General features: G+C 69.4%; 44 protein-coding genes and 6 pseudogenes (2 of these 50 cut by a window edge). 27 read left to right on the plus strand and 23 right to left on the minus strand.

Features of this window, described 5'->3' with window-relative positions:
- Both ACSHXC_RS02450 and ACSHXC_RS02455 read left to right on the plus strand, forming a co-directional pair.
- On the plus strand, positions 1–787 hold the 3' portion of the coding sequence (locus ACSHXC_RS02450) for an FAD binding domain-containing protein (RefSeq protein WP_438289921.1). 47 nt of this gene lie to the left of the window's left edge; 787 of the gene's 834 nt are visible here — the last part of the coding sequence; its start codon lies beyond the left edge, outside the window; it ends in the stop codon at positions 785–787.
- Positions 784–3,588 carry a molybdopterin-dependent oxidoreductase gene (locus tag ACSHXC_RS02455; RefSeq protein WP_438289922.1) on the plus strand — a complete coding sequence of 935 codons (2,805 nt, stop codon included), beginning with the start codon at positions 784–786 and terminating at the stop codon, positions 3,586–3,588. The genes ACSHXC_RS02450 and ACSHXC_RS02455 overlap by 4 nt, the downstream gene beginning before the upstream one ends.
- 20 nt (positions 3,589–3,608) lie before the next feature.
- Here the strand turns inward: ACSHXC_RS02455 and ACSHXC_RS02460 are convergent, their stop codons facing one another.
- Complete coding sequence (locus tag ACSHXC_RS02460) at positions 3,609–4,190, minus strand: molybdopterin-dependent oxidoreductase (RefSeq protein WP_438289923.1); 582 nt, start codon at positions 4,188–4,190, stop codon at positions 3,609–3,611.
- Between the two features lie 438 nt (positions 4,191–4,628).
- On the opposite strand from ACSHXC_RS02460, the gene ACSHXC_RS02465 reads away from it, so the two are divergent.
- From ACSHXC_RS02465 to ACSHXC_RS02475, 3 genes are all read left to right on the plus strand, one after another.
- Positions 4,629–5,777: a methyltransferase domain-containing protein gene (locus ACSHXC_RS02465; RefSeq protein WP_438289924.1), complete on the plus strand. Its 1,149-nt coding sequence runs from the start codon at positions 4,629–4,631 to the stop codon at positions 5,775–5,777.
- Positions 5,778–6,065: 288 nt separating this feature from the next.
- Positions 6,066–6,842 (plus strand): class I SAM-dependent methyltransferase, encoded by a 777-nt coding sequence (locus tag ACSHXC_RS02470; RefSeq protein ID WP_438289925.1) that lies wholly within the window; start codon positions 6,066–6,068, stop codon positions 6,840–6,842.
- A gap of 45 nt (positions 6,843–6,887) precedes the next feature.
- Complete coding sequence (locus ACSHXC_RS02475) at positions 6,888–7,580, plus strand: M24 family metallopeptidase (protein ID WP_438289926.1); 693 nt, start codon at positions 6,888–6,890, stop codon at positions 7,578–7,580.
- Positions 7,581–7,636: 56 nt separating this feature from the next.
- Here ACSHXC_RS02475 and ACSHXC_RS02480 read toward each other — a convergent pair whose 3' ends face one another.
- Positions 7,637–8,788 carry a hypothetical protein gene (locus ACSHXC_RS02480; RefSeq protein WP_438296405.1) on the minus strand — a complete coding sequence of 384 codons (1,152 nt, stop codon included), beginning with the start codon at positions 8,786–8,788 and terminating at the stop codon, positions 7,637–7,639.
- A gap of 316 nt (positions 8,789–9,104) precedes the next feature.
- Here ACSHXC_RS02480 and ACSHXC_RS02485 point away from each other — a divergent pair, with 316 nt between their 5' ends.
- Complete coding sequence (locus ACSHXC_RS02485; protein WP_438297097.1) at positions 9,105–9,389, plus strand: hypothetical protein; 285 nt, start codon at positions 9,105–9,107, stop codon at positions 9,387–9,389.
- Here the strand turns inward: ACSHXC_RS02485 and ACSHXC_RS02490 are convergent.
- Positions 9,344–9,508, minus strand: a pseudogene (locus tag ACSHXC_RS02490) (hypothetical protein); the annotation flags it as partial. The gene ACSHXC_RS02485 and the pseudogene ACSHXC_RS02490 overlap by 46 nt on opposite strands.
- A gap of 68 nt (positions 9,509–9,576) precedes the next feature.
- Between ACSHXC_RS02490 and ACSHXC_RS02495 the strand changes: the two are divergent.
- Complete coding sequence (locus ACSHXC_RS02495) at positions 9,577–10,350, plus strand: SDR family NAD(P)-dependent oxidoreductase (RefSeq protein ID WP_438289927.1); 774 nt, start codon at positions 9,577–9,579, stop codon at positions 10,348–10,350.
- Here ACSHXC_RS02495 and ACSHXC_RS02500 read toward each other — a convergent pair.
- Positions 10,332–11,249 (minus strand): LysR family transcriptional regulator, encoded by a 918-nt coding sequence (locus ACSHXC_RS02500; RefSeq protein ID WP_438289928.1) that lies wholly within the window; start codon positions 11,247–11,249, stop codon positions 10,332–10,334. The genes ACSHXC_RS02495 and ACSHXC_RS02500 overlap by 19 nt on opposite strands.
- 147 nt (positions 11,250–11,396) lie before the next feature.
- On the opposite strand from ACSHXC_RS02500, the gene ACSHXC_RS02505 reads away from it, so the two are divergent.
- From ACSHXC_RS02505 to ACSHXC_RS02520, 4 genes are all read left to right on the plus strand, one after another.
- Positions 11,397–12,437, plus strand: a complete 1,041-nt coding sequence (locus ACSHXC_RS02505) for a YncE family protein (protein WP_438289929.1) — start codon at positions 11,397–11,399, stop codon at positions 12,435–12,437.
- 605 nt (positions 12,438–13,042) lie between these two features.
- Positions 13,043–14,455, plus strand: a complete 1,413-nt coding sequence (locus tag ACSHXC_RS02510) for a family 2B encapsulin nanocompartment shell protein (protein ID WP_438289930.1) — start codon at positions 13,043–13,045, stop codon at positions 14,453–14,455.
- A 99-nt stretch (positions 14,456–14,554) separates the two neighbouring features.
- A complete protein-coding gene (locus tag ACSHXC_RS02515; protein ID WP_438289931.1) occupies positions 14,555–15,808 on the plus strand; it encodes a family 2 encapsulin nanocompartment cargo protein terpene cyclase in 1,254 nt (417 codons plus the stop codon).
- 17 nt (positions 15,809–15,825) lie between these two features.
- The gene (locus ACSHXC_RS02520; RefSeq protein ID WP_438289932.1) at positions 15,826–16,707 is read left to right on the plus strand and encodes a geranyl diphosphate 2-C-methyltransferase; all 882 of its coding nucleotides are present in this window, start codon (positions 15,826–15,828) and stop codon (positions 16,705–16,707) included.
- A 93-nt stretch (positions 16,708–16,800) separates the two neighbouring features.
- Here ACSHXC_RS02520 and ACSHXC_RS02525 read toward each other — a convergent pair whose 3' ends face one another.
- On the minus strand, positions 16,801–18,042 hold the full coding sequence (locus tag ACSHXC_RS02525) for an MFS transporter (protein WP_438289933.1): 1,242 nt from the start codon (positions 18,040–18,042) through the stop codon (positions 16,801–16,803).
- 94 nt (positions 18,043–18,136) lie between these two features.
- Between ACSHXC_RS02525 and ACSHXC_RS02530 the strand changes: the two genes are divergently transcribed.
- Positions 18,137–18,586: a winged helix-turn-helix transcriptional regulator gene (locus ACSHXC_RS02530; RefSeq protein WP_438289934.1), complete on the plus strand. Its 450-nt coding sequence runs from the start codon at positions 18,137–18,139 to the stop codon at positions 18,584–18,586.
- Between the two features lie 135 nt (positions 18,587–18,721).
- On the opposite strand, the gene ACSHXC_RS02535 is transcribed toward ACSHXC_RS02530, so the two are convergent.
- The 5 genes from ACSHXC_RS02535 to ACSHXC_RS02555 form a co-directional block, all read right to left on the minus strand.
- Positions 18,722–19,078, minus strand: coding sequence for an Lrp/AsnC ligand binding domain-containing protein (locus ACSHXC_RS02535; protein WP_438289935.1), 357 nt, complete (start codon positions 19,076–19,078; stop codon positions 18,722–18,724).
- Between the two features lie 23 nt (positions 19,079–19,101).
- A complete protein-coding gene (locus ACSHXC_RS02540; protein ID WP_438289936.1) occupies positions 19,102–19,593 on the minus strand; it encodes a hypothetical protein in 492 nt (163 codons plus the stop codon).
- A gap of 6 nt (positions 19,594–19,599) precedes the next feature.
- A complete protein-coding gene (locus tag ACSHXC_RS02545) occupies positions 19,600–20,886 on the minus strand; it encodes a molybdopterin-dependent oxidoreductase (protein WP_438289937.1) in 1,287 nt (428 codons plus the stop codon).
- A 441-nt stretch (positions 20,887–21,327) separates the two neighbouring features.
- A complete protein-coding gene (locus ACSHXC_RS02550; RefSeq protein ID WP_438289938.1) occupies positions 21,328–21,891 on the minus strand; it encodes a dihydrofolate reductase family protein in 564 nt (187 codons plus the stop codon).
- A 62-nt stretch (positions 21,892–21,953) separates the two neighbouring features.
- Positions 21,954–22,892, minus strand: a complete 939-nt coding sequence (locus ACSHXC_RS02555) for a sigma-70 family RNA polymerase sigma factor (RefSeq protein ID WP_438289939.1) — start codon at positions 22,890–22,892, stop codon at positions 21,954–21,956.
- 180 nt (positions 22,893–23,072) lie between these two features.
- Between ACSHXC_RS02555 and ACSHXC_RS02560 the strand changes: the two genes are divergently transcribed.
- Positions 23,073–23,693, plus strand: coding sequence for an antibiotic biosynthesis monooxygenase (locus tag ACSHXC_RS02560; protein ID WP_438289940.1), 621 nt, complete (start codon positions 23,073–23,075; stop codon positions 23,691–23,693).
- On the opposite strand, the gene ACSHXC_RS02565 is transcribed toward ACSHXC_RS02560, so the two are convergent.
- The 3 genes from ACSHXC_RS02565 to ACSHXC_RS02575 form a co-directional block, all read right to left on the minus strand.
- Complete coding sequence (locus tag ACSHXC_RS02565) at positions 23,690–26,935, minus strand: DEAD/DEAH box helicase (protein ID WP_438289941.1); 3,246 nt, start codon at positions 26,933–26,935, stop codon at positions 23,690–23,692. The two genes, ACSHXC_RS02560 and ACSHXC_RS02565, sit on opposite strands and share 4 nt — an antisense overlap.
- A gap of 182 nt (positions 26,936–27,117) precedes the next feature.
- On the minus strand, positions 27,118–27,687 hold the full coding sequence (locus ACSHXC_RS02570; protein WP_438289942.1) for a GNAT family N-acetyltransferase: 570 nt from the start codon (positions 27,685–27,687) through the stop codon (positions 27,118–27,120).
- A gap of 86 nt (positions 27,688–27,773) precedes the next feature.
- A complete protein-coding gene (locus tag ACSHXC_RS02575) occupies positions 27,774–28,739 on the minus strand; it encodes a pirin family protein (protein ID WP_438289943.1) in 966 nt (321 codons plus the stop codon).
- A 562-nt stretch (positions 28,740–29,301) separates the two neighbouring features.
- On the opposite strand from ACSHXC_RS02575, the gene ACSHXC_RS02580 reads away from it, so the two are divergent.
- Entirely contained in the window at positions 29,302–29,427 is a 126-nt protein-coding gene (locus tag ACSHXC_RS02580; RefSeq protein WP_438289944.1) for a hypothetical protein, read from the plus strand.
- Positions 29,428–29,857: 430 nt separating this feature from the next.
- On the opposite strand, the gene ACSHXC_RS02585 is transcribed toward ACSHXC_RS02580, so the two are convergent.
- Positions 29,858–31,864, minus strand: coding sequence for a PE-PGRS family protein (locus tag ACSHXC_RS02585; protein ID WP_438289945.1), 2,007 nt, complete (start codon positions 31,862–31,864; stop codon positions 29,858–29,860).
- A gap of 360 nt (positions 31,865–32,224) precedes the next feature.
- On the opposite strand from ACSHXC_RS02585, the gene ACSHXC_RS02590 reads away from it, so the two are divergent.
- Together ACSHXC_RS02590 and ACSHXC_RS02595 are read left to right on the plus strand one after the other, a co-directional pair.
- A complete protein-coding gene (locus ACSHXC_RS02590) occupies positions 32,225–33,124 on the plus strand; it encodes an aminoglycoside phosphotransferase family protein (protein WP_438296407.1) in 900 nt (299 codons plus the stop codon).
- 58 nt (positions 33,125–33,182) lie between these two features.
- Complete coding sequence (locus ACSHXC_RS02595; protein WP_438289946.1) at positions 33,183–33,854, plus strand: 3'-5' exonuclease; 672 nt, start codon at positions 33,183–33,185, stop codon at positions 33,852–33,854.
- A gap of 584 nt (positions 33,855–34,438) precedes the next feature.
- Here the strand turns inward: ACSHXC_RS02595 and ACSHXC_RS02600 are convergent.
- Together ACSHXC_RS02600 and ACSHXC_RS02605 are read right to left on the minus strand one after the other, a co-directional pair.
- A complete protein-coding gene (locus ACSHXC_RS02600) occupies positions 34,439–35,326 on the minus strand; it encodes a transposase family protein (RefSeq protein WP_438289947.1) in 888 nt (295 codons plus the stop codon).
- Between the two features lie 179 nt (positions 35,327–35,505).
- Positions 35,506–36,336: an SDR family NAD(P)-dependent oxidoreductase gene (locus ACSHXC_RS02605; protein ID WP_438289948.1), complete on the minus strand. Its 831-nt coding sequence runs from the start codon at positions 36,334–36,336 to the stop codon at positions 35,506–35,508.
- A gap of 350 nt (positions 36,337–36,686) precedes the next feature.
- Here ACSHXC_RS02605 and ACSHXC_RS02610 point away from each other — a divergent pair, with 350 nt between their 5' ends.
- Positions 36,687–37,265: a maltokinase N-terminal cap-like domain-containing protein gene (locus tag ACSHXC_RS02610; protein WP_438289949.1), complete on the plus strand. Its 579-nt coding sequence runs from the start codon at positions 36,687–36,689 to the stop codon at positions 37,263–37,265.
- Between the two features lie 301 nt (positions 37,266–37,566).
- On the opposite strand, the gene ACSHXC_RS02615 is transcribed toward ACSHXC_RS02610, so the two are convergent.
- Positions 37,567–38,043: a (2Fe-2S)-binding protein gene (locus tag ACSHXC_RS02615; protein WP_053729047.1), complete on the minus strand. Its 477-nt coding sequence runs from the start codon at positions 38,041–38,043 to the stop codon at positions 37,567–37,569.
- Between the two features lie 8 nt (positions 38,044–38,051).
- Positions 38,052–40,388 carry a molybdopterin cofactor-binding domain-containing protein gene (locus ACSHXC_RS02620; RefSeq protein WP_438289950.1) on the minus strand — a complete coding sequence of 779 codons (2,337 nt, stop codon included), beginning with the start codon at positions 40,386–40,388 and terminating at the stop codon, positions 38,052–38,054.
- A gap of 327 nt (positions 40,389–40,715) precedes the next feature.
- Here ACSHXC_RS02620 and ACSHXC_RS02625 point away from each other — a divergent pair.
- The 3 genes and pseudogenes from ACSHXC_RS02625 to ACSHXC_RS02635 form a co-directional block, all read left to right on the plus strand.
- Positions 40,716–41,389 (plus strand): annotated as a pseudogene (locus tag ACSHXC_RS02625) (transposase); the annotation flags it as partial.
- A 534-nt stretch (positions 41,390–41,923) separates the two neighbouring features.
- The gene (locus ACSHXC_RS02630) at positions 41,924–43,705 is read left to right on the plus strand and encodes a reverse transcriptase domain-containing protein (protein ID WP_438289951.1); all 1,782 of its coding nucleotides are present in this window, start codon (positions 41,924–41,926) and stop codon (positions 43,703–43,705) included.
- 179 nt (positions 43,706–43,884) lie between these two features.
- Positions 43,885–44,483, plus strand: a pseudogene (locus tag ACSHXC_RS02635) (IS5 family transposase); the annotation flags it as partial.
- 20 nt (positions 44,484–44,503) lie between these two features.
- On the opposite strand, the gene ACSHXC_RS02640 reads toward ACSHXC_RS02635, so the two are convergent.
- On the minus strand, positions 44,504–45,769 hold the full coding sequence (locus ACSHXC_RS02640; protein ID WP_438289952.1) for an IS110 family transposase: 1,266 nt from the start codon (positions 45,767–45,769) through the stop codon (positions 44,504–44,506).
- Between the two features lie 455 nt (positions 45,770–46,224).
- On the opposite strand from ACSHXC_RS02640, the pseudogene ACSHXC_RS02645 reads away from it, so the two are divergent.
- The 4 genes and pseudogenes from ACSHXC_RS02645 to ACSHXC_RS02660 all read left to right on the plus strand — a co-directional run.
- Positions 46,225–46,506, plus strand: a pseudogene (locus ACSHXC_RS02645) (IS5/IS1182 family transposase); the annotation flags it as partial.
- A gap of 123 nt (positions 46,507–46,629) precedes the next feature.
- Positions 46,630–47,129 (plus strand): annotated as a pseudogene (locus tag ACSHXC_RS02650) (DUF6624 domain-containing protein).
- A gap of 81 nt (positions 47,130–47,210) precedes the next feature.
- Positions 47,211–47,360, plus strand: a pseudogene (locus ACSHXC_RS02655) (IS5/IS1182 family transposase); the annotation flags it as partial.
- A gap of 65 nt (positions 47,361–47,425) precedes the next feature.
- Positions 47,426–48,190: a maleylpyruvate isomerase family mycothiol-dependent enzyme gene (locus ACSHXC_RS02660; protein WP_438289953.1), complete on the plus strand. Its 765-nt coding sequence runs from the start codon at positions 47,426–47,428 to the stop codon at positions 48,188–48,190.
- A 203-nt stretch (positions 48,191–48,393) separates the two neighbouring features.
- Here ACSHXC_RS02660 and efeB read toward each other — a convergent pair whose 3' ends face one another.
- Positions 48,394–49,665 carry an iron uptake transporter deferrochelatase/peroxidase subunit gene (gene efeB / locus ACSHXC_RS02665; protein ID WP_438289954.1) on the minus strand — a complete coding sequence of 424 codons (1,272 nt, stop codon included), beginning with the start codon at positions 49,663–49,665 and terminating at the stop codon, positions 48,394–48,396.
- A gap of 44 nt (positions 49,666–49,709) precedes the next feature.
- Complete coding sequence (gene efeU, locus ACSHXC_RS02670; RefSeq protein WP_438289955.1) at positions 49,710–51,809, minus strand: iron uptake transporter permease EfeU; 2,100 nt, start codon at positions 51,807–51,809, stop codon at positions 49,710–49,712.
- A gap of 289 nt (positions 51,810–52,098) precedes the next feature.
- On the opposite strand from efeU, the gene ACSHXC_RS02675 reads away from it, so the two are divergent.
- Both ACSHXC_RS02675 and ACSHXC_RS02680 read left to right on the plus strand, forming a co-directional pair.
- Entirely contained in the window at positions 52,099–52,926 is an 828-nt protein-coding gene (locus tag ACSHXC_RS02675) for a COG4705 family protein (RefSeq protein WP_438289956.1), read from the plus strand.
- A gap of 140 nt (positions 52,927–53,066) precedes the next feature.
- A complete protein-coding gene (locus ACSHXC_RS02680) occupies positions 53,067–54,113 on the plus strand; it encodes a M4 family metallopeptidase (RefSeq protein WP_438289957.1) in 1,047 nt (348 codons plus the stop codon).
- Here the strand turns inward: ACSHXC_RS02680 and ACSHXC_RS02685 are convergent.
- Complete coding sequence (locus tag ACSHXC_RS02685; protein WP_438289958.1) at positions 54,076–54,633, minus strand: MgtC/SapB family protein; 558 nt, start codon at positions 54,631–54,633, stop codon at positions 54,076–54,078. The two genes, ACSHXC_RS02680 and ACSHXC_RS02685, sit on opposite strands and share 38 nt — an antisense overlap.
- A gap of 225 nt (positions 54,634–54,858) precedes the next feature.
- Entirely contained in the window at positions 54,859–56,112 is a 1,254-nt protein-coding gene (locus ACSHXC_RS02690) for a phosphodiester glycosidase family protein (protein ID WP_438289959.1), read from the minus strand.
- 231 nt (positions 56,113–56,343) lie between these two features.
- Here ACSHXC_RS02690 and ACSHXC_RS02695 point away from each other — a divergent pair, with 231 nt between their 5' ends.
- Positions 56,344–57,671, plus strand: partial view of an ATP-binding protein gene (locus ACSHXC_RS02695; RefSeq protein WP_438289960.1) — the 5' portion only. Its footprint extends 1,039 nt past the window's final position; 1,328 of the gene's 2,367 nt are visible here — the first part of the coding sequence; it begins with the start codon at positions 56,344–56,346; its stop codon lies beyond the right edge, outside the window.

The raw sequence follows: 57,671 nt of genomic DNA on the forward strand, positions 1-57,671 counted from the left end.
GCCCTGGCAACCCGGTGACGCATGGCTCGGCGGAGGCACCTACCTGTTCTCGGAACCGCAGCCGCACCTGCGGCGTCTGGTGGATCTGAGCCGCATGGGATGGGAGCCGCTGAGCCTCGGCGAAGACGGGTCGCTGGAGATCGCGGCGACCTGCACCATCGCCCAACTGTCGCGGTTCGGGAGGCAGTTGACGGCACGGTCGGCGCCCTTGTTCGAGCAGTGCTGCCGGGCCTTTCTGGCCTCGTTCAAGATCTGGAACATGGCGACCCTGGGCGGAAACCTCTGCAACGGGCTGCCCGCCGGGCCCATGATCTCGCTGACCGCCGCGCTGGACGGCTCATGCCTGCTCCAGTCGCAGGCGGGCTCGCTGCGGAGGGTCCAGGTCGTCGACTTCATCACCGGCGCGGGCCGCAAGGACCTCGGCGAGGGCGAGCTGCTCCGCTCGGTCACCCTGCCCGCGCGCGCCCTGGCCTGCCATACGGCTTTCCGGCAGGCATCGCTGTACGGGCTCGGCCGCTCGGGCGCGCTGGTCATCGGGACGGTCGACCCCGTGGACAGCTCGATGGCGGTGACGATCAGCGCGGCGACCGTACGGCCGTTCCGCCTCTGGTTCCCGCTGCCTCCGGACCGGGGCGAACTGCGGCAGGCGATCGAGGCGGCCGTCGGCGAGGACGACTGGTACGACGACATCCACGGACTGCCCGAGTGGCGGCACCACATGGGGCTGCGCCTCGCCGAGGAAGTCCGCCACGAACTGACTCAGCTCTACCGGGACGGTGTGCGATGAGCTTCGGCATCGAGGTCAACAACCAGCGCTTCGACACCGAGCCGAGGGCGGGCCAGTGTCTGCGTACGTATCTGCGCGAGCGTGGCTGGTTCGGCGTGAAGAAGGGCTGCGACCAGGGAGACTGCGGGGCCTGCACCGTCCATGTGGACGGTGAGCCGGTGCACAGCTGCCTGTATCCGGCGGTGCGGGCGCAGGGCCGGAGCGTGACGACGGTCGAGGGGCTCGCCTCGCCGGAAGGCGAACTCCACCCCGTACAAAGGAAGTTCCTCGACGCCCAGGGCTTTCAGTGCGGTTTCTGCACCGCCGGATTCCTGATGACGACGGCCGCCCTCGAAGCCGAGCAGGGCACCGAGCACGACGACCACAAGCTGGCCGATCTGCCCCGCGCGTTCAAGGGCAACATCTGCCGGTGTACCGGCTACCGCGCCATCGAGGACGCCGTACGAGGGGTGCGGCACACCGAACGCCCCTGTGCGGGCAAGGCAGTCGGCAAGAGTCTCGGCGCGCCGGCGGGCCCGCAGGTCGTGACCGGCACCGCGCGCTACACCTTCGACGTCGAGGTGCCCGGCCTCCTCCACATGAAGCTGCTGCGCTCCCCGCACCCGCACGCCCGGATCGTCTCCATCGACACCGCCGCCGCCCTGCGCTTGCCCGGCGTGCACGCGGTCCTCACCCACGAGGACGCCCCCGACACCCTCTACTCCTCCGCCCGCCACGAGCACCCCACCGAGGACCCCGACGACACCCGCGTCCTCGACGACACCGTCCGCTACATCGGCCAGCGCGTCGCGGCGGTCGTCGCCGACAGCGAGCAGGCCGCCGAGGAGGGCTGCCGCCGGGTGGAGGTGGTCTACGAGGAGCTCCCGTACGTCATCGACCCCGAGGAGGCGATGGCTCCCGGCGCCCCGATGGTCCACGAGGGCAAGGGTCCCGAGGTGCGGATCGCCCGCGTGGAGAACAACGTCGCCGGTGAGGTGCACGGCGAGATCGGCTGTGTCGCGGACGGCTTCGCCGACGCCGACGTCATCCATGAGGAGACCTTCCGCACGCAGCGCGTCCAGCACGCCAGCCTCGAAACCCATGGCTGTGTCGCCTACTTCGAGCCCAAGGAGGACGGCACCGGGGAGCGTCTCACCGTCCGCTCCTCCACCCAGACCCCGTTCCTCACGCGCCGCGCGCTGTGCGCCCTGTACAACCTGCCCGAGGACGAGGTCCGGGTCGTCGCGGGCCGGGTGGGAGGCGGCTTCGGCGGCAAGCAGGAGATGCTGACCGAGGACATCGTCACGCTGGCGGCGCTGAAACTGCGCCGCCCGGTGAAGCTGGAGTACACCCGGGCCGAGCAGTTCTACGGTGCGACCACCCGTCACCCCTTCACCATCGGCATCAAAGTGGGCGCCCGCGCCGACGGCACCCTGACCGCGATCCAGATGCGCGTGGTGTCCAACACCGGCGCGTACGGCAACCACGGCCCGGCCGTGATGTTCCACAGCGTGGGTGAGTCGTTCGCCGTCTACCGCGCCCCGCACAAGAAGGTGGACGCGTTCTCGGTCTACACGAACGTCGTTCCGGCGGGCGCGTTCCGGGGCTACGGCCTCGGCCAGGTCACCTTCGCCGTCGAGTCGGTGATGGACGAGCTGGCCCGCCGGCTCGGCATGGACCCGCTGGTCTTCCGGGAGAAGAACATCATCGGCCCCGGCGAGGCCATGCACAGCCCGATCGGCGAGGAGGAGGACCTGCACATCGCCTCGTACGGCCTCGACCAGTGCCTGGCGGTCGTGCGCAAGGCCATCGCCGAGGACGAGAGCTCCGAGAAGGCGCCCGAGGGCTGGCTGGTCGGCCAGGGCACAGCCATGGCCATGATCGCGACGGGTCCGCCCGGCGGGCACTACGCCGACGCGCGCGTGTCCCTGCTCTCCGACGGCACGTACGACATCGCCGTCGGCACGGCGGAGTTCGGCAACGGCACCACCACCGTCCACAAGCAGATCACCGCGGGCGCCCTCAACACCACCGAGGACCGCCTCACGGTCCGCCAGTCCGACACGGATGTCGTCCGCCACGACACGGGCGCCTTCGGCTCCGCGGGTACGGTTGTGGCCGGCAAGGCGGTCCTGCTGGCCGCGACCTCGCTGGCCGAACGGCTGCGGACCTTCGCCGCCCGGCACACGGGGGTGGCCCGCCACTTGTGCGTACTCGGTCCCGAGGCCGTCGACTGCGCGGGCCGGGTGGTGACGCTCAAGGAGCTCCACGAGGCGGCCCGGTCGCGGGGCGCCGAGCAGGAGCTGGCCGCCGACGGCCACTGGGGCGGCTCTCCGCGCTCGGTCGCCTTCAACGCCCAGTGGTTCCGCCTCGCCGTGGACCCCGGTACCGGCGAGATCCGCATTCTGCGCAGTGTCCACGCGGCCGACGCGGGCAAGGTCATGAACCCGATGCAGTGCCGTGGCCAGGTCGAGGGCGGGGTCGCCCAGGCGCTCGGCGCGACGCTCTTCGAGACGGTGCGCGTCGACGACCGGGGCGAGGTCACCACCGCCGCGTTCCGCCGCTACCGCCTCCCCCAGTACGCGGACGTCCCGCGCACCGAGGTCCACTTCATGGAGACCACCGACGCCATCGGCCCACTCGGCGCCAAGTCGATGAGCGAGAGCCCCTTCAACCCGGTGGGCCCCGCGTTCGCGAACGCGCTGCGCGACGCCACGGGCATCCGATTCACCGAGATGCCGGTCACCCGGGACCGCGTATGGCTCGCCCTGGACCGGCGGGCCCGCGACGGCGCCGGCCAGGGCTCAGGCGGCGGTAGTTGACGACTGGAAGACCTGCGGCGCTACTCGTCCTCCTGGTACGAGTGGCGCTGCTCGGTCCAGGGGTCGGCGAGGTTGTGATAGCCCCGCTCCTCCCAGAATCCGCGTCGGTCCTGGGGCATGTACTCGATGGCGCGCAGCCACTTCGGGCCCTTGTAGCCGTAGAGGTGCGGGACGACGAGGCGGAGTGGGAAGCCGTGCTCGGCGGTGAGGGTTTCACCGTTGTGGTGGGTGGCCATGAGGGTGCGGTCCGCGGCGAAGTCGTCGAGGCGCAGGTTGGCGTTGTAGCCGTACTCGGCCCATGCCATGACGTGGGTGACCCGCGGGTCGGGTGGCGCGAGCTTCAGGAGGACGGCGGCGGGCACACCGTAGAACTCGTGGCCGAGGGTCGTGGTGCCCGACGCACAGTGCAGGTCCGTGGTGATCGTGGCCGCGGGGAGCGCCATGACCTCGTCGAAGGTCCACGAGTACTTCTCACCGGTCGCGGTGGATCCGAAGACCTGGAGGTTCCAGCGGTCGGCGCGGAACCGGGGCACCGGGCCGTAGTGGGACACCGGCCACCCCTTCACCACGCGCTGCCCCGGAGGGACGGGCCCACTTCCCACCCCACACCTCCCTCTTCCGCCACGACGGCATCAATAGAAACAGCAACAGCTAGATCAAAGTGGCATTCGACCTTGCAGATGCTACCTCTCTCGCGCTGTTCACCTCTTGGATGATCACCTGTACGCATACCGGCCACGTGGGCTTGTTTCTGTGGGCTGATCCAGTAGCCGCACACATACGCACATTGATTCACTTGCGGTACCGGGACGGGGCGGAGGAGTGGCTCTCGCCGCCACGGGGACACACCGGCAGGAGGCCTCGTACGCCGTTCGCGGTTCGGCGCACGGGGCCTCCCAGGAATTCCGGGGCGCTGGACAGGCCCCATGACACGACATCCCGCCACCGGAGATGGTCTGGCATATGCGGCCAGGATGGGCACATCCTTGCGTGGATGCCAGCCACTGTGGCTGGATGGGCTCGAATGTAAGGAGTGGGCGATGGTCGTGGTCGTCGTACGGCAGACGTCCGCAGGGGTGCCGGCCGCGGTGGGCGGGGCGCTCGGCGCTGCGGGTCTCACCGCCCGGCTCGTCCCGCTCGACGGGGGCGAGCTGCCGCCCATCGATCTCGGCGTCGTCGAGGGTCTGATCATCCTGGCCGCCCCTCATCCCGCGGGCACCGGCGGGCCGACCCTGGTGCGGGATGCGCTCGCCGCGCAGGTGCCGGTCCTGGCCCTGGGGAGCGGCGCCGAGCTGCTGGCCGAGGTGGCCGCCACGGGTTCCGGCCCCGAGGGGCCCGCGGTCGAGCTGACTCCGGCCGCGAGCACCGACCCGCTCTTCGCGGGACCCCTGCCCGCGGCCCTGCGTCCGCACCCCGCACCGGCTTCCCTGCCGCCCGGCGCCGTCGTCCTTGCCACCGCCCGGGACCACCCCGCCCAGGCATTCCGCCTCGGCGGCAGCGCCTGGGGAGTGCGGTTCGCCGGAGCCCATGACAGCGAGGACGAAACCTGGACAGGCCAACTCCTTTTTCGCTTCGCCGAGTTGGTGGCCTCACGGGCCGAACACACCTCCACCCGGGCCTTTTTCACCCACCGGGCCGACACCTGGGAAGAGCGGTTCGCTTACCAGACTCCGGCCTACGAAGCCGCAGCCTCCCGCATGCAACTGAGGCCCGGTGCAACGGCGTTGGACCTCGGATGCGGCACCGGGCGGGCCATGCCCGCACTCCGGGAACAGGTCGGGGCTCACGGCCGCGTACTCGGCATCGACATCACACCGGCCATGCTGACGGCCGCCGCCCGGCACGGCCGAACCCGGCACGGACACCTGCTGGCGGCCGACTGCACCCGGCTCCCCGTGCCCCACCGTTCCGTACACGGGATCTTCTCGGCGGGGCTCCTCGACCACCTCCCCGACCCGCCCACCGCCCTCACCGAATGGGCCCGCGTCGCCGCGACCGACTGCGTGCTCCTGCTCTTCCACCCCTCCGGCCGCGCGGAACGGGCGGCCCGGCACGGCCGCCCCCTCGACCCCGGCGACCTCCTCGCGGAGCACAACCTGCGCCCTGCCCTGGAGGCGACCGGCTGGAGCCTGGACGAGTACGAGGACGCCCCCGGCCACTTCCTGGCCCACGCCACCCTCGCCGGGTAGCCGACATCCGGGCAGCTGGATAACCCGGCAGCAGGCCCGGGCGGCCGGGGGAATCAGGCCCAGAACCTTGTCGCCAACTCCAACAACTACTGCTCACATACACAGCACTTTGGGCCATCAACCAAGCATATGCCAAGAAATTGTCGAATTTCAGCCGCAGATGCAGGATGGTGCACAACGGTGTTCCGCGGAGGAGGTGCCCGGCGAACTGCCAACCGGAGGCGTCGAGTGCGCGAGATCCCCTCTCCCTCCTGCTCATTCCTGCTCACAAAGCGAGGTAGGTACCTCATGACCACACGCACCCAGGACGGCAGCGCCGGCGACGTCGACTACGGCTCGATCGGCGCCGGATACTCCTCCTACCGCCGTCCGGACGAGCGGATCGCCCGCTTCATCGCCGAGGCCCTGGGCGGCGCCGAGACGGTTCTCAACGTCGGCGCGGGCGCGGGGTCGTACGAGAACGCGGCACAGGCCGTGACGGCGGTCGAGCCCTCGGAGTCGATGCGCGCCCAGCGGCCCGCCCGGCTCGCCCGCGCCATCGACGCCGTCGCCGAGGAACTCCCCTTCACCGACGGCGAGTTCGAGGCGGCGATGACGCTGTTCAGCGTGCACCAGTGGTCCGACGTCCGGGCCGGGCTGCGCGAGATGCGGCGCGTGACGCGGGGCCCCGTGGTCATCCTGACCTGCGACCCCGTGCTCGTACGGGACTTCTGGCTGTACCGGTACGCGCCCGAGGTCCTCGACACCGAGGCCCGCCGCTACCCCACCGTCGAGGAACTGACGGCCGCACTGGGCGACACCGGCACCGTGCAGACCGTACCCATCCCGCTGGACTGCACCGACGGATTCAACGAGGCCTACTACGGGCGTCCGGAATATCTCCTCGACCCGGCCGCCCGCCAGGCCTGCTCCGCCTGGAGCTTCGTCGACGACGGGGTCCGCGAGCGCTTCGACACCGAGTTGCGGCGCGATCTCGAATCCGGCGCGTGGGACGAGGAGTTCGGCCACCTGCGCCGTCAGGCGACGTATGAAGGCTCGCTCGTGATCGTGCGCGCCACGCCGTAAACACGGCGAGCGGAAGAACGAGAGGAAGAAGAAGTGGACGCCGCCATGGCAGTACCCGACCGGATGGACGAACGGCTGCGTGCCCTGGGGCTCGTGGAGGGGCAGCGAATGGCTGAGGCCCTGTTCGCCGAGGTGGCTGCCCGGGGGCTTATCGCGCCGGGCTTCAGCGAGCGCGAACTGAGCGACCTTATCGACGACTTGGCACGGTCAATGTCCCGTTCGGTCGCGGGTCGGCCCCGGCCCCGCGTGCGGTCGGGGCCGCACTCCCTTCTGCCCTGCGGACAGGAGCCGCCTGCGGACCGGGTCATCGGCGAGGACGACCTCGTGGTCGTCGACCTCGGCCCGGCCCCGTCCGGCTACGGAACTGCCTTCGCCCGTACGGTCGCCGTCGGCGGGGACCCCGACAAGCGCCGACTCGCCGAGGACCTGCGGATGATCTTCGAGGCCGGACGCGAGGCGTTCCACGCTCAACGCACCCTGACCGCACGGCAGTTGTACGGCGAGGTCCAGACCCTCGCCGCCAAGGCCGGCTGGGCCCTGGGCGGACGGCACGTCGGCCACCTGGCGGCAGCGACACCGGCCGCGCGGGACGACGCGTACATCGGCCCGGACAACGACCGTCCCCTGCGCCGCACCACCGAGGGCGGGTGGCAGGCCCATTGGGTCCTGGAGATCCACCTGGTGGACGAACACCGGGGCCATGGGGGTTCGTTCAAGGGTCTGCTCGACCTGGCGTGAGCTCGGTGTCGGCCGTCAGGTCGCCATCGCCTCCTGGATCCTGCCCAACTCCCTTCCTACTTGTTCGGCCCCCGGAAGCGGCCGAAGGCCTTCGTGATGGCGCCGAGCGGCGATGCGTCCGTCTTGACCGGCCTCGGCCCGGGCAGCCGGGGCACACCGTCGCCGCCGGTCGCCTCGGCGAGCGCGGCGTGCGCCGCCTCGGCGGCCTCCCGGTACAGGTCTCGGGAGTTGGTCATCACTTCGAGCTCCTCGGCGTACTTGGCGACCATGGCCCGGGCGTGGACCAGTTCCTCGTCCGGGGTGAGCAGGTGCCAGCCGAGGCGCAGCCGCCTGAGGGCGGGCTCCGCGTCGGCAGGCAGGGGTTGCGGGAGGGCGGCGAACTCCCTGATCCTGTCGAGGAGTTCGGTGGGTTCCGAGCCGTCCAGGAAGACGGTGCGCACGGTGTAGCGATCGGCGTCGTACCACGAGCTCGGGGGCGCCGTGGGCAGGACGACGGCGCCGCCGCGGGGCATGCGCACGCTCAGCTCCCGCTTCATGGCGAAGTCGGCGATCTGCGCCTGCTCGGGCGTGCCCCGGTGCTCGACCACCCGGTGCCGCAGGCTCGGCGGCAGGAACGTCGAGACCGGCCGCTGCCCCATCACGTCCGGCGTCATGGCCTCGTGCACCACGATGTGGATGAACCAGCTCTGCCGGGTGCAGTCCCGCAGCAAGTGGCGCAGTTCGTCGTCGTCCTTCGGCAGGTGGTTCGTGGTCCGCAGCCGAAGGCCCGGCAGGGTGTCGTGGTCCCAGGCGATCTGGTCGCTGTCCGGCCAGAACATGGTGGCGGGCGAGGGCCAGTTCACGTCCCAGGCCCGTTCCGCCTCGGCGGCCAGGATCCAGGTGACTCCCTCGTCTCCCTTGCGGCGGGCCTCGGGTTCGTACGTGGTCAGCTGGGCGCGCACGGTGACGTCGTCGGCCACGCGCCAGCGGGCCTCGAAGAGACGGCGGGCCGAGGGGCCGGGGTCGGCGGCCTCGTCCCGCGGGTACAGGGCGGTGGAGCGGGCCGCCTCGACGGGGTCGAGGTCCAGGAAGTCGTCGAGCACCCCGGCCGCCTTGAGGGCGATCAGGTTGCGCCGGACGTCCCGCTCGGGCTCGGGCCCGAGGTGGCGCCCGCGCCCCAGCCACGCGGTGTCGGGGACGGTGGTCGAGGAGGTGCTGTTCTTGGCCATGGAGTCGTTCTGTAGGTGATCGGGGCCCGACCAGTATGCTCTGTGGCCCTCCGGATGCAATCGGCACCAGGTCCACGACTTCGCCGCGATGCCTGGGCATACATAGAGGTAGAGGTCGAATGGGACGCCACGTCGCGCCGGCGCGGGGGTAACGCGGTGGGCACCCTGGGGTGCGGCCTCCTGCGGGCCAGGCCGCTCGGCCTTCGCCGGTGACCCATGATCGCGCTCAACGGCCGACCGTGCCAGGACCGTCAGGACCGTAGCGGCATACCCTCGGCACGGCCGGCACAAGGACCCTGAAAGCAGAACCCACCCCATGAGACTCACCCTCGACGGAGGCTGGACCGCGACGACGACGACGGGCGACCCGGCAACCAGGCTGCTGCTCACCCAATGCCTCGACCTGGTCACCACGCCGCTACTCGACGCGACGAGGGACCGGAACCCGGCCGCCCTGGCACGGCGGGTGGCATCGGCCCCGGCGAAATTGGCCCGTCCGGCATCGGTGAGCCGGATGTGCACCGAGCGCGCATCGTCCGGCGCGGGTGCGCGGCCGACCAGCCCGCGCGCCTGCAGCGCGTCGATCACGCGGGACACCTGACCGCGGCTGAGCAGCGTCTTGGCACCCAGGACCGACGCTTTGCCGGGATCGTGGCAAGAACTGCCACTTCGATGCCCACAGGGCGGACATCCCCGCACCTCGCAGGGTTGGCCAGACATCGCGGTACGCGACACCGTACGGCCCCACCATGGTGTGACACACCATCACCAACCATCAGGGAGTGGCAGTGGACGCGAACCGATTCGCCGACAAGGTCGTGGTCGTCACCGGTGCCGGGTCCGGCATCGGCGCCGCCACCACGCATCGCCTCGCCCGCGAGGGCGCCACGGTCATCGCGGTCGGGCGGACCGAGGACAAGCTGAAGAGCACCGCGGCGGGCGCCCCGGCCGGGTCGGCGATCGTCACGCGCGTAGCGGACGTGTCCGACGAGGCGGCGACGACGTCACTCATCGCGGAGGTGGCCGAGGAATACGGTCGCCTCGACGTGCTGGTCAACAACGCGGGCCTCGGCATGCCCGGGACCGTCGAAAACACCGACACCGCCGTCTGGCGCCAGGTCTTCGCAGTGAATGTCGACGGCGTCTTCTTCGCCTCCAGGGCGGCGCTGCCGCATCTGCGCCGCGTCGGGGGCTGCATCGTCAACGTCGGCTCGGTGTCCGGGCTCGGCGCCGACTGGGGACTCGCCCCGTACAACGCCGCCAAAGGGGCGCTGGTCAACCTGACCAACGCCATGGCGCTCGACCACGGTCACGAGGGCGTACGGGTCAATGCCGTACACCCGAGTCTCACCCGCACCCCGATGGCAGCGCCCATCATCGAGAACGAGGCCGCGCTCGCCGCGTTCCTCCAGCGGATCCCCTTGCAGCGCCCCGCCGAGCCGGACGAAGTGGCCGATGTCATCGCCTTCTTGGCGAGTGCGGACGCCCGTTTCGTCAACGGCGCCCACATTCCCGTCGACGGTGGGCTCGGTGCCTCCAACGGTCAGCCGCGCATGTTCTGATCCCCCGGCACCGACGGAGCGAGGACCGCGGCCGCCACGTGGTCGCGGAACCAACTGTGGCCGGGATCAGCGGAGTTACGGGGATGCCAGGCAAGCCCCAGGTCGATGGGCGCCACGTCCAGGGGGATGGGAAAGGTGCGCAGCCCCAGCGCGGCGGTCGTGCCGGGGAGCCAGCCTGCCAGGGTGAGGGCGACGAGGTCGGTGTCCCGGGCAAGGATCATCGCGGCGGTGTGGCTGGGGGCGACGACCGCCACGCGGCGCTGCAGCCCGCGCTCGGCGAGGGCCTGGTCGATGGGACCGCGGCGTTTGCCGTGCCGGGAGATGCCTATGTGGTCGGCGGCGGCGAACCGGCGGGCGTCGATGAGCTTCTCGAAGAGGGGATGCCCGGCACGAGCGATCCCCACCAGCTGTTTCTGTGTGATGTGCCGGGTGCGGATCTCCGGCTCCAGGTGGTCGAGGACGCCGAGCTCGACGTCCACCGTGCCCTGGCGCAGCGCGGGCCCGTCCTCCAGCGCCTCGGGCAGGAACACCACGTCCACGTGCGGGGCCGCCGCCCGGATCCGGTCGGTCAAAGGGCAAGCGACGCCCGCCAGGATCAGGTCGGTCGCCTGCACGGTGAAGGTGCGCTGGAGGTGGACGGCCTCGAATCCGGCACCCGGCCGCAGCACGTTGTCGCAGCCGCGCAGCAACGCACTGACCTCCTCGCGGAGTTCGAGGGCTCTGGGGGTGGGGACCATGCCCTGGCCGGCGCGGACCAGGAGCGGATCGCCCACCGCACGGCGCAGCCGGGCCAGGCTGCGGCTGACCGCCGCGGGCGACGTGCCGAGGCGCTCGGCGGCGCGGCTCACACTGTTCTCCTGGAGCAAGGCGTCCAGGACACGTAGCAGATTGAGATCCATGAGGCGCTCCTGAGCTGTGCTTTTACGCTGCAGTCAATGATGGTGTGCCAATTCTTGCATTGCTGGCGGGTCTTTACGGGCGGAGAGTGGAGATGTCCGCGAACACCGCGGACCGACCAACCACCCGTCATGCAAAGGAAATTGGCCATGCCACAGTCCCCCCGTGCCGGTCGAGAAGGCGATGTGCTGGCCGTGGTCAGCCAGAGCGGGCCCTCGGTCTCGTTCTTCGACGCAGCCTCCGACCAGTACCTCGGCTCCCTCGAAACCATCGCCCAGCCACACGAGTTGTGCTTCGATCCGACCCAGCGGCTGCTGTGGTGCTCGATCACGTACAGCTCGGGCTTCTACGGCGCGAACGGCGGCCCGCGCACCCAGCTCACGGCCATCGACCCGGACACCCGCAGCATCGTCGAGGTCGTCGACCTCGCCCCCGAACTCGCCCCGCACGGCCTCGCGCTGGATACGGCGCGCGGCCGCCTGTACGTCACCGTGGAGGGCTCGGCCGACCGGACCGGTGGCGTCCTGGCCATCGACACGCGGACCCGTCGGCCCGTCGGCCGGATCGACGCCGGCACACCGGGCCCGCACTGGGTCGCCATAGACGCGGCCGGAAGAACGGGTTACGTCACCAGCAAGGAAGCGCGGTTCGTGTCGGCCCTCGATCTCGAACGGGGCGTACTCACCGCGAAGGTCGAGGTGCCGGGCAGTGAGGGGATCGCCGTCTCCCCCGACGGAACGCATGCCTTCGTCGCCGCGCCGTTCCTGGGAGGCGCCGGCTCAACCACCCCTGGAATAAAGGTCATTGACATCACGACGGCGTCGGTGGTCGACACCCTGCCGCTGGAGGACGCCGCCATGCCGGTGCACCTCACCTCTACGGGACGGCTGCTCGCGGGCGAGGTACGCGTGGAGAACGACCCGGCGTCCGGCGGCAGCCGTATGGCACCCGGCCGCCTCACGGTGTTCTCGGCCGACACCCACAAGCGGCTGGGCGACGTCGAGGTGGGGCTCTGCCCGCTGACCATCACCTCGTCCCCCGACGGCCGGCTCGCCTACGTGGCCTGCCACGCCTCGTCCACCGTCGACGTCGTCGACCTGGAGACGCTCAAGACCCTGAACCGCATCGACCACGCCGCGCTGGGCGAGTCGGGCGCCCACGGCCTGGCCTACATCCCCCGCCGAGCCTGACACCCAGAGGGGCAAGTCCCCCTGTTGAGGCCCTGGTTGGAGGCTTCCCGCTCCGGCATTGAAGCAGGTCCCCCGGACACCATGTCCGGGGGACCTGTCAGGTGTTTCCCCCGAAGCAGCCGTACAGGCCCACTCCGCCTACTTCTTGGCCTTCTTCTTCGCCTTCTTCTCAGCTCGGGTCTTCAGAGGCTTCTTCTTGGTGTCCTTCTTGGAGTCCTGCCCCTTCGCCATGTGCAACTCCGTTCGTCGCCCTGCGAGCCGATGACGGCTCGACGCTAGCCGTCCCCCGCCAGGCCCAGCCAGCCATCCGCACGCCAATCGCAGTGCCGCTCCGGCTCAAGCACCCGACTCCGCAGAACCGGACACCCCGCCGGAACGCGCCGTCCAGCGTGGCCGGATTCCGTCGCTGGCCCGCCAAACATCCCGCGGGCGCGATCATCGTATCGAGCTAATGTCCCCGGCTTTCCTTGGTCCAGGGGGCGAACCGGCCGTTAGTGTCCTTCTGGCTCTGGACGGATTCCCGTTCGTATACCCCGTTTTCCCTCTGCTTGCCCGGCGGCGTCCCCGTACGTCCGTCACCGCCCTGACCAAGGAGAGCTCGCCCGATGACCGTTGATTCGAGCCCCGACACTCGACTGGAGCCGCCACGGCAGTCCAGCCTGGGCACGGCGGCCGCTCGCAACCTTGCCACCACGACCAAGTCCGCCCCGCAGATGCAGGAGATCTCCGATCGCTGGCTGCTGCGGATGCTCCCCTGGGTGGAGACCAAGGGCGGGGTCTACCGGGTGAACCGGCGCCTCACCTACACCGTCGGCGACGGGCGGGTGGAGTTCGTCCAGGACGGCGCCGACGTCCGGGTGATCCCCCGTGAACTGGGGGAACTGGCCCTGCTGCGCGGCTTCGACGACGTGGAGGTGCTGACCGCCATCGCCGGTCGCTGCGTCCAGCGCGACTTCGAGGTCGGCGAGACGCTGGTCGAGCGCGGCGCGCCCGCGGACCGGCTCCACCTCATCGCCCACGGCCGCATCAGCCAGACCTCCGTCGGCGGGTACGGCGACGAGCTCGCCCTGGACGTGCTCGGCGACGGCGACCGGTTCGGCGAGCACGCCCTCCTCGACGAGGACGCCCGGTGGGAGCACACCGCCACCGCCGAGACCTCGGGCACCCTGCTCACCCTGTCCCGCGCCGACCTCGCGGCCGTACTGTCCGCGGCACCGGGCCTGCGGGACCACGTCGAACGCTTCAAGTCGCTCCCCCGCCGGCGGCAGAACCACCGCGGCGAGGCGGAGATCGCGATGTCCGCCGGTCACCACGGCGAGCACGGCCTGCCCGGCGCGTTCGTCGACTACGAACTCGAGCCGCGCGAGTACGAGCTCTCGGCCGCGCAGACCATTCTGCGGGTCCACACGAGGGTCGCCGACCTCTTCAACGGGCCGATGAACCAGACCAAGGAGCAACTCAGGCTGACCATCGAGGCGTTGCGCGAGCGCCAGGAGCACGAGCTGATCAACAACCGGGAGTTCGGCCTGCTCCACAACGCCGATTTCAAGCAGCGCATCCAGCCGCGATCGGGCCCGCCGACCCCGGACGACATGGACGAGCTGCTCTGCCGCCGGCGCGGTTCCAAGTTCTACCTGGCGCACCCCTTGGCGATCGCGGCGATCGGGCGCGAGTTCAACGCGCGCGGCCTCTGCCCGGACCAGGTCGACCTCGGCGGGCAGCGGGTCCAGGCCTGGCGCGGGGTCCCGATCCTGCCCTGCGACAAGATCCCCATCACCCAACAGAAGACCAGCTCGATCCTCATCATGCGTACCGGCGAGGACAACCAGGGCGTCATCGGACTGCACCAGACCGGTCTGCCGGACGAGTACGAACCGGGTCTGTCGGTCCGCTTCATGGGCCTCGACGAGCAGGCGATCACCTCCTACCTCGTCAGCACCTATTACTCCGCCGCCATCCTCGTGCCGGACGCGGTCGGCGTCCTGGAGAACGTGCAGATCGCCCGCTGGCCCAGCTAGCAGACCCTGACCGCCCGGCATGGCGCCGCCCTCTTCCGGGGCGGTCGCGCATGCCCGGAACACCCCGGGGCAGCCGCCCACCCCACCAAGGAGCCATGGATGCCCGCGCCTGAGCCGACACCGCCGCAGTCGAGCCTGCCCGAGGCCGCTGCCCACTTCGGGGCGTACGTCCTCGCCGACGCCGCGGCCCGTGCCCGCGACATCACGGCCGCCACCGGCGGCCCACCAGGAGCGCCCGCCTTGCCCGCCCCATCGGCTGAAGTACCGGCACCGAGCGTCGGTCTGGAACGGGTGCTGCGCGGCCCCACCGGCCTGGGCACGGCGGGCCTGCGTCTGACCCTGCCGGAGGAGCCGCCGACGCCGGCGGCTGCACAGGGCACGCCGATCCCGGGCCTCTACCACCACCCGGTGCCCGAGCCCGACCCGGTGCGGGTCGAGGAGGTCGGCCGCCGGATCAAGTCCTGGGCACTGGACGAGGTTTCGCTGTATCCCGACGACTGGGAGGAGGAGTTCGACGGCTTCGCCATCGGCCGCTACATGGTCGGCTGCCATCCGGACGCGCCCACCGTCGACCACCTGATGCTCGCCGCCCGCCTGATGGTGGCGGAGAACGCGGTGGACGACTGCTACTGCGAGGACCACGGCGGCTCCCCCATCGGCCTCGGCGAACGCCTTCTGCTCGCCCACACCGCCCTCGACCCCCTGCACACGACGCGGGAGTACCAGCCGGAGTGGGCCAAGTCGCTCCACTCCGACGCGCCGCGGCGCGCGTACCGCTCGGCCATGGAGTACTTCGCCCAGACGGCGACCGCCTCGCAGACCGACCGGTTCCGGCACGACATGGCTCGGCTGCACATGGGCTACCTCGCCGAGGCCGCGTGGGCCCAGCAGGACCACGTACCCGAGGTGTGGGAGTACCTGGCGATGCGTCAGTTCAACAACTTCCGCCCCTGCCCCACCATCACCGACACCGTCGGCGGCTACGAACTGCCGGCGGACCTGCACGCGCAACCCGCCATGCAGAAGGTCATCGCGCTCGCGGGCAACGCGACGACCATCGTGAACGACCTGTACTCGTACACCAAGGAACTCGACGCTCCCGGACGGCACTTGAACCTGCCGGTCGTGATCGCCGAACGTGAGGGCCTCTCCGACCGGGACGCCTATCTGAAGTCGGTCGAGGTCCACAACGACCTCATGCACGACTTCGAGACCGAAGCCGCGGCCCTGGCCGCCGACTGCCCCGTCCCAAGTGTGCAGCGCTTCCTGCGAGGCGTGGCCACGTGGGTCGACGGCAATCACCACTGGCACCGAACGAACACCTATCGCTACAGCCTGCCGGACTTCTGGTAGGAAGAATGGACTCATCTGTGACCAGCACCGAACTCACCGCCACCGACGCCTCCGTCTTCATCCCCAACCCGGCGACTCCCTATCAGGGGGACATCGCCCGGTACTGGGACGGCGAGGCCAGGCCCGTGAACCTGCGGCTCGGCGATGTCGACGGTCTCTATCACCACCACTACGGCATCGGTGAGGTCGACCATGCCGCGCTCGGCGACGCCGACGACAGCGAGAGCGAGAAGAAGCTGATCACCGAGCTCCACCGGCTGGAGTCGGCGCAGGCCGATCTCCTCCTGGAGCACCTGGGTGAGATCGGGCGGGACGACACCCTGGTGGACGCCGGCTGCGGCCGGGGCGGCTCGATGGTGATGGCGCACCAGCGCTTCGGGTGCAAGGTCGAGGGTGTCACCCTGTCGGCCAAGCAGGCCGAGTTCGCCAACCGGCGCGCGGGCGAACTCCGCATCCAGGACCACGTCCGCGCCCGCGTCTGCAACATGCTCTCCACGCCGTTCGAGACCGGGCAGGCCGCGGCCTCGTGGAACAACGAGTCGAGCATGTATGTCGACCTGCACGACCTCTTCGCCGAGCACTCCCGCATCCTCAAGGTCGGCGGTCGCTATGTGACCATCACCGGCTGCTGGAACCCGCGGTACGGCCAGCCCTCGAAGTGGGTCTCACAGATCAACGCGCACTTCGAGTGCAACATCCACTCGCGGCGCGAGTACCTGCGCGCGTTTGCCGACAACCGCCTCGTCCCGCAGGCTGTCATCGACCTCACCCCCGACACCCTGCCGTACTGGGAGCTGCGGGCCACGTCGTCACTGGTCACGGGCATCGAGGAGGCGTTCATCAACTCGTACCGGGACGGCTCGTTCCAGTACGTCCTGATCGCGGCCGACCGAGTCTGACCGCCTGCTGACCGGGGAGGCCGCGTTCCGGGGCCCGGCCTCCCCGGGACGCGGCCGAGGCATTCAACTGGCCGCTGATGAGCGGTAGTTGACTCACACATCCCGGCCGCCGTGCGCGTCCCGGGTGAACACCCACAGCACGAGCCCGAGGCAGCTGAACGCGGCACCCAGTGCGCATACGGCGCCCCAGCCGGCCACCGTGTAGAGGGAGGTCGCAGCGATGGCACCGACGGCGCTGCCGACCGAGTAGAAGACCATGTATCCGCCGATCAGGCGGCTGCCCGCGTCCGGGTGCAGCGCGTAGATCAGGGTCTGGTTGGTGACGTGGACCGCCTGCACGGCGAGGTCGAGCAGGACCACCCCGACGACCAGCGCCCCTGGCGAACTGCGGGTGAAGGCCAGGGGCAGCCACGAGGCGGCGAGCAACGCCAGGGCGATGCCGGTGGTCCGCCGGGAGAGTCCACGGTCGTTCAGGCGGCCCGCCAAGGTGGCGGCCAGGGCGCCGGCGACACCGATCAGCCCCAGCGCGCCGATCGCCCTGTGGGACCAGAAGTACGGGGCCTCGCTGAGCGGCAGGGCGACGCTGCTCCACAGCGTGCTGAAGGCGGCGAAGATCAGCAGACCGAACAGGGCCCGGAGCCGCAGCAGTCGTTCCCGCCCGAACAGGGTGATCGTGGAGCGCAGGAGCTGTCCGTAGCGCGGGGTTGCCGGCGCCGCGTCGTTGGCCCGCGGCAGTACCCGGTACAGGACCAGAGCGAGCAGACCTGTGAGCGACGCCGAGGCCAGATAGACGGAGCGCCAGCCCGCGAGATCGGCCATGAGGCCCGATGCGGTGCGGGCGAGCAGGATTCCGACGACCACGCCGCTGGTGACGAGACCGACGACCCGTCCGCGACCGGCGGGAGGCGCCAGTGAGGCCGCGAAGGCCACCAGCGTCTGCGTGACGACCGCGAGCAGCCCCGTCGCAGCCATGCCCGCGAGCAGGAGCGCCGCCGTGCGGGCGGTGGCCACCACCACCAACGCCCCGACCAGGAGCATCAGTTGGGCCACGACGAGTCGCCTGCGGTCGGTCACGTCGCCCAGCGGCACGAGAAAGAAAAGCCCGAGGCCGTATCCGACATGCGTGAGGGTGACCACGCTGCCGACAAGTCCCGGGCTCATGGCGAGGTCCTGACCCATCGTCACCAGGAGCGGCTGCGAGAAGTAGACGTTCGCGACCGCGGCCCCGCAGGCGACGGCGAACAGCATGACGACGCCACGAGGCAGGACCGATGCGGGACTTTCCCCGGGCGGGGCCTCGGCCTGTCGCGTCACAGCCTCACAGTTGCCGGGCATCGGCAGACCTCCCCTATCTGGTTTCATCTTGCTACCAGTTGGACGGTAACGGTCTTGGTAGCATGTTGCAACCAACTTGAGAGCGAGGGACGCCATGGTGACCAGGACACGCTTCGACGACAGCGAATGCCCCGTTGCCCGGTCGGTGGACGCGATCGGCGACTGGTGGTCCCTGCTGATCGTGCGGGACGCCTTCGACGGGAGCCGGCGCTTCGGGGAGTTCCAGCGCAGCCTCGGCGTGGCGAAGAACATCCTCACCACCCGGCTGCGCGCCCTGGTCGAGGGCGGCGTGCTCGAAACCGTCCCCGCTTCGGACGGCAGCGCCTACCGCGAGTACGCACTGACCCCGAAGGGCAAGGCGCTCTTCCCCGTCATCGTGGCGCTGCGACAGTGGGGCGAACAGAACTTCTTCGCCCCGGGCGAACCGCACTCACGGCTGGTCGACAGTCGGCAGGGACATCCCCTCCGCCTGGAGGTGCGGTCTGCGGATGGGCGGCGCCTGAGCCCGGAGGACACCACCGTCCACAAGGTCTCTACCTCATGATCTGATGTGTGGTCAGGCCTCAACTGTCTCAATTATGCGACCTGTACGGGGAGTTGATGGACCAGAGTGTGATTCTGCGTCGCCTGACCTTCAACTCATTGAACGGGACCTCCTGTTACGTCGAGACCCAGGAGGTCACCGCCTCGGCTGGAGCGGTGCCGGTGTGCGTTTGGCGGCGTAGCTCACGATGGCCGTTTCGACGTGGGTGATGCCCAGGCCGGTCAAGTCGTGGGAGAGGAAGCCGTAGAGGGCTGTCAGGTCCGGGAAGTAGGCGGCCGCGTGCAGGTTCGAGGGGCCCGATGTCGCGAACGCGCCGTGTACCGAGGGGTGGCCGGCCAGCGCCTGACCGGCGGCGGCCAGGTGGTCGGGGGCCACGTGCAGCAGGAGTTTGGCCTCGATGGGCAGCCCCAGGCGGCGGGGCTCGACCAGGACCTGAGCGGATCGCTCGCCCTCGATCGCTGCGCGCGATGGCCCGGGTCTGCACGAGGACAACACGGGGACAAGTCGCCAGGGGCTCACCGCTTGGCGTCGTCGCCCGGCTCCTCGGCGGGGGCGGCCCGACGGAGGCGGCGCAATGTGAGAGCGAAAGCCACTGCCGAACCGCCGAAGAGCACTGCGGTGATCGCCAGCCATCGGCCGAGGTAGACGTGTTCGGTCAGGCGCGTGGCACCTTCGTAGGGGGCCGCCAGATCGAGGATGAGGGGGAACCACACGAGGAGCAGCACGCCGGACAGGAAGGTGGGTACGCGCAGGTAGTTGATCCACGGCACCCCCGGCACGCGGCCGGCGCGGTGCCGCAGTACGGACTGGGCCGAGAGATCGGCGAGCGAGTACAGCGGTAGCAGGATCAGGTCGTGGAGGATCGCCGCTCCCACGAACCAGACCGCCACATCGAGCGGCCGGACCGCGAACAGCCGCACCAGCGCGTAGCCGGTGAGCGCGAACGAGCAGATCAGCACGAGGAGATGGAGGGGCCCGGAGCCGTACCAGCGGCCGAAGCGTGCCATGGGCAGTCAGGTCCTGAAGGTAAGCCGGCCCACCCACTTGGTGTTGTTCACGCCGGGGTTGGCCGGGACGATGACGCGGGCCGGGTAGCCGTGGTCGAGTGAGAGATCCGCCCCGTTGACGCACAGGGCGAGCAGGGCCCGGGGGTCGTGGATCTGGTTGCCCCGCAGGACCACCGAGCTGTAGGGGCCGGACGGTTGCACGGATTCCACCAGGACGCTTCCCGCGTCGGGCAGTCCGGACATGGCGGCGAGGTCGGTGAGGCGCAGGCCGCTCCAGTGCTGGTCGGCGGTGGACCACCCTTCCACACAGGCGATCGGCAGCGCGGCCGCGTACTGACCCATCGTCAGAAGTTGCTCGCGCGTGAGGATCAGCGCCGGTCCACGGCCGTTCACCTCCAGCCGCCAGCTCGGGCCGACGTGGGACGGGGAGATCCCGACGGCGGCGGCCGTCTTGTTGATCTGGAAGCCGTTGGGCCCGCTGCCGGGGTCACGGTTGTGGGGCGCGAGAAGGGCGGTGCTGCGCAGCCGGCCGCCGATGCTCTGTCCGGCGGTCACCACCAGCAGGAGCAGTGACCCCGCCCCCACCATCCCCACCGCACCGCGGCGCGACATCGTCGGCGCCGCGGGCGCTGCCGGTACCAGGCCGTCCGGGTCGGGGGGCTCGGGCCGGGTGTCGGCCACGCCGGTGCGCAGTTCGGCGGCCGGATCGCGGGAGCCGAGGGCACGCGTCATCCGACCGAGCCGGAGTGCCACATGGACCACGAACGCGGCGATGAACACCCAGGCACCGTAGAAGTGCAGGGTGTAGAAGGAGCCCGGGAAGACGTAGTAGAGCTGGATGTTGAGAATTCCGGTCACGAACTCGAAGATGACCCCGCCCACCAGCATCAGCAGCGAGAGCCGCTCCAGGCCGTGAGCGACGGTGCGGACCGGAAGCCACTCGAACAGCTTCGGGATGACCGACCACAGCTTGGCAAGAAGGACCGGCACGAGAACCACGCCGAGCGTGACGTGCACACCCTGAGTCAGCCGGTAGAGCCAGTAGGGGTGCGTGGGCCAGTCGAAGAGATAGAAGCCCAGCAGTCCCTTGGTGGGGGTCTGGTCGTTGAGCGGGCCCAGGTCGGGGTTGTAGGCGGCGTACGAGAGCATCCCGGTGACGAAGAGCACCGGAATGCCGAGAAGGAGCAGCAGGCCGAACACCGACGTCAGCCAGGGGCCGCGGATCGGACTGCGCCAGAATCCGGGACGGAAGGGTCCCGGAGGCGGAGGCGTCCGGCCGATCCGCTGTGCCATCGCCCGGGTTACTTCCGCGGCCGCAGCCGCACGGGCTGCCATCGCGGCGCCGATCCGTTCGAGACGCCCGGGCTCAGGCGCCTCGTCCGGCGGCGAGCGCCTCGGCCCACCGGACGGACCGGAGGCCGGCGGCCGTCCGCCACTGTCCATCAGCCATCTCCTCCGTGTCGGGGCAGACCCTCAAGGACGAGCGTTCGACCGCAACGATGTCTTCCGAGTCTTCCGACACTCAACCAGTGAAACCACCACAAAACGGCATTGGTCGGCCGACTGTCCGCCCGTGTCGTGGTGCTCCCTGCTCCCTGCACCCGGATACCCGTGTGGCCGCACGCAGCCGACCGCCCCGGCAACACCGGGGCCATGACCTGCGTTCCCTCACCCCGACCGACGACGAAGCCGCCGTAACAACGGGTCACACCCACAGGACAAGGAAACGGGCCGTCATCGAGCGGCCCTGCGATAGCGGCTGAGGACGACGGCGCCAACCTGTTCCGCCGACACACACTCCAGATGCGCCCACCGGCCGCCCGCGGGGAAGAGCCGGTCACCGGTGCCGAGGACGGTGGGGAAGGTCAGCAGCCGGTACTCGTCGATCAGGTCCTCGGCCATGAGCCGGTGTACGAGGCTGAGGCTGCCGATGACGACCACATCGCGCGGTTCCTGCTTGACCGCGTCGATGACGTCGCCGTCCAGGATCGTCGAGTTCGCCCAGGCCGCGCTGTCCGCGTCGCTCAGCGTGCGGGAGGCGACCAGTTTCGGGACGGCGTTCATGCGCGCGGCGAACGGGCCCTCACGTCCCGGCCACAGCCGCGAGAAGATCTGCCAGGTGGTGCGCCCGAACAGCAGCACGCCGTCGTCCAGCGTGCGTCCGAGCCGGAACCTGTCCCCGTCGATCGCTTCACGGCCGTGCCGCAGCGCCCAGCCGCCCAGCGGCGTCCCCTCCGAACCGGTGGGGTCGGTCACGATCCCGTCCAGGGTGATGAATCCGATCACGATGATGCTCATGGCGATGGTCCTCTCGCTCGGGCCGAATGCTCACCGGTACATACCGGCGGCCTCCGCCCGGCTCATCGCTCCGGCGCGAAATTCCCGGCGGTAGTCTGCCGCGGCAGCTCGAAGGCGTCGAAGACGGCCGGATCGGCGAAGACGACGTTGCGCGCCACCAGCCCGTCGGTGACGGTGAGCACCTGGAGGGTGTGCAGCCGGTGCCCTCCGCCGGTCTCCGGCGCGTACGCCGCCAGCGCCGGCTGTCCGTTCGCGGTGAGTTCCCGTACGGCCCAGCCGATGCCACGCATCCGGAAGACACGCTCCATGAACAGGGCATAGTCTCTGCTGCCCCGGAACCAGAGGGGAACCGGCGGCATCTCCAGGACCGCGTCCTCAGCCAGCAACCGCACCAGCGCGGGCACATCGGCAGCCTCGAAGGCCCGCGCATACCGCTGCGCCACGGCCCGCACCTCAGGATCGCCCGGCTCGCGGAACTCCCCCGCGTCGCCTGCGCCCGCGAGGGTGGCACGGGCGCGTTGCAGTGCGCTGTTGACCGCGGCCACCGTGGTCCCCAACTGCCCGGCGACCTCGGCCGCCGAGAACTCCAGCACCTCGCGCAGCACGAGTACGGCGCGCTGTCGCGCCGGCAGAACCTGCGTGGCCGCCACCCAGGCGAGCCGCAGATCGGCTCGCACCTCCACGTCGAACCGCGCGTCGGGAAACGGCTCCAGCCAGGGGACGTCGAGCGCCGGTGTGAGCGGCGCCCCCGGATCGTCGCTCGGTGCCCCCAGTCCGGACGGCAGCGGACGCCGCGCGCGCCCTTGGAGCGCGGTCAGGCACACATTGGTCGCGATCCGGTACAGCCAGGTCCGCACCGACGCGCGCGCCGGGTCGTACCGGTCGCGGGCCTTCCAGGCGCGCAGCAGCGTCTCCTGCACCAAGTCCTCGGCCTCGTGGTACGAACCCAGCATCCGGTAGCAGAACGCCAGCAACTCACCCCGGTACGGCTCGAATTCCACCCGCTCATCATGCCGCACGCCGTCGATGCGAAGCCCTGGCACGGCGAGACCGCTGCTGTGGGGGCCGGGTGGCCGGTAGGCCGGATGGGCCACTCGCATCGCGGACCGGCCTGGTTCGGCTTCGCATGGGAAGGAGCCGCGTGCCACCGCCGCGGGACCTTCCCTCCGACAGGACGAGCCATGCAGACCTGGTACCTGCGCACCATCTACGCCACCGGCGACCCGGCCAAACTCGACGGTGTCCTCGACGCCCTCCGCAGCGAGGCCCCGGGGCTCCTCGCCGAGAACCCTGGCTACCACCGTTTCGGGCTGTTCGCGGACCGCGAGATCGGCAAGATCCTCATGGGTTCGTGGTGGGAGAGCGAGAGCGCCCGGGCGGAGAGCGACACGCGGCTGCGCGAGCGACGCCTGGAGCTGCTCGCGCCCTTCGCGGACACCGTGACCGCCGACGACTGGGAGGCCGTGTCGTACACACCCGCGCCCAAGGTGGCGCCGGGCATGTGGATGCGGGCCGGGTACGTGGAGTTCGACCCCGCCGACGCGGCCGTGTACGGGCAGACGTTCGAGGAGCTGGGCCGCCCCCAGCTGGAGGCCCTCGACGGTGCGGTCAGCGCGACGCTCTTCCTGAACGCTGCGGAGGGGCGCGCACACGTCGGCGCGATGTTCCGCGACAAGGCCGCGCTGATCGCCTCGCGGGGGCCGCAGTCGGCCATCCGCGGCAAGTCCCTCAAGAAAATGAACGCGAGGCTGCGGAGTCTGGAGGAGTTCGAGCTGATCATGGCGCACCGGCCGCAGGCTTAGGGGAGTCCTTCGACCTCGATGACGGAGTTGACCTTGCTGGGAGGGCCCATTCCGACCCCGTTGTAGACCGCGAGCCAGCCGGCCGCGAAGCGGTCGCCACGTGTGAAGACCGCTGCCCCTCGTCGGCCCGTCGAGGGATCTTCGGGGTCCGAGTGCGGGTGGTCCAGGCGGGTCGGTGTGCCGTCCGCCGTGTACCGGGCCGTCGTCGCACCGTTCCACAGGCAGATCACCGCCCCGTGCGGGGCGTCGACGCTCAGGGAGCAGGAGTGTGGGGTGAACGCGGTGCCGGTGGCACGTTGCTTCAGCAGGGCCCGGTAGCGCTCCGGCGAGAGCGCACTCTCGCGGGGCGGAGTGGCGCCCGTCCAGTCGGGGGCGCTCACACCCCGGTCCCGCGCCGCCCGCCATAGGCGGGGGACAAGTCGGGTGGCGAGCTGCGGCGTGGCCATGCGCCCGCACATCCACAGCAGCCGACCGGCACCGCGGCCCGGCCCCAGTGCCCGCCAGCGGATGCGCTCGGCGAGGTCCGCGGCCACGACGGCCGCCCAGGGGTGGACGGTGCCCAGCTCGCCCTGGGCTCCCAGCCAGGCCAGGTAGCGCTGAGCCTCGTCCAGGATGTTGGTCAGGCTGTCGGCCGGGATCCCGAGCACGTACCCGCCGCGGGCGGCGAACAGCCGCGGGCTCCTGGCGACCAACAGCAGTACGGCGTGGGCCAGTTCGCCCGGCAGCAGCCCCGTGCCCTTGTCCGGCGGGCTCTGGTCGTGCCCCATCCCTTCCGCATGTCCCCGATGGTGGAGCACCCGCCGCAGCGTGGCGCGCGCACGGTCGTTGAAAGCCGCCTCCGCCAGTTCAGGGAGCTGCCTGCTGAGCAGCTCGGTGAGGCGGAGCTCGGCGTCATCCGGTTCGTCGGGTACCGGTAACCCTCTTACGCCTTCGGCCAGTTCGTGTGCGAGTTCGGCGTCGACCATGAAGCGACTGGTCAGTGTGCCCAGATCGGTGGCTTCCAGGAACTCCTCACTCCGAGGTCCCGCGGCGATACGCAGGAATCGCGCCTCCGCCAGGTAGCGCGCGGCGTCATGGAGCGGCTCGACACTGTCGTGCCCCTGCTGGAACGCGAACGTGTCGGTCCACCAGTCCTCGGCCTCCGTCATCGAGCCCACGCGGCCCTGCACCACTTCGGCGAGAAGGTGGTCGGGCAGCCGGTCGCCGATGCGGGAGCGCACGGTGTAGCCCGCGGCCATCCGAGCCTGCCACTCGGGGCGTTCGGTCTCGTCCGCCAGCAGGAAGGCCCAGCCTTCGCGTTCTCCTGCCCCGATACGCCCGGCGCGGCCGAACATCTGCTGCACCATGGACACTTCGATCCGGTTCCGGCCCAGTCGGACGTCACGTACAACGACGGCGCGAGCGGGGAGGTTCACTCCTGCTGCCACGGTGGACGTCGCGACCAGGACATCGATCTCGCGGTCCCGGAAAGCCCGTTCGGCGTCGCGTTTGAACGGCCAGTCGCGATAGTGCAGCCCCACACCGGCGCTGCTGCACAGACGCTCGACGAGTTCCGTGTCGTCGGTGTCGACACCGCGGGTCGGCACACCCCGGTCGGCCGCAAGGGCGAGTGCCGTGGCCCGAACCCCACGTTTGCTGCTGCAGAAGACCAGCACGCTGCCGTCCTCGTCGGTGAAGGTCCGGACGAGCCGCACGGCCGCTTCCGTACGCGCGACGACGGCCTGCGTGGACCGTGCGCCGTCCCTGGGCGCCGCAAGCATGGGGATCTGCCAGGTCAGCCGGGTGGGCCGCCACGAGGTCCGAATCAGCCGGGCACTCAGCCATGCGGCGACCTGGTCGGCGTTGGCCACGGTCGCCGAGAGCCCGACGATGCGGGTCTGGGCGCTGTCCTCGCGCACCCGGGTGAGGACGGCCTCCAGCACGGCGCCACGCCCCGGGTCGCCGAGCAGGTGGATCTCGTCGACGACCAGACAACCGACCTCGGCGAGGGCATCGCCCAGGGATCCGTTCCGGCAGATCGCCTCGAACTTCTCGGTAGTGGCGACCCAGACGTCGGCCTCGCGGATCAGCTCGGTGTCGACGGCGTACTCTCCCGTGAGCCGGACGACCTTCAGTCCGTGCCGCCGCCAGTTCTCCAGTTCGCGGTCGAGTTCATCGGTCAGCGACCGCTGGGGAACGAGCCAGGCCGCCTTGCGCCCACGGGCATGCGCTCGCAGTGCGGCGACCATCCCGATCGGTGTCTTGCCCGCGCCGGTGGGAGCGACGACGATCAGATGGTCGTCGCTGTCCATCACCACCGGAACGGCGTGGGCCTGTGCGGGATTGAAGGTGGGATACGGCAGCAGACCGGCCCAGCCCTCGGGAACGAGGTCGGTCACCGGTACGTACGGCATGTCGGCAGCGGCCGGAAGGTCCTCCAGCGCGTCCCATTGAGCTTCGAACGCGTCCCGGGCCGCATAGGCCCCGGGGCCTGCGACAGGTGCGGGCGGCATCGCGGAACCATGGGCGGGGAACGCGTGGACGGGGTGGGCCACCAGCCCCGTCGGGGAACCGAAGTCGTTCACCGTGCCGACCTGTTCGGTCTCCATCCAGTGCCGGGCGCTGCGGAACGGTATGCCCCGAGCGGCCAGGTGCGTGCGCAGATCGTCGAAGGCGGGGCCCTCGGGGAGGATGACGCGGACGTCGTCAGCCCCCGGCACCACCTCCTCGGGCGGTCGCCAGGCCGGGTCGGTCACCTTGCACCACCTCAGGCGGCGCAGCTCGCTCTCCCTCGGCACCGGAAGGTCCCCGGGCCAGGCCGGCCCTGAGGAAGTGGCGATGACCCCGACCGGGGTGACGGTGACACCGGGCTGCACGGGACAGGGACCGAGGAGTGCCTCCTCGACGCTCGCCGCCTGCGGCAGTTCGGTCACCTTCAGCCGCGGAGCCGCGGTCTTCTTCGTCGTGGCCCGGGGCCACAGCTGGTCGTAGGTCTTCGCCCCGAGGTCGGCGAGCGTGTACGCCGCGGGGCAGACCGGGCAGACGACGGCCACGTATCGGTAGACCCGCCCGGCCGATTCGTACGGTCGGCGCAGTGCGTACAGCCGCCCGTCGCACTCGGGGCAACCCCGTGGCACTTCCTCCTCGTAGCTCCACCCCGGTTCGGTGAAGCGGGCGATGAGCCGCTCTCCCTCCAGCCTGACGCCCCAGCGTTCGCGCACGGCTTCCGCAACCGTCCGGCCGAACTCGGCCGTCTCCCCCACTGGTCCCCCCCTCGGTCGGCCCGGCTGATCGCGTAGGTCAATCGACGATGCTGCCCGGGTGGCAACGGCCATGATCCCATCCGGGCCGGATCGCGTAGCCGCAATAGCAGAGTTCACCCCGGGCGGGCTTGCCCTCGGAGCGACCGCGAGCGCGTCCACCGGCGTCCCCGCCTGCTCCCGGCTCAGGGACAGGGCATGCTCATGTAAAGGGCCTGCTCGCCGTCGGAGGCGGTGTCGGCGTACAGGGTCGTGTCCAGTCCGCAGAAGGCGAAGCCCATGCGCCGGTATGCGTGGATCGCCGGGGCATTGACGTTGGTGACCTCCAGCCAGACGTGCCCGGCACCGCACTCCCGGGCGAACTCCACGGCGCGTCCCATCAAAGCGCGGCCCACACCCCGGCCCCGGTGCTGCGGGGCGATCTCGATGTCCTCGATGGTGAGTCGGCGGTTCCACGGGGAGTAGGAGACGGCGACGAAACCGGCGAGCTCGCCGTCGGTGCCGACGGCGACAAAGGTGCGGCTGCCAAAGTCGCCGTCGTGCTCACCGTCCTCGTCGCCGGCCGGCTCGTCGTCGGGGAAGACCTTGGTCAGCGGCGGGTCCACCGGGATCTCCCGGAGCGCGAACCCGTGCTGCGAGACGGAGACTTCGAAAACGGTGCTGGTCGTGAAGGAGCCGTCGAGGGCCCCGATGGCCTTGGTGTCCTCGGCCCGGGCCACGCGGAATTCGTACGCCGACTCGCCAGAAGTAATCATGGCAGGACGCTACGGTCGTACCGGTCGCGAAGGAACGGGTTTCGGCCGGTGGGGCCCGTAGCCAGTCGACCGGATGTCACCGCAGGTCAGCGCACCCTCCCCCGAGGCTTGAGCGGCACCGCCGGCAGCTCCGGGGCCGGGATCGGGGCGCCGTCGTAGCCCTTCACCTCGCCGAACCGCGAGCCCGTCATCCAGTCCGAACGGGCCTGCTGGATCTCCTCGTTGGAACGGCCGATCCAGTTCCAGAACATCACGATCTCCTCCTCGAACGGCTCGCCGCCCAGGAGCATCACGGCCGCGTCGGAGGTGGCTCGGAGGGGGAGTTCGGTGCGGCCGCAGCCCAGGTAGAGCATCGATCCGGGGAGGACCGGTACGTCGTCCACGTGGGCCTCGCCCGACATCGCGAGGACGGCGTACTCGAAGTCGGGGTTCAGGGGCAGCCGCGCTTCGGCGCCTGCCGTGAGGGACAGGTCCGCCCCGACGATCGGGGTGTACGTGCTGCCCGGTGACGCGGCGCCGTCGAGTTCGCCCAGGATGACCGTCGCGTCGATGCCGGGTGCGGTGACGTGCGGCAGGTCGGCGTGGTGCTGGAAGTGCGGCTCTACGTGGCGGTGGGCGTCGGGCAGGGCGACCCACAGCTGGGCTCCGTGCAGGAAGCGGCTGTGCGACTTGGGGGTTTCCTCCGAGTGGCTGATGGCCCGGCCCGAGGTCATCAGGCCGAGTTCCCGGGGGCGTACGGTCTGGAGGCTGCCCAGGCTGTCGCGGTGCAGCACCTCTCCCTGGTGCAGCCAGCTCACTGTTTGCAGACCCATGTGGGGGTGGGGTGCCACCTGCATGCCGGGTTCGTCGGCGATGTCGTCGGGGCCGTAGTGGTCGACGAAGGCCCAGGCGCCGACCATCCGGCGGCCGAGGTTCGGCAGCAGCCTGCGCACCTCGGTGGACTCGCCGAGCTGCACGGTGCGGGGCGAGAGAAGCTCGCGCACCGGCTCGGCCACGACGAAGCCGCGTCCGCCGCATACGGAGAGCGCGGGCTGGCGATCGAGATTGCTCATGCGGTCAACCTACTCGCTTCGGGCGCCTGTCCCCATGAACCTTGCAAAGCCGGTCAGTACGCGGCCCGCGCCCGGCAACCGCCCGTGTTTCAGCAGGTCAAGAAGTACCGCCGAGCGGAAGTGAGAGAGTGTGGATCCGGGACGTCGTCCCGACCCTTGCGCCCACCCTGTCCTTGCACGCCCTCACCCTTCCTTCCCTATCCGTGTCCTTCTGTCCCCCGCCTGTCCCCCAGCCACACGCCAGCGGACGGCCGGCGACCTGCCTCAACGACCTCCCGCCACTCGGGCTGGGTCGCGCTGCGAGTCGGCTTCTGGAGGCGTTGGGGGGACGAGCGTGAATCTCGGTTCCCTTGGTGTCGCTGGTGTGGGCTTGGTGTCTGGGTCAGAGGGGGTGTCAGGTGCCCTCCTGCGGGGCACTGAGCCTTTTCCAAGCTGGCGGTGCTGACCGCGAGTTGGACGGTCCTGCGCAACGACGAAGCTCCTGGTAGACGGGTTCTCGACCAAGATCGCCCGTGTCTGCCAGGAGCTGTACGGGTTCGGTCTGGCGACCGACGGCCCGTCGGTGATGCTGTGGGCATTCGGCTCGGACGTGGTGGAGCACTACGCCCGCCTCGTGCAGATCGAACTCGACCACCACCGCATCGTCGTCACCGACGCCGAGCAGGAACGCTGGTTTACCCGCGCCTGACCGGCTCCCGCTCCCCCATTCCGGCCCAGGACACGCCCTGCCCTCGGCCGGGGTGGCCAACCCTCCACGCTCCCGTAGCGACACCCCATCCTTCGTGAAAGGGCACCTCATCATGTCCGCCCGTCCTGGCAGGCCTCCGTTGCTGCCAACCTCCACTCAGATACAGATCATTGGCAAACTCGCTGAGGGCATGAGCACAACCAAAGCAACCGTCGAGCTGTCCCGCGCTGTCGGCACGATCAGCGCCGCGATGGCCAGCGCCCACCAGCCCATCGGGGTACGTCACCGGCACGCTCTCGTCCACGCCTGCTATGTCCTCGAACTGATCCCACGGCCCGATACCGCGCCGCCCTCGGGCAGAGCCGACGCCGGTGAGGATCTTGGTAAGCCCCGCTATTCGACGTTGCGGAACAGCCGTCGCCTCATACGCTCATGGCGCCGGGGTGGCGCTGGTGGATGCTTGGGGCCGCCTGAGCATCTGCTCCATGACGGGGACGGGCAGCGCCGGGTGCTGGGCAGCTGTTTGTGCGGTGTCGTTGTCCCGCAGCAACCGGACCAGTACCCGTGCGGGCAGCTTCGGGTGCTGGGCGGCCGCGTGGCGTATGTGCTCGTGCGGGTCGTCGAGCAGTCGCACTGCCGACGCTGCCGTCAGTCGCGGATCGGTTGCGGCTCGGTGTCGTACTTCTTTGTTGCTGTCCCGGCTGAACCGTTCGACCAGCTCTGCTGTGGACTCCGGGTCGTCCAGGGCCAGTTGGCGCATTCGGGGGTTGGGGTCGTTAGCGTAGCGGAGGAGGTCGTGGCGGGGGAAGTTCGGGTGGCCGTGGGGGCGGTCGGGTGTGCTGAGGCTTCCGGTCCACCACTGCCAGACGCGCAGCAGCATGTCAGCGGGGGCGTCGTCGCAGGATTCCGCGAGGAAGAGCTGCACGACACGGTCCTCGTCCCGGGCGAGGAGTTCGACGACGTCCGGCGGCAGACGCCGGGCCCTGGCGACACTCCTGCGCACGAGGGGGTGGGAGGAGACGGCCAGGCGACGCATGGCGTTGTGATCGTCGTGCAGTTCCATGACCCAGTCGAGCGGGTAGTAATGAATACGCGGATCGAAGTCGATGCTGATGTCCGCTCGCTGCTCCTCGGTGAGATCAGGGCGTTTGGAGGCCTCGAAGCGGACCCTCTTGTCGGGGTCCTGGGCGAGGAGGAGGAACAGGTCCGGGTCCAGGTGGGGGTTGCTCGCGAGTGCGCGGCGCTGGGCTGGATCGATGTGACGGGCCAGTCGTTCGGCGAGGCCGCGCTCCAGGCGGCAGGTCTGCACCGCGCGGTCTTTGAGTTCCTCGGCGTCGAAGACCGACAGGGGCATCGGGTGGTCTTGGTGGTAGTGAAGAAGTGCTTCGATGCGGACCTTGCCGTAGGGGTCGCCGAGGAGAGCAAGCCGTGCCGTGCTGTCCAGATGCGGCCAGGCCCTCCGGCAGGCCGAGGCCCGTACGGACGGATCAACGTCAGCGGCCAGGGCGGTGAGCATCCGCACGGGCAGGCCTCGAAGGCGCGCTGTCTCTTCGCGGACGTGTGCGGACGGGTCCGTGGCGAGTCGCTCGTACGCGGTGTCGGTGAGCTCGGCGTGCCGGTCTGCCGCGAGCATGGTGAGCATCCACCGGTGCCGGGACTCCTGCTCGCCCAGGATCAGGCGGGTCCAATGCTCGGCCGTGATGTTCGGCTGGACTTCGGCCAGCAGCTGCCGCAGCTTCCGGTCCGGGTGGACCATAGCCGCTTCGACGACTGCAGTCGGCAGGCTCCGCCACATCAGGAAGTGGGACCGGCCAAGGAGATCGGCACGCAGGTCATCGGGTATGGCCGGGTTGAGGGCCAGCCCGTGCGCCCACATCTCGCACAGCCGTTCCGAAGGCCTCAGTCCTCCCAGCAGCGATGCCCAGGCGTCTGCGGTTTCCTGTGGGGTCATTTCCCGGGCGGCTTGCTGTGCGGCGGCCTCGTGCCGCTCTTTGACGCGGTCCACCGCGATGAGCCAGACCTCATACTCCTCGCTGGTCGCTCCCAGCAGCGTATTCCCGTCCGTCGAAAGCGTGACGAACTCCGGCCGCCCGGACCGCTCGCCCAGCACTCCGGCCAGGTCCCACTCGCTGGTGAGCCTCACCCGCGTCCAACGCCCGGGCGGGCAGCCCATCCCGTAGCCGGCGACGTCGATGAGGAACCCGCCGTCTTCACCAATGACTCCGCTCGCGGCCGCAAGCCGGTGCCATTGTGCGTTGATCTCGGCGACCAGGTCGGGCCTGTCTCCCCGGACGGCCACGGTCGGCTCGGCGTTGCCCACAATGCCCGGACGCCACGCGGCCGAGGGAGGTAGGACCTCCTCGGTTCGCCCGTCCCCCACCATCTCCAGCCCGGCACGCTGCAGCAACTCCACGAGCCTGTCTTTCCCACCTGTCATGAGAGCCCATCTTGCCGGAGCCGGTTCCGTGTCCTCCCAGCAGCTGGCGCTCGACGACACCTGTAGATCACCAACATCTGCGGCCTGTCGTCACTCGACTTCGTGAAGCAGAAGATCCAGGCTCTGTGGGCACGCTGCGCCCAGAACGATCCCATCTGATCTCGCTCGGCTGGTGCGCTACGGCGTGCTCAACAACTCGCAGGGCACGGGCAGCCACCACATCAAATGACCTGGCCAGGGCCCGCTGTCAGTGCCGCCTGGCACGCTACACACCCATACAGACACCATCCGTGACCGAGTGATCACTTCGAGTGTTGATGCTGGTTTCGCAAACGTTAAGGAAGTACGACTGTGACCGACATGCCCGAGGCGGTGCACCGCCTGGTGACCTCGGTGAGCGGCGCGTTCCGCGTGGTCGCCGATCACTCCTCGCCAGGGATCGGCCGGCCCCGCACCTGGGAGGTCGAGGATCGGCATGGCTGTAGGTGGTTCGCGAAGTACAACCCCGGGCCCAAGCTGTTCCGACGTGAGGTGGCGGCCTACGAGTCGGGCTGGGCCACGGCCCTGGGACCGGGCCGGGCCCCGCTCCTGGCCGCCCACGACGTGAATGCCCAGGCCCTCGTGGTCACGGCCGCCCCCGGCCGCCCGGTGCGCGAACAGCGGCTGGCGGCCGAGCAGGAACGCGAGGTCTACCGCCAGGCCGGGCAACTCCTCGCCCGCCTCACCACCGCCCCCGCCCCCGGCCGGCTTCCCGCGTCCAGCACGGTCGACTGGGATGCGGAGGTGGAGCAGATGCTCCGCTCTGCCCGGTTGTACGCGACACCGGAGGACCTGACGGTCCTGCACGCCCTGACCCGCGAGCGGCCCGCCAGCCTGCCGACGGTGGTATCGCACGGCGACTTCATGCCACGGAACTGGCTGTGGGATCCCGCCGAACAGGTAATGCGGATCATCGACTTCGAGCGCGCGGACATCCGACCCTCCGCCCAGCGCGATCTGCCCCGCCTCTCCTACCGCATCCTCTATAGCCGCCCCGATCTTGAGGCGTCGTTCTTCAACGGCCTCGGCCGGAAACTCTGCGAGGCCGAACAGCACGCAGTCACCGCGTACGGGGCGCTGGATGCGATGAGCCTGCTGCGCTATGGCCTGGAGCACCAAGACCTCGCCTCGGTGGACGAGGCCCACACCATGCTCCGCAATCTGCACACCGAGCACCTCCGCGCCGCGACCAGTGAAAGGGCCGGTGGGCGGCGTGACTGACGCGGCACGGCACCGTCCAGGAAGCACCAGCCACGGTGGTGCACCAGTGCAAGGGCCGGTGAACGGACACGTCTGCGGGCTGGCGGACGATCCCGGCTTCCAGGCCACGCTGTTCGTGGCGATCGACTTCGAGGGCACCACTCCCAAGGGCCATCCGCCGCAGCCAATCGAGGTCGCCGCCCTCGGACTCCGCCACACTCCTGGCCGGGGCCCGGTGCGCAGCGGCTTGGTGTACGAGTCGTTCATCAAACCGCCCTCGCACGCACCCGTCACCCCTACCGACACCTCGCAGACCGGCATCACCCCACACGACGTGGACGGCGCCCGGCCCGCGCCCGTCGTGCTTCGCACCCTCGACGAGGCGCTGCCGATGCCGCCGGTCCTGCTTGTCGCCCACCACGCACCGGTCGAAGCCGACATCCTCTTCCGGTACCGGACGGCTTGCCCCCGCCTGGCGCGTATCCCGGTGGTGGACACCCGCCTCCTGGCCAAGCACGTCCTGCCCGGCCTGACCTCGTACAGCCTCGACGCGCTCCTCGCCCATGAGGACATCCCACAACCACCCCGTCGCCACCGGGCGATGGACTACGTCACGGTCACCGCCGCGCTCTTCCACCGGCTCCTCACCCGTGCCGCCCGCCCCCGCGCCATCACGAGCCTCGACCACCTCGTACGTGTGGCCACCCGCACGCCCCGAGCGGCACAGCCCACCCAACTCGAACTGTCCTGACCGGCAAGGAGAAGTCAGTGCCCCCGCGCCACACCCCAACCAGCACCCAGGGATTACAGGGAGCAATAGCAGCCGGCTCCTTCACGGCCGAGGTAGCGCCGCCGCTGCCGCTGGTGCAGGCCAGTGGGCTTGTTCTCGACACCCGCGACCGCGTGCTGATCCTCACCCGCGCGCACAGCCCTCCCTCGGTATCCATCACGAGCTGCCCGGCCTCCTGATCACGCAAGCGGAGTCCCCCGGGCCAGGGACTGGCGCGCCGTCGGATCGAGGCATGCCTGACGGCGGTGCACCAACACACCGGGCCGCTGGAACTGCGCTACGGCAGCCCTTGGACCTAGCGCCACTTGAACTGCCGGTGACGTGCGACGTGTTGGAGACGGGGAGGGTTCGCTGACCGAAGCTGGGAAGACGAATGCCGAGGCAGCGGGGCAGGCCGAAGTACCGGACGATTAGCTGGCGTTCGCGTTCGCCGGGGACAAGCGGGCTAACAGTCTCGGGGGAAATTGAGCTTCGGGCGTGCCGGGCTGGCGGCTCGGCTGGTGGTGATCAGCGGGCGGCGTCGCGGACGAGGACGAGTTCGGTGCTCATCCGGTGGCGGGTGGCCGCTGCGCGGATCGGTCGGAGACCAGTGAGGCGATCGCGAGATGGGTCTCGGCGTAGGTATCGCGGCGTCCGGTGAATCGCCGCAAGGATGCCCGCTGGCGGAGCTCGGCGTTGGTGTGCTCCCCACAGATCCTTGCCGAGGACTGCCGCCGCCGTGTCTCGCGCCAAGCATGCTTGTCACCGTCGCACGCCTCGTCCTTGGGCTTCCTCGGCGGGGCGCTGACCTGGCCGGGGAACTCCTTGGCCAGTCCGAGGTAGCCGGAATCGACCTTCGCCTTCACGCCGGGACGGGTGCGGAACTGCTCGGCGATGCCTTCGGTGCGCACGGCGGTCTGGTCGTGCATCCAGCCCGGGCGGACCAGGCCGGACAGCAGCAGGCGGCCCTGACCGTCGCTGAACGTGGTGGTCTTGATGGTGTTCTGCTTGCGTTTGCCGGAGACAAACGCCAGGCGTCCGGGGCCGTCGGCCTGCGGGCTGCGGACCTGTGTCTCGGCCCCGTCGAGCCGCAGCTCAACGCCCTCCGCCTCGGCATAGGCGAAGACGTCCTCCAGGGTCTTCAGCCGCAGGCCGGGCCGGTCGGGCACGGCAAAACCACGGGCCGCCAGCAGCGGGCGGACCTGCCGGATGGCCGCGGAGACGGTGGAGCGATCCACCTCGAAGAGCTCGGCGAGCACCACGTGCGGCAACTGATGACGCAGATGGACCAGGGTGACCAGCAGCCGATCGAGGAAGACCAGCTTGGGCTTTCGGCCAGCAGCCTCTGCCCGCCGACGCTCCCCGCCCCGGGCTTCGCGAAGCGCGGACTGCCGCGCGGCCTCCCAGACAATGGCGAGCCCGGCGAGCAACTCGCCGAAATGTGTGTGAGACACCGGACAGCGCAGGATGGGAACGGGCCGCACGAGCCCAGGTCAGCTTCACAACTCACCCAACCCGTGCGGCCCTTCTCATCTCACGGCCCGACCGGGACAATCACCATGTCCGCCGAGGCCGTAAAACTGCTCGGTCTGAATCGCGTCTGCCGGGACCTCGAAGGCGATCTGCCGTCAGATCACGACGCCACTTCGAGCTGTCCGATCAGATCGTGGGTCAGCTCCATGAGGCGCTGGCGAGCCTCGTTGTCATATGCCTGGTCGTGCGCGCTAGCGTCCGTGAATTGGTCGAAGTAGCGGCCAGTGGTGGTTTCCAGATCCGGGTCGGTGATCAGCCGCACGGTTGGCCGTACACCCTCATCGATGCTTGTCGCCGGAGTGAGCCCGTATTGACGTACACCGTTAGTGTCCATCAGATGGGCCGGGTGGAGGGCGTTCACAGTGACGCCGGTGCCGTCGAGTTCTGCTGCCAGCTCGAAGCTCGCCATGATCATCGCGAGCTTGCTCCTGCAGTAGGCGCGCAGTCCCTCATAGCCCCGCTCCAACATGACGTCGTCGAAGTCGATGGTGTCCTGCCCAATCGAGGCCACATTCACCACGCGGGCGGGTGCGGATGTGATGAGCAGCGGTAGTAGAGCGCGGGTGAGGGCATACGGGGCGAGGTGGTTCACAGCGAACCGCAGCTCGTGGCCCTGCCTGCTCAGCTCCCTCTGCAGGGGCTCAGAGCCGCCACCGGCAACAGCGTTGTTGACCAGTGCGTCGAGCCGGGACTCCGCCGCACGCACCTGGGCGGCCATCGCGTGCACATGCTCGAGGTCGGCCAGATCCGCGAGGTAGGTGCGAACTGCGGCCTCCGGAGCAGTGGCGCGGACCTCATCTGCAACTGCATCGAGGCGGGTGCGGTCGCGGCCGTGGAGCAGGACGGTCTCGCCGCGTGCGGCAAGGTCGAGTGCAATACCACGGCCCAGCCCCTGGGTCGCGCCGGTAATCAAGATGGTGCGTCGCTTCATGACCGCAATCCTGGCGGACGTGGTGCAGGACTCGGGAGTGTGTGCTGAGCCTGGTGTTGCCACCACCAGCCGGGGCTTCTCCAACGCCGTTGGCGAAGAGGGCGCTACCGAACAGTTGCCATACCGCCTGCCATAGCAGCGAACTCGTGCTGGTCCGGCGATCCGCCTGCTGATCACCGACCATCCGAACCGTCAGGACCCCTGCCTCAATTTCCGCCACGGCCGTAAGAGGTCGCGCAGACAGGCCCCATGAGCCCCCCGCTGCCGCTCGGGGCAGGACGGCCGAGTCCTATAGATTCGATCACATCCCGTTGGAGGACGGGCCCAGACCTACGCGTGAGGGAATTCGCATGGCCGCCATCCATCGCACCACCATGACGCCCACCAAACTGGAGCTTCTCACCGGCTGGCTGCCGAAGCAGAGCTGGTACGTGGGCAACGCAGAAACGCCGGAACTGGTCAAGGCCGGTGGGTTCCGTTTGGACGATCCCGAGGGCGCGGTCGGGATCGAGTTCATGGTCGTGGTGGACGCCACCGCGCACGAGCTGGTGGCGTATCTGGTGCCGATGGGCTACCGCGATGCGGCGCTGGAGGGCGTCCCCGGCGAGGCGCTGATCGGCACGTCTGAGCACGGGGTGCTCGGCACCCGGTGGATCTACGATGGCGTCCACGACCCGGTCGTGATGGCGCAGTTCCGCGCGCTCCTGCGCGGCGAGGCGATACCGCAGCACCAGAGCAAGAGCGACACCCCTGACCCGACGGTCACCGTGCACGGAACTGGCCCTGACGACGGGCTCGACGTTCAGGTCAACCGTGTCCTGCAGCCGACGGAGACCACGCAGAGGTCGTCGGTTCGCCTTGTCGCCGGGTGGACCTGGCCGGACGGAACCGCTGCGCGGGGCGTACTCGCGGCCATCGCACTGCGGTAGCGCGCGCTCGGGCGCGCCGAGGACGGAGTTGCGCGGGTGAGCGCGTTGATCGCCGAGCTCGGCGCTGGAGGGGCCGGACGCGGCGGAGTTGCTGCGCGTGGCCGAGGAGGTGCGTGCGCGGCTGTGATGATGCGGCGCCCGGCATCCCGGGGTGCGTTTTTCGACTGCGGACCGTGCGTGGCTGGTCGCGCGGTTCCCCGCGCCCCTCACCCCGCCAAATCGGGGCGTGGGGAACGGGATTTCCAAGAAGGGCGGCACCGCGCGGGACTTCAGAGGGGCGCGGCACCGCGTGACGTCTCCGCTAGAAGTTCTTCGCTCCCGCCCTGATCGCCTCGCGGATGCGGTGGTAGGTGCCGCAGCGGCAGATGTTCCGGATTTCGTCGAAGTCCGCGTCGCCGATCTCGTGACCGGCGGCGCGGGCCTGGCGGACCTTGGCCACGGCGGCCATGATCTGGCCGGGCTGGCAGTAGCCGCACTGGGCCACGTCGTACTCCAGCCAGGCCTCCTGCATCGGGTGCAGGTCCTTGCCGACTGTGGCGGGCAGGCCCTCGATGGTGGTGACCTCGTCCGTCGGGTGGATGTCCTTGACCGGCACGGAACAGGGATTGAACGCCTTGCCGTTGATGTGGCTGGTGCAGGCCTGGCAGACGCCGAGGCCGCAACCATACTTCGGTCCGGTCACGCCCAGGACGTCGCGCAGCACCCAGAGCAGCCGTACGTCGTCCTCGACGTCCACCGAGACCGGCTTTCCGTTGAGGATGAAGGTGTGCAGAGGCACGGATGCTCCTAGTAGGCGCGGCCGAGGCCGTCGGTGGGGGATGCGGGGATCGGGGGGACGGTCGGCAGCGGTTCGAAGCCGAGCGGGCCGTCGTGGTTGATGGGGAAGGTGGTCGGCATGGTGCCGGTGGCTCGGCCGTAGGCGCAGGCGACCGCCGCCATCGCGCCCGCGACGGCCAACTCACCCGCGCCGCCCGGCTTTTCGCCGGTCGGTGGCATCACGATGATGTCCAGCTCGGGCGGGGTGTTCCACTGACGGGTGTAGAAGTAGTTGTCCCAGCTACCTTCGAGGAAGTGGCCGTCCTCGTGGTGGAGGCCGGAGCTGAGGGTGACGGCGATGCCGTCCATGATCCCGCCCATCATCTGGGCTTCCAGACCGCGCGGGTTGACGGCCAGGCCCACATCGACCGCGCACACGACCCGGGTGACACGCGGGCCGGTGTAGGCGTCGGGGATCTGCCTCCCCGTCGTCTCCGGGCGGCAGTCGATCTCGGCGAGGACCGCGACGAACCCGTGGTACTCGGGGTGGACGGCGATGCCCTGCGCGGTGCCCGCCGGCATCTCCCGGCCCCACTCGCCGACCTGCGCGACCTTGTCGAGCACGGCCCGCGCCCGGTCCTCCTTGAGGAACTGGCGGCGGAACCGGTACGCGTCCTTGCCCATCTTCGCCGCGAGCTGGTCGACGACGAGCTCCTGGGCGCACCGCACATTGGGCGAGTAGATGTTGCGCATGCTGCCGGTGTTGAAGCCCTTGTCCACCTCGCCGAGCAGCTGGGTGGTCGCGCCGAAGTGGTACGGGCTCTGCTGGGTGAGCTCGAAGATCGTCTCGGAGAAGGCGAGATCGCCCACGGGCAGCTTCGCCGCCATCGAGGTGATGATCTCGCCGAGCCCGTGCCCGAAGTCGGTGGCCACGGAGGTGTGCCGCTGCTCGTACGAGAGGACCTCGCCCAGCGCGTACGTGGCCCGGACCCGGGAGGTGGACATCGGGTGGGTGCGGCCCTGGCGGAAGTCGTCCGTGCGATGCCACATCAGCTTGACGGGCTTGCTCATCGCCTGCGATATCCGGGCCGCCTCGATCGCCGCGTCGAAGAAGAGCTTGCGGCCGAACGAGCCGCCGCCCTCGGTGACATGGACCTTGACGGCCGACAGCGGCAGACCGAGTGTGAGCGCGATCCTCTCCTGGGCGACGATTGGGGTCTTCAGGGAGGCCCAGATCTCGGCGCGGTCGCTCCTGACGTCCGCGATCGCACAGTTGGGCTCCAGGGCGCTGTTGCTGGCGAAGTGGAAGGTGAAGCGCGCGTCCACCGACTTGACCAGAGGGTCCAACCCCGGGATCACCAGCGGGAGTTCGGCGTTGCGCAGCTCCTTCAGGACGGTGGCGTCGGATGCCCCGTCCGCGGTGCCGGGGCCCCAGGACACGCGCAGCGCCCGTACGGCGTCGATGCATTGACCGAAGGTCCGCCCGCGCACGGCGACGCCGGTGGGGACGGTGACGACATGGGTGATGCCGGGCATCGCGAGGACGTCGGCCCGGTTGTCGACCGACCGTACCGTTCCGTTGATCGTCGGCGGGCGGCACACCATCGTCGGCAACGCGTCCGCGACCTGCACGTCCATCGCGAACTGTTTGCGGCCAGTGACCGCGGCGAGCGCGTCGATCCGGCCGCGCGGGGTGCCGATGACACCGAACTGCGCGGGTTTCTTCAGCGTGACCGCGAGCTGGAGGGTGGTCCGGCTCGCGGCCTTCGCCGCCAGCTCGCCGTAGGTCGCAGCTTTCCCACGCGGTGAAGTGACCACGCCCGCACGGGTGGTGAGCGTCGAGGGGGCCTCACCGAACTGCGCGGCCGCGGCCTCCAGGAGCCTGGCCCGGGCGGTCGCCGCGGCCACCCGGATCGGAGTGAAGGTGGAGATCGTGGTGTTCGACGCGCCGGTCATCTGGTTGAACAGGAGTTCCGGCCGCGCGTCCGCCAGCGAGACCTTCACCTTGTCCAGCGGCAGGTCCAGTTCCTCCGCGATCAGCATCGCGGAGGAGGTGGTGATGCCCTGGCCCACCTCCGCGCGCGGCAGGACGAAGGAGGCGGTGCCGTCCGCCTCTACCTGGATAGTGATCAGGTTTGCGGTCGGCAGCGCGGCGTCCGTGAGCATGTCGTTGAGGTCGTAGATCTCGGACGGTCCGGGGAGCGACGGAACCGCCGCCTGTGCCCGTGCGGGCGCGACGGCCGACTCACCGATCTGCGCGGCCACCGTCAGCGTCGAGGCCGCGAGCACATATCCCAGAAACCGCCGCCGCCCCACTTCATGGACAGTGACCTCGTCCGCACGCTCCGGTCGATCCGACGCTGCCATCAACTGCCCTTTCGTCCAACTGCGCATCCGCGCCGGGTCAGCGTCACATATTTCTCACCAGTAACACCAGACAGGAAACAGGACGTCAGCAGAACGTGGATGAGCCGGACACGGATCAGCCGGACATGACCGTCGTTCACACTCGTGAGACCGACGGCCGGGAACTGGTCAAGGACTGGGGAAGCCGTGCTCTTGGCTGCGGGTCAGGGACTCGTCACGCAGGCGGGATTGGGCACCGAGCAGCGATGACGGCATGGCGAACGCAAGGCAGGCACGAGCCTGAGTGGTCATGGAGTTCTTGACGCTCAGTGATCACCCGGAGGGCTCGTGCCTGCGGTCCCATCGTGCCTTTGGGAACCCTTGTGGGACCAATTCGCCGCTCTGCTGCCCGTGCGGAACGGATACGCCGAGAGCCATCCGCTGGGTTGTCGGCGACGGGTTCCAGACCGGACCGTCTTCGAGTACATCGTGCTCGCGCTGGTCCACGGCTCCGGCTACGAACGGATCGCTGGCGCCGGATGCTCCGACCGGACCCTCCGGCGCCGCGTCAAGCAGTGGGCTGAACTGGGGATGTCCGAGAAGGTCCATTCCCTTGCACTCGATGCCTACGACCGCATGATCGGCTTCGGGCTGAGCGAGATCTCGGTGGACGGCTGCATCACCAAGGCCCCGTCCGATGGGGACAAGGCCGGGCGCTCCCCGGCGGACCGGGGCACGCAGAGGCTGAAACGCTCCGTCGCGTCGGATGCCTGTGGTGTCCCGCCCGGGATCGTCTCCGACGGGGCCGACCGGCACGATTCACCCCTGCTCGGCCCCGCTCCGGACGCGGCACAGGCACAGGTCGGCGCGATGGCGGAGACCGTCGACGTCAGCCTCGACCGCGGCTACGGCAGCGCCAAGTCCCGGCTGCTGACAGCCGGGTTGGGCTTGACTGCCGAGATCGCACGCAGGGGCGTGCCCGTCCCGGTCCAAGCCGGAAACGCTGGGTGGTAGAGCGCACTCAGTGCGCCACGAGGCGCTCTGTTGTATTCCCGGCTGAGCCGGGAGGAACTCGGAAGGAGGTTCCTGGGCCAATGACTTACCCAAGGCCGAAAGGTGAAGGGGACAATAGCATGTCAGAAAACCGGTGACCGTGCCCAGTTGTCAGGGACGGTGTGCAGGGTGGCCCGCGCGATATGGCGAAGACTGAATTGTTTGAAGCCCAATCCCCAGCAGATGCAAGTTCCCATCCGCCGGAAAGACAGCTGAAACCGGCGCCGCGCTCTGCACCAGGATTCGTTTTGGTGGCCGGTGCACCTCCGGAGTGCGGGGCGATGTCCAGCGAGGGCATTCAAGGGGATGAGTGGGACGCCTACGTCGCGCTGTGACGTACAGCAGAGACGAACGTGGGATCGCCTACGGGACGTGAGTCCTAGGGCGACGGAGGCCCCGTAGTAGTCGTCGGAGTAGCGCCCGGCCAGGGAGGGCGGGAAAGCCGTCCGCAGGGCGAAGGGGGCCAGGTGGTTCGGACACCCGAGACTCGGGAGGTATGCGAAATGCAGAGCGCCACAACGGTGCTGGGTGTCCTGCGTGAACGCGGCAGGCGGGGCCTGCCGTGCAGTGAGCTGTTTCGGCAGATGTTCAACCCGCAGTTGTATCTGCTGGCCTACGGACGGACCTACGCCAACCATGGCGCGATGACGCCCGGGGTCACGCCGGAAACTGTGGACGGTATGTCACAGCGGAAAATCGGCCGGATCATTGAAGCGATGCGTCACGAGCGTTATCGCTTCCATCCAGTCCGGCGCATCAATATCCCGAAGAAGAACGGGAAAATGCGCCCGCTGGGCATCACGACCTGGTCGGACAAACTCGTCGGCGAAGTAGTCCGTCTCCTACTGGAGGCCTATTACGAGCCGACGTTCTCCGGCCGCTCTCATGGGTTCCGGCCCAGGCGTGGCTGCCATACCGCATTGCGCGAGGTGGTCAACACCTGGACCGGAACGGCCTGGTTCATTGAGGCCGACGTCTCCGACTGTTTCGGCAGCCTGGACCATCAGGTCCTCCTGTCGATTCTTAGTGAGAAGATCCATGACCAGCGGTTTCTGCGGCTGGTGCGGAACATGCTGACAGCCGGATACTTGGAGGGCTGGAAGTGGGGTGCGACGCTTTCCGGAGCACCGCAAGGCGGAGAAGCGTCCCCGATCCTGTCCAACATCTACCTGCACAAGTTGGACGAGTTCGTAGAAACAGTACTGATTCCGGAGTACACCCGAGGGGAACGTCGGGCCCGTAACCCGGCGTATTTGGAGTTGCAGAATCTGCTGGCGCAAGCACGCCGGCGCGGTGACCGAGCCCAGGCCCGGACGCTGCGTCAACGGATGACCAGCCTGCCAAGCTCGGATCCGAATGATCCGTGCTACCGGAGACTGCGATACATCCGCTACGCGGACGATCAACTCCTCGGTTTCGCCGGACCGAAAGCCGAGGCCGAGCAGATCAAGCAGCACCTGGCGGCGTTCCTGCGTGACGAACTCAAGCTGGAGCTCTCCCAGGAGAAGACGCTGATCACTCATGCCCGTACCCGGGCAGCACGGTTCCTCGGCTACGAGATCACGGTCCAGCACAACGACACGAAGAAGACCGGCCGATACCGACGGGTCAACGGTCAGATCGCACTGCGTGTCCCGCGTGACGTGATCAAAGCCAAGTGCGTGCCCTATCTCGCCCGCGGAAAGCCCGCGAAGCGAAAGGACCTTGTCAACAGCAACGACCACGCGATCGTTGCCACGTTCGGGGTTGTTTACCGGGGCATCGTCCAGTACTACCTGTTTGCCGGGGATGTTGCCCGGCTGCACCGCCTGCGATGGGTCATGGAGACATCCATGCTCAAGACTCTCGCGGCAAAGCACCGTTCGTCCGTGCCGAAGATGGCAGCCAAGCATAAGGCCAGAATCGACACGGAACAGGGACCCCGCGTCTGTTTCGAGGCCCGTATCGAGCGGAAGAACAGGAAACCGCTGGTGGCACGGTTCGGAGGAATTCCCCTCTATCGACAGCGGTCGGCGAAGATAGTGGATCGTCGGCCGGTCTGGGTGGACTATCCGCACAAGGAGCTGGTCACACGGCTCTTAGCGGACACCTGTGAGATCTGTGGGGCCACAGGTGATGTCACGGTGCATCACATCCGCGCCCTTGCCGATCTCGCTCACGCCGGATGGCCGCCGTCTGACTGGGCGCGCGTCATGCTCGACCGGCGCCGCAAAACGGTTGTGGCCTGCGATTCCTGCCACGACCACATCCATGAAGCACAAGCGGCCAGATCATTCACGCCGTGATCACTGGAGAGCCGGATGATCGGGGAAACCATCAAGTCCGGTTCGGCCGGAGGCCGTGAGGAAAAGGACCTGCTACCGCAGACACCTCGCCTTGCGGCCGACCCAACCTCGTGGATGAACGGCTAGGTCCTGTCCGGCGGATCATGTGACTGCTTCGGATTCGACTCGTTGGCATGTTCATGGGGCGGGGAGATCTCACGGACGACGAATGGGCACGGCTGCGTCCGCACCTGCCGAAGTCTGGCCAGCGGGGCGGGCGTTGGGCGAGCCATCGCAGGGTGATCAACGGGATCCTCTTCCGGCAGCGCACCGGGGTGCCGTGGCGGGATCTGCCTGCGCGTTTCGGCAAGTGGAAGACCGTGTATGAGCGACACAGACGCTGGTCGGCGGACGGCACGTGGGACACGGTCTTCGCGGCCGTCCTGGCCGACGCCGACGCGGAAGGCCGTATCGACTGGTCCATGGTGAGTGTGGACTCCACCTCCTGCCGGGCCCACCAGCATGCCGCCGGAGCGCGCAGGAGGCCCCCGCGGGTGCCGGGAAAAGACGCACGCCTCGGCAGCACCGTCCCGACGAGGGGCTCGGACGATCCCGGGGCGGTCTCACCTGCAAGATTCATCTCGCCGGAGAGGGCGGGTGCCGTCCGCTGGCCCTGGTGATCACTCCGGGCCAGTGGGGCGATGCCCCGCAGCTCATCCCCGTCATGGAACGTATCCGCGTTGGCCGCCTCGGCGGCGGGCGTCCCCGCACCCGACCGGATCATCTCGGCGGTGACAAGACATCCCACGCGGATAAGAGTCAAGCCGCAGCGGCGGAACATTCGTCCTGCGGCTGGATCGGGAATGCCTTGAGCTCGTCGTAGAGCTGGCCGTGCTGGAGGCAGTAGAAGAGCATGCCCATGAAGCGGTTGAAGAGATTGCGTTGTGCCGCGACGTGCCGGTCGCCGACTTCCCTGCGGTGGTCGTAATGGGCCCTGGCGCCTGCTGACTTGGTGAGCGAGACGAAGGCCCACACGTAGCCAGCGGCCGCCAGCCTCTGATTCTTTATCCTCCGGCTCATGACCGTGCGGCTCTTACCACTTGCCCGAGTGACTGGGGCACTTCCGGCGTATGCCTTGAGCGAGTCGGCGCTCGCAAATCGGGCTCGGTCATCGCCTATCTCCGCCAGGACGCGGGCACCGGTTAAGGATCCGAGACCTGGAAAGCTACGGATGACCGGTGCATCAGGGTGTTCTTCAAATGCGGCAGCCGTAGATTTCTCAAGCTGATCCGCGTTGAGACAAGCGGTGTTGAGCTGTCTCAGCAGAGCAGACGTCTGCTGACCAAAAGCTGCTTCCACCTGCGGAAGCTGGTGGAGATAGTCACGCTGGAACACTTTATGGAGCCTGTCGGCTTCAGCCTCGATGCCGCGTACTCGGCCGGCCTTCTTGAGTAATGACTGCAACCGACGCCGCGTGAGTGTTGCGGCGATGGTCGGTGTCGGGGCTGCGGCAAGGATACTCCGGGCTTCCCGTGCGCATAGGCCGTGCTTGTGTGTGGCGAACGCGTTCAGGATGGCCGGGTAGAACTCGTGCAGCTGGGAGCGGAGCTTGTTGCTGGCCTGACCGCGAGCCCAGACGGCATCCTGTTGTGCTCGGGCAAGCACCGCGATGGCCTGCACGAGCTCGGAGTCCGCAGGCAACGGCCGATGAGCAGCCATGTCGGTCCGCAGGATGTTCGCCAACACCGCGGCGTCGATGGCGTCGGACTTCCTCCGGGCCACAGAGTGACGATCCCGGTAGCGGGCAACCGCCAGCGGGTTGATCGCGTAAACGGGGCGACCGGTGGCCCGCAGGCACGCGACGAGAAGTCCACGGGACGTCTCGATCGCAACGGGTATCGGGGTGTCAGCGCGGTCGCCGTGCTCGCCCAGCCGAGCAATCAACTGAGCAAATCCCTCTGCATCATCATTGATCCGCAGCTTGGCGAGTTGTTTCCCACCGGCATCGACCAGCGCGATGTCGTGGTGATCTTCGGCCCAGTCCACCCCGCAGAAGACGGGCGCCGGTAACGTAGTGACCTCCATGTACCTCTCCTCTGCCGTGGCTCGTTTCTAGTCTCAAGCCTGTGCAGGGTGCGCGTGCTCCCTAATGGAAGTGCTCAAGGCACGTCATCCCACCAGCCGTTCGCAACCCCAGCAAGCCGTGCGGCCCTCGGTCTGCTTCAGAGCTAAGGCTCCGGCAATGGTGAGAGGTGATCCACGAGGCCAGCTCGGACTGCGAATAGTCAATCGCGTTGCAGACGGGCCATGAGCACAGTGACGGAACGTGCTCTCAACCGTCACCAGCGGTACCACTCGGGCACGCTTGCCGATACTCCTCTGCCTCACCTTGAACGAACACTGCTGGGCGCGGAAGCGACCTCGTCTTGTCAATAGGACTCGAAGGTCCGGGCATACTCAAAGGCTCGCCCCGCGCCCCGAAGGACGGCGAGACCATCACCCAAGAACTGGGCTCAGTACCGACCTTCGGGTCCCATTAGGCGTACTCCTCGCGCCGTAACCGCCACTACCTGCGGCGACGTCAGATCAAACACACCATCCCCGAACCGGGCAACCAGCGGGCCAACCGAGAGCGCCGCGGCAGTCGCGGCGGCCGACCCACCGGCTTCGACAAGACGATCTACAAGCGAAGGAATGAAGTTGAGCGGACGATCAACGTCCTCAAGAACTTCCGGGCCGTAGCCACGAGGTTCGACAAGCGTGCCTATGTCTTCCAGGGCACCGTGACTGTCGTAGCGATCCGGCTCTGGCTTCGTGGGTAGATCCATTATCCCCGTGCGGGGAGGTGCCTGTCACCGTTCTCCGGAATGATCTTTACGCCCGATTTGCTCCTTTAGGCTTGCGAGCAACGAGCACAACACACTGATCTAACCTGGGAGTTGAGAGTGGCGCACGACGTTGCCGCGCTGGCCGTGGAGCTTGCGGACATGGCTGCAGCCGATCACCAGTCCGCGCGAACAGCGATGACCCTGCCGAGCAGTTGGCCTGGCGGCGGCTGACCGCCGTGCACGGTGACCGGCTGGGCGAGATCATGGACGACTACGGCTGGCCGACGGCAGAACTGGTCGGCGAGGAGGCCGCACGCGCAGCATGGCTGATCGCCCAGCACGCCGACCGGCAACTCGATGTTCAGCGGCGCGCCCTCCATCTGATGCAGCAGGCGGTGTCGTCAGGCTCAGCCAGCCCGCGCGAGCTGGCGTTCCTGCGCGACCGCACGCTGGTCAATGAGGGCCGCAAGCAGGTCTACGGCACTCAAATCGCCGGCGTGAAGGACGGGGCACCGATTCCGTGGCCCTGTGAAGAGCCCGAGCACATGAACGAACTCCGTGCAGAAGTCGGCATCGAGCCCTTCGACGAGTACGTTGCTAAGTTCTCCCTGGCCTGACGCGCTGTTCCCCGTCGCGTGCTGCGGATCACTGCCCGGGGCTCACCTGCCGCAGGCATTGATCCGCCGGACAGGACCTAGGGAAAGCTCCGTCGCTGTACCGAGAGGAGCGGTGAGGTCGTGGACTTCTCCCTCTGCCTCGCCGCCACTCTCGTCACGCTCCGCATGCTCATCCGACGCTCGACGAGCCGCTACCGCCGGGACGGCCGCCCCACCACCCGACGCCTCAAGCGATCCATTTGCCCGTCGGTCTTAATCGAGTGCGAGAGTCCCGGTCCGGGTGATACAAGGTCTGCGTGACTGAGCATCCCTACTTCCCCACCCTGCTGCGGATGATTGACGAGCGGTCCGTCGCGTTCCGCGCCGCCGTCGCCGCGGCCCCCGGCCTCGACGCCGACGTCCCGTCCTGCCCGGGCTGGACGCTGTACGACCTGGCGAACCACCTCAGTGAGGGGGACCGCTTCTGGGCCTACATCGTGCTGAACACCACGCCGGGCGACGAGCGGCCGAGCAAGGACGGGCTGGCGGCGCCCAGGGAGCGCGAGGCCCTCATAACATGGCTGGCCGACTCGACCGAGCAGTTGCTTACTGCTCTGCGCGAGGCCGGCCCGGACCGGGGCTGCTGGGCCTGGTGGGAGCCGCTGGCCTCGCCGCACACGGTGGCCGCCGTGGCCCGCCGCCGCGTCCCGGAGTCGCTGATCCACACCTACGACGCCCAGCTGGCCTCCGGTACCCCGCAGGAGCTGCCGACGACCGAGGCGGTCGACGCCATCGAGGAGTTCCTCGCCACCGTCTGCACCGTCACGGTCCCGTGGCCGGGCGAGCCCGCCACCATGGACTACCACGCAGCCGAGGCTGGCTCCTGGCGCCAGACGGTGGACGCCGCCGGTTCCCGCTTCACCCGCCTCACCGCGGCGGAGGCCGCCGAGAGCAAGTCCACCGCCGCCATCTACGGCACGGCGAGCGAGATGGCCCTGCTCATGTACATGCGCATCCCGGCCGGCTCGCTACGGATGGAGGGCGACGCCGACCTGCTCCAGCAGCTGCAGGACTGGGGCTAAAGACCGACGGGCAAATGGATCGCTTGAGGCGTCACAACCCTGCCAGGTCGCGCCGATGGCCCGCAGCTCTTCGTGTTTCGGCAGGTCAGCCGGGCGTCGGGAGGGGACTGTTGGGCTTCTGTTCCGTGGGTCGTCAGGCTGTGTTCGCGAGGGGCGGGCTTCCGGCGGACGCAGGTACCGCCGCCTCGGGCGGAAGGGCCGCCTCAGACCCCGAGCAGCCCCCGGCCCAGCCAGTCCGAGGAGTCCTTCACGCCCGGCAGCGCGAAGAAGTAGCCGCCGCCGGTCGGGGAGATGTAGTCGACCAGTGGCTCGTCGATGAGTCGCTCCTGGGTCGCCTCGAACTGCCTCTTCACATCCTGCTGGTAGCTGCAGAAGACGAGACCCATGTCGAGGTTGCCGACGTTGTCCATGCCCCGGTCGTAGTTGTAACCCCGGCGCAGAATACGGGTGTTGTCGGTCTGGGGGGTCCTGGGGTTGGCGAGGCGGATGTGCGCGTCCATCGGGATCGCGTTGCCCTTCGGGTCCTTGGCGTAGTTGGGGCTGTCGGTCTCGACCGCGCCGTCCAGCGGGGCGCCGGTGTCCTTGCGGCGGCCGAACATCTTCTCCTGCTCGGTGAGCGAGACCCGGTCCCAGAACTCGACGAGCATACGGATGACGCGAATGACCTGGTAGCTGCCGCCGACCGCCCAGGACGGCTCGCCCAGCGTGTCGCCGACCCAGATCAGCCGGTCGGTCTCGCGCGCGGACTTCACGTCCGGGTTGACGATGCCGTCCTTGAAGCCGAGCAGGTTGCGCTGTGCGCCGGTGGGGCGCGGCGCGTTCTGGAAGCCGTCGATGCGCCACTTGATCTGCATGGCACCGCGGGTGTGCCGGGCGATGTCGCGCAGCGCGTGCAGGACCACGTCCTGGCGGGCGCCGCAGATCTGGAGCGAGAGGTCGCCGTGGCATTCGGCGGGCTTCAGGTTGTCGTTGGGGAAGGTCCGCATGGGCGTGAGGCGGACCGGCTTGGCCTTGGCGAGTCCGTACCGGTCGTCGAAGAGCGAGGCGCCGACGCCGACCGTGACGGTCAGTTCGTCGGCGGGGACTTCCGGGCCGAGGATGCCGTTGTCGGACGGCGGCGCGCCGACGCCGAGGTCGGCGGGGGTGCCGCCCGCGGTGAGGAAGCGGGCCCGTTCGGTGATGGTGCGCAGCAGGTCGGCGAGGCCCTTGCGGCTGTCGGCGATGACGTCGAGGGACACGAAGGTGGCGGCCGCGGGCTGCGCGGTGAGGATGCCGGCCTGGTGGGCGCCGTGGAAGGGCACCTTCCCCGCGTCGGCGGTGCCGGCCGCTTGCGCCTCGCCGCTCCCGGCCTGGCTCAGCGCGAATCCCCCGCCGGCCAGGACGGCACCGGCCGCGCCCGCGCCCAGGGCCGTCTTGACGAACGAGCGCCGTCCGGCGGGGCAACCGCCTTGCGGGGCAGGAGTTTCGGCGGGCATGTAGGGGTTCCCTTCGGGGCGTGCGGCAGATCGTTCGGCGGGCATCAGGCGGACTTCCGGATCTCCAGGAGGTCCGGCACCGGGGCCAGGTCCTCCAGGAGCTGGCCGGTCGCGCCGTTCAGCCGGGCGCGGCTGATGGCGTCCAGCTTGTCGACGGGCGTCCAGCTCTGGCCGTGGTGGGCCGAGTCGAGCAGTTTCTGTACGCGGTCGATGTCGGCGTCGACCCCGGGGAGCAGCTGCGCGTCGCGGGAGGCGAGCAACGGGCGCAGTACGCCAAGGAGTTCACGCGTTCCGGCGAGATTGGCGTCGGCGGTCGCGAGGGTGGTTCCGCTGCCCTGGTCGGCGTCGCCGGTCAGCTCGAACTGGAGGGTGTTCTCCAGGATCTCGTGCGTACGCAGCGGCAGGTCGGCCGGGTCGAAGTCCTGGGTGGGGAAGGCTTTTTGAAGGCCCGTCACATCCTCGGCGAGGCGGGCGGCGGGCGCGGCGAGGTCGCTTGCCGACTGGCCGTGCCACAGGCCGTACTCGACCCGGTGGAAGCCCGTGAAGTCCTTGTCGGTCACGCCGTCCGGGAGCCCTGCGGTGCGCCCGTTGATCTTCTTGTCGAAGTCCTGGAAGGTGCCGTAGGCGGCGCCGAGCGAGGCGTACGTGCGGTGCGCGGTGAGCCAGTCGGTGCGCGCGGCGTCGAGGTTGCCCCCCGCTATGTCGTCGCTGAGCTGCTTGGTCTGGGCGACCAGGGTGGTCAGGCCCTGGTTCACGTACTGCTTGTACGAGGTGAGGGGTGCGGCCAGGTCGGCCTCGGAGACCGGCACGACCGCCTTGCCCGCGGCGCCGCCGCTGACGCGTACGGACGCGGAGGTCACGGCCTTGCCGCCGGTGGGCACGCAGCGCCAGGCGTAGGAGCCGCCCGCGACGGTGGCGACCAGGTCGCGGGTGGTGCCGGGGGCCAGGCCCTCGATCTCGCCGTACACCGCGTTGCTCGCGGGGTCGATGAGGTAGACCTCGGAGGCCTTGTCGCCGGTGTTGTGCATCTGGAAGGTCTGGCGGCCGGGCTTCGGCGCGGTGAATCCCTTGCCGCACTCCTTCTCGGACACGGCGACGGTCTGCGCGTCGGCAGGCTTGGACCCGCCGAAGGCGACGACCGCACCCGCGACGACGGCGGGGACGGCGACGACGGCGGCCGGGATCACCCAGGCGGGACGGCGCCGCGCGGGCGCCGCGGGCTCGGCGGGCTTCCCGTCGGCGGCCGGCTCCGCAGGCTTCTCGGCGGGCCCGCCTTCAGCGGCCGGTTCAGGGGACTTGGCCGACTCCGCAGGCTTGGCGGGCTTCACCGCAGCCGTTCGCACCCCGCGCACGAACAGCGTCATCACCACGCCGAGGTAGCCGGCATAGGCGACGACCTGGAGCCACGTCATCGTCGGCGTCAGGTTGAACACGCCCTGGACGAGGGTGCTGTACCAGGCGCCCGGGTCGATGCTCTGGCCCAGGTCCACGGCGTACGCGGTCTTGCCGGGCAGCACCCCGCCTTCCTGGAGGTCGCGCAGGCCGTAGCCGAGCACTCCGGCGGCGATGACGATGAGGACGGCGCCGGTGACGGTGAAGAACTTGGTGAGGTTGATCTTCAGGACCCGCCGGTACAGGCCCCAGCAGAGCCCGGCGGCGATGACGATGCCGACCCCGGCGCCGATCATCGGGCCCGCGGACTCGCCGGCCGCGCGGGCCGTGGTCCACAGGAACAGGGCGGTCTCCAGGCCCTCGCGGCCCACCGCGAGGAACGAGGTGACGACGAGCATGCCCGCGCCCATGGCGAGCGCTCCGGTGACCTTCTCCTTGATCTCGCCGGAGAGGCTGCGCGCGGAGCGGCGCATCCAGAACACCATCGCCGTGACGAACGCGACGGCGATCACACTGAGCGTGCCGCCGAACGCCTCCTGGGCGGTCCCGGACATGCTGGCGGCGCTGAAGGTGAGCACCGCGCCGAAGCTCATCGCCAGGGCGACCGCCGCGAGTACGCCCGTCCACACCTGCGGCAGGCGGGACTTGGCCCCCGCGCGCACGAGCGTGGCGACCAGGATCGAGACGATCAGCCCTGCCTCAAGCCCCTCCCTCAAACCGATCAAGAAGCTTGGAAACGCGTCGTCCCACATGCCGTTCTCCCCAGCCCTGCAAAGGCGTGCCTCGCCTCAGTTAGCGAAGGCATACCTTAACCGCCGAGTCCCTGAGCCGTCTACACGGGTGTAGTCAAGGGGTTCCCAAGAGGGCGGGCCGACCGAAGCCAGCACCCCCTCCCCGGTGACCCACAGGTCGATCGTCTACAGTCCCGTAGACATTCACCTGGCGGTGATCACCGCCGGGTCGGACTCATTGGCCCAACCATGCCCGGATCAGGGGCAGTTGGGGCTGGGGCGCGGCCGCGCCGGGAGGGCAGGAACGACCATGGGGCAGCCGAGCAGCGAGGCGACGACGAGGCCCATACCGGACGAACACCCCCGGCGGGCCATGTCCCCGACCGGCTCCGGCTTGAGCAAGGTCCCCGCGGTGACGGCCCTCTTCTGGATCGTCAAGGTGCTGACCACCGGCATGGGCGAGACCGCCTCGGACTACCTGGGCCGCACACTGGGGCCCATTCCCGCCGGGGCCCTCGGCCTCGCGGGTCTGGTGATCGCGCTGGTGGCGCAGTTCCGGAGTGACCGATACCGGCCCTGGACATACTGGTCGGCGATCGTCATGGTCAGCGTGTTCGGCACCATGGCCGCCGATGTCGTGCACGTGGTGGCAGGCATCCCGTACACGGTCTCCGCGGTGGCCTTCACCCTGGCGCTCACCGCTGTTCTCATCGCCTGGTACGCCAGCGAGCGGACTCTGTCGATCCACAGCATCCGCACCCGCCGCCGCGAGCTCTTCTACTGGGCCACCGTGCTCACCACCTTCGCCCTGGGCACGGCGGTCGGCGACCTCACGGCGGGCACGCTGAAGCTCGGGTACCTCGCGTCGGGCCTCCTCTTCACCGCCCTGATCGCCGTGCCCGCCCTGTCCGGCCGCTACCTGGGCCTCGACGCGGTGGCCGCGTTCTGGTGGGCGTATGTCCTGACCAGGCCTCTCGGCGCGTCCTTCGCCGACTGGATGGGCGTCCCCACCACCCGAGCCGGCCTGGGCTGGGGCACGGGCCCGGTGACCCTGGCCCTCATCGTTCCGATCGTGGCCCTGATCGCCTATCTGGCGGCAACCCACAAGGACACCCCGCCGAACGAGCCGACGCGGTAAAGGGCGTGAGGGCCGCGCGCCCGGCGGAACCGGTAACACGGCCCCACCCCATAGACCAGAGGCACTCCCCAGACGGCACATTCCAGCCAACTCGACTGCGGCGGGTGACAGTTCAGTCACCCTGTGCCACATTGCTGCCCATGAACACACCCGCCATCTGCCACGTCGTACCTCCTCACGTCCTCGACCGGCTCGCCCAGTCCGAGGACCCCACCGTGTACGAGCCCGCGCGCCGCACCCTGGAGCACGACGCCCAGCTGCGTACCCAGCGCCGGATCACCACGGTTCGCGGGGCCGCCGCCCCCGCCGGCACCCCGTCCGACAAGCCCGAGCGCACCATCTACGACGCGGGGCACCAGGAGACGCTGCCCGGCACAAAGGTGCATTCCGAGAGCGATCAGCCCTCGACCGACGCCACCGTCAACCGGGCGCACGCCGGCCTCGGTGCCACGTTCGAGTTGTATCTGAAGGCGTACGGGCGCCACTCCATCGACGACTCCGGGCTGCCGCTGATCGCGAGCGTGCACTACGGCGACAAGTACGACAACGCCTTCTGGAACGGCGAGCAGATGGTGTTCGGCGACGGCGACGGGGAGCTCTTCCTCGACTTCACGCTGCCCGTCGACGTCATCGGCCACGAACTGACCCACGGCGTCACGCAGTACACCGCGAACCTGGACTACTTCGGCCAGTCGGGCGCGCTCAACGAATCGGTCTCCGATGTGTTCGGCTCGCTCATCAAGCAGTACGCCCTGGGCCAGAGCGCCGACCAGGCGGACTGGCTGATCGGCGCCGGGCTGCTCGGCCCCCGCATCCACGGCGAGGCGCTGCGCTCGATGAAGGCCCCCGGCACGGCGTACGACGACCCGCAGCTCGGCAAGGACCCGCAGCCGGCCACCATGGACGACTATGTGCGCACGAGCCGCGACAACGGCGGGGTGCACATCAACTCGGGCATCCCCAATCACGCCTTCTACCTGCTCGCCACGGCTCTGGGCGGCAATGCCTGGGAGCGGGCCGGGAAGATCTGGTACGCCACGCTCACCGGCGGCGAGCTCGGCACGGACGCCCAGTTCGCCGACTTCGCGCGGCTGACCGCCGCCTCCGCGCGCAGCCTGTACGGCGACGGCGACGAGATCCAGGCGGTGCTCAAGGCCTGGTCCCAGGTCGGCGTGCCGGCAACCTGACGGATGCCCTGCCCGCGACCGGCCGGTCGCACGGAATCGTCGCGCGCACCTCGTCCCGCACGTCCTCGATCTCGGAGGTTTCGGGGTCGTGCCGGGGCGCGGGCGCGCGGTCGATCAGCCGCCCGGCCGGTCGCAGCAGCAGGTGTACGGCGAGGACGGTGGCGGTGCCGAGCAGCGCGAGATCGAGCCGGCCCGAGGCGGCGAGCACCCCGAGTGCGGCCGAACACCACAGCGTGGCCGCGGTGTTGAGGCCGTGCACGGAGGCGCCGTCGCGCAGGATGACGCCGCCGCCGAGGAATCCGATGCCGGAGACGACGTAGGAGGCGACCCGGGTGGGGCTGCTCTCGTCGCCGACCGCCTCGCTGTAGAGGACGAACAGGGTGGCCCCGGCGGCCACAAGGGCGTTGGTGCGCAGCCCCGCGGTGCGGGCGCGCCACTGCCGCTCGACGCCTATCAGGGCGCCGCAGCCGACGCCGACGGCGAGCCGCAGGGCGAAGTCGAAGGTGGTGAGGGTGGACACGGGAGCTCCTCTCACCCGGCCGGGATCCGGCCGGACGCACCGGCCCCGCGGCGCACCGAGGAGGGCGCTACCGCGGGCCGGAGGGGTGTGGGGACAGGGGGGCGGGCGGCCGATACCGGTCCGCACTGCTGCGACTTCGCTCCATGCCCTCACCCCCTTCCCCGGCTCCTCCTGGCTACCGGACGACCGTACGCCTATTTGCGCATCTACGCAAATAGCAGCTCGTCACTTCGCATACACGGCGACGAAGTCCCTGGTCGCCTGGTTGTAGTAGCGCTCCGGCGGGTTCTCGAAGTCGAGGATGTTGGTGGGCTTCGGGTTGGCCGGGTCGCCCGCGGGGTCGTAGCTCATGAAGGAGGGCCAGGCGCGGTTCATGTCGAGCGGCATCGCGCGCACCGCGCCCGCCTGCTGCATGAGTTCGGCGAGGGTACGGGCGGTGAGGGCCTGGCCGACGACCATGATGACGTCGCCCTGCGCGGTCACCCCGACCCCCGAGCGCGGCACGAACATCCGGCTCTGGTCGGTGGCTCCCCACTTGGAGTCGACGTCGATGTCCGGCACGACCCTGCCGTTGTCCACCATGAGCTCCAGACACTGGCGCACGCCGACCACGTCGCGCGTCATCCGCATGTCGCGCCCCCACTTGCCGATCCCGATCGAACCGTCCTTGTAGAAGACCTCCGCCGCCGCGCCGTCCCGCAGCTCTCCCACCTGCTTGCCGTCGAGGTAGAAGCCGCCGCGCGAGCCGCCGTCGGTGACCTTGAAGCCGCCGTTCCAGGTGGCGAGGAGACCGGTGCGCTCCCCTCTCGGAACGCTGGGCGGCACGGAGAAGCCGCCGCCGGGCTCGCGCACCCCGGGGTGCAGTTCGAAGCGGGCCTTCTTGCCGCTGATCCAGGCGACGGCCGCCTGGTAGGAGGTGTGGTCGCTGTCGGGCCGCACGTAGGTGCCCTGCACCACGGGTTCGCCGTGCGCGGTGCTCAGCACCCGCCACACGCCCTCGCCCGGCAGCGCCGGGGTGACCAGCGACGGCATCGAGGCCCGCAGCGGCACTTCGTGGTGGCGGACCGGCATGGCCGGGGCCGTCGCCTTCATGCGGGCGAGCGCCTCGCTCGGCAGGGAGCCGCCGACCTGTGGCGGGTCGAGTTCGTACTGCAGGTTCTCCAGCCTGTCGACGACCGCACCCAGCTTGTGCTCGCGGGCCCAGCCGGCCAGGCGGGCCTCCGTGCTGTCGTCGCCGGGGTAGGTCAGCGCCTCCCCCACCGAATAGCCGACGGCGCCGACGCACATCAGGCCCACCGCGAGTGCGCCGCACGTGGCGAGCTTGCGCCGTTTGCGCTGATGCGGCGTCGGAGCTCGTCGGGACCTCCACGGCGCCCGGCTCCGTCGGCCCACTGCCTCGTCGGGGGGAGCCGCCGCCTCCGGTCCGGTCCGCTCGCCCTGAACACCGCCGTCCTCCGGCCGTCCCGCCCTGTGCGCCATGTCGCCCTCATCTCGGCCTTCTCGGGGCCTCGCGGCCCCATCGCACGGAGATATCGCTCCTCCGCGGGCGGCAGCCGTGAGCGGTCTGCCATGCCGATTTACAACTTAAGCTTGCTTTTCTGACATATCGACCGGTGTCAGGCGACCGGATTACCTTCTGGTCGCCGCCGACTCGCACTACGCTGAGTGAAGTGATGGGGTTTCATCCGGTCCAGATGGGGGCGGCTGCCGGTGAGCGGAGCTGTCGGGCACGGCCGTACGGGCAATCTCCCGGCCGAGACATCGAGCTTCGTCGGACGTTCGGCGGAGCGCACGGCCGTGGCACGGGCACTGGCCGCCGGGCGGCTCGTGACCCTGACCGGGACCGGCGGGGTGGGCAAGACGCGGCTTGCGCTGACGGCCGCGGCCGATGTCCGCGGCCGCTTCGCCGACGGCGTGTGGCTGGTCGATCTTTCCGTGCTCCGCAGCGGCCGGCTGCTCGCCAGGACGGTCGCCTCTGCGTTCGGCGTGCAGGAGCACACGGTCCGTCCTGAGCTGGACGTTCTCGCCGAATTCCTGTCCGGGCAAAGGGCGTTGCTGGTCCTCGACAACTGCGAGCATCTGACCACGGCCTGCGCGACGCTCGCCTCCGAGCTCCTCGCGGCAGCGCCGGAGCTGCGCATCCTGGCCACGAGCCGCCGGCGCCTGTCGGTGCCGGGCGAGCACGCCCTGGCCGTGGAACCACTGCCCGTAGGGCCCGCGCCCAACGGCGCCGGCCCCGATCAAGTAGGCGACGCAGTGAGGCTGTTCACCGAGCGGGCCGCGGCCAACGGCAGCGGGTTCCGGCTCACGGGACGGAACGTGGAGACGGTGCACACGCTCTGTGACCGCCTGGAAGGAATCCCCCTTGCTCTCGAACTCGCCGCCGCCCGGCTGAGGTTGCTCTCGCCGGAGCAGTTGCTCACCCGGGTCGAGGACCGCTTCCGGCTGCTCGCGGGGTCCGGCAGATCCGGCCCGCCGCGCCACGAGACCCTGCGCGGCGCCATCGGCTGGAGCCATGAACTGTGCACCTCGGCCGAGCGGCTGCTGTGGGCCCGGCTCTCGGTGTTCAACGGCGGGTTCGCCGTCGAGGCGGCCCAACAGGTGTGCGCTGACGCCGAGTTGACGCCGGACGCCGTGCCGGATGTGCTGCGCTCGCTGGCCGCCAAGTCGATCGTGCGCTGCGAGGAGGGCGGCGGGCAGCGGCGCTTCCGACTCCTGGACACCGTGCGCGAGTACGGGCTGGACCGGCTGCGCGAGCTCGGCGAGGAGGACGCGCTGCGCGAGCGGCACCTGACGTACTGCCTGCGTCTAGTGCGGGCCGCCGAGCACGCCTGGTCAGGTCCCCGGCAGCTCGCCTGGGGTGCGCGGATCGGCCGGGAGCACGACAACCTGCGGGCGGCTCTGGAGTACGCGCTCGTCACCCCCGGGAAGGCGCGAGCCGCGCTCGAACTCGCCGCCAGGCTCTGGTTCTTCTGGTGCGCCTGCGGTCAACTCCGCGAAGGGCGCGACTACTTGGAGCGTGCGATCGCCCTGGACTC

This window comes from Streptomyces sp. HUAS TT7 (genome assembly GCF_051550175.1).
Lineage (GTDB): Bacteria > Actinomycetota > Actinomycetes > Streptomycetales > Streptomycetaceae > Streptomyces.

Bases quoted from the DNA above. Each gene is read 5' to 3' on its own strand.
- ACSHXC_RS02575 (WP_438289943.1), bottom strand. From the start codon at position 28,739: ATGAGCAATCTCGATCGCCAGCCCGCGCTCTCCGTATGCGGCGGACGC.
- ACSHXC_RS02610 (WP_438289949.1), top strand. From the start codon at position 36,687: ATGGCCGCCATCCATCGCACCACCATGACGCCCACCAAACTGGAGCTT.
- ACSHXC_RS02620 (WP_438289950.1), bottom strand. From the start codon at position 40,388: ATGGCAGCGTCGGATCGACCGGAGCGTGCGGACGAGGTCACTGTCCAT.
- ACSHXC_RS02570 (WP_438289942.1), bottom strand. From the start codon at position 27,687: ATGATTACTTCTGGCGAGTCGGCGTACGAATTCCGCGTGGCCCGGGCC.
- ACSHXC_RS02605 (WP_438289948.1), bottom strand. From the start codon at position 36,336: ATGAAGCGACGCACCATCTTGATTACCGGCGCGACCCAGGGGCTGGGC.
- ACSHXC_RS02590 (WP_438296407.1), top strand. From the start codon at position 32,225: ATGCCCGAGGCGGTGCACCGCCTGGTGACCTCGGTGAGCGGCGCGTTC.
- efeB (WP_438289954.1), bottom strand. From the start codon at position 49,665: ATGCCCGCCGAAACTCCTGCCCCGCAAGGCGGTTGCCCCGCCGGACGG.
- ACSHXC_RS02560 (WP_438289940.1), top strand. From the start codon at position 23,073: ATGCAGACCTGGTACCTGCGCACCATCTACGCCACCGGCGACCCGGCC.
- ACSHXC_RS02470 (WP_438289925.1), top strand. From the start codon at position 6,066: ATGACCACACGCACCCAGGACGGCAGCGCCGGCGACGTCGACTACGGC.
- ACSHXC_RS02500 (WP_438289928.1), bottom strand. From the start codon at position 11,249: ATGGATCTCAATCTGCTACGTGTCCTGGACGCCTTGCTCCAGGAGAAC.
- ACSHXC_RS02545 (WP_438289937.1), bottom strand. From the start codon at position 20,886: ATGGCACAGCGGATCGGCCGGACGCCTCCGCCTCCGGGACCCTTCCGT.
- ACSHXC_RS02480 (WP_438296405.1), bottom strand. From the start codon at position 8,788: ATGGCCAAGAACAGCACCTCCTCGACCACCGTCCCCGACACCGCGTGG.
- ACSHXC_RS02675 (WP_438289956.1), top strand. From the start codon at position 52,099: ATGGGGCAGCCGAGCAGCGAGGCGACGACGAGGCCCATACCGGACGAA.
- ACSHXC_RS02540 (WP_438289936.1), bottom strand. From the start codon at position 19,593: ATGGCACGCTTCGGCCGCTGGTACGGCTCCGGGCCCCTCCATCTCCTC.
- ACSHXC_RS02455 (WP_438289922.1), top strand. From the start codon at position 784: ATGAGCTTCGGCATCGAGGTCAACAACCAGCGCTTCGACACCGAGCCG.
- ACSHXC_RS02510 (WP_438289930.1), top strand. From the start codon at position 13,043: ATGACCGTTGATTCGAGCCCCGACACTCGACTGGAGCCGCCACGGCAG.
- ACSHXC_RS02690 (WP_438289959.1), bottom strand. From the start codon at position 56,112: ATGGCGCACAGGGCGGGACGGCCGGAGGACGGCGGTGTTCAGGGCGAG.
- ACSHXC_RS02630 (WP_438289951.1), top strand. From the start codon at position 41,924: ATGCAGAGCGCCACAACGGTGCTGGGTGTCCTGCGTGAACGCGGCAGG.
- ACSHXC_RS02475 (WP_438289926.1), top strand. From the start codon at position 6,888: ATGGCAGTACCCGACCGGATGGACGAACGGCTGCGTGCCCTGGGGCTC.
- ACSHXC_RS02515 (WP_438289931.1), top strand. From the start codon at position 14,555: ATGCCCGCGCCTGAGCCGACACCGCCGCAGTCGAGCCTGCCCGAGGCC.
- ACSHXC_RS02530 (WP_438289934.1), top strand. From the start codon at position 18,137: ATGGTGACCAGGACACGCTTCGACGACAGCGAATGCCCCGTTGCCCGG.
- ACSHXC_RS02550 (WP_438289938.1), bottom strand. From the start codon at position 21,891: ATGAGCATCATCGTGATCGGATTCATCACCCTGGACGGGATCGTGACC.
- efeU (WP_438289955.1), bottom strand. From the start codon at position 51,809: ATGTGGGACGACGCGTTTCCAAGCTTCTTGATCGGTTTGAGGGAGGGG.
- ACSHXC_RS02525 (WP_438289933.1), bottom strand. From the start codon at position 18,042: ATGCCCGGCAACTGTGAGGCTGTGACGCGACAGGCCGAGGCCCCGCCC.
- ACSHXC_RS02640 (WP_438289952.1), bottom strand. From the start codon at position 45,769: ATGGAGGTCACTACGTTACCGGCGCCCGTCTTCTGCGGGGTGGACTGG.
- ACSHXC_RS02680 (WP_438289957.1), top strand. From the start codon at position 53,067: ATGAACACACCCGCCATCTGCCACGTCGTACCTCCTCACGTCCTCGAC.
- ACSHXC_RS02505 (WP_438289929.1), top strand. From the start codon at position 11,397: ATGCCACAGTCCCCCCGTGCCGGTCGAGAAGGCGATGTGCTGGCCGTG.
- ACSHXC_RS02585 (WP_438289945.1), bottom strand. From the start codon at position 31,864: ATGACAGGTGGGAAAGACAGGCTCGTGGAGTTGCTGCAGCGTGCCGGG.
- ACSHXC_RS02465 (WP_438289924.1), top strand. From the start codon at position 4,629: ATGGTCGTGGTCGTCGTACGGCAGACGTCCGCAGGGGTGCCGGCCGCG.
- ACSHXC_RS02485 (WP_438297097.1), top strand. From the start codon at position 9,105: ATGAGACTCACCCTCGACGGAGGCTGGACCGCGACGACGACGACGGGC.